The 57,671-nt window shown below is 51.3% G+C and carries 48 protein-coding genes (1 of these 48 running past the window's edge); all 48 read right to left on the bottom strand.

The features are described from left to right. A protein-coding gene (locus tag HY768_03295; GenBank protein MBI4726244.1) for an MFS transporter crosses the window boundary here: on the bottom strand, positions 1–631 show its 5' portion. The gene continues 542 nt to the left of window position 1, outside the view; only the first 631 of its 1,173 coding nucleotides appear in the window; its start codon is at positions 629–631; the stop codon falls past the left edge of the window. A gap of 44 nt (positions 632–675) precedes the next feature. Further along, entirely contained in the window at positions 676–2,085 is a 1,410-nt protein-coding gene (locus HY768_03290; GenBank protein ID MBI4726243.1) for a sugar transferase, read from the bottom strand. A 2-nt stretch (positions 2,086–2,087) separates the two neighbouring features. Next, on the bottom strand, positions 2,088–3,215 hold the full coding sequence (locus HY768_03285; protein ID MBI4726242.1) for a glycosyltransferase: 1,128 nt from the start codon (positions 3,213–3,215) through the stop codon (positions 2,088–2,090). A 24-nt stretch (positions 3,216–3,239) separates the two neighbouring features. Continuing rightward, the gene (locus tag HY768_03280; GenBank protein MBI4726241.1) at positions 3,240–4,727 is read right to left on the bottom strand and encodes a hypothetical protein; all 1,488 of its coding nucleotides are present in this window, start codon (positions 4,725–4,727) and stop codon (positions 3,240–3,242) included. Between the two features lie 19 nt (positions 4,728–4,746). Continuing rightward, the gene (locus HY768_03275; protein ID MBI4726240.1) at positions 4,747–6,003 is read right to left on the bottom strand and encodes a WcaI family glycosyltransferase; all 1,257 of its coding nucleotides are present in this window, start codon (positions 6,001–6,003) and stop codon (positions 4,747–4,749) included. Continuing rightward, a complete protein-coding gene (locus tag HY768_03270; protein ID MBI4726239.1) occupies positions 6,000–6,947 on the bottom strand; it encodes a class I SAM-dependent methyltransferase in 948 nt (315 codons plus the stop codon). The genes HY768_03275 and HY768_03270 overlap by 4 nt, the downstream gene beginning before the upstream one ends. After that, entirely contained in the window at positions 6,944–7,837 is an 894-nt protein-coding gene (locus HY768_03265) for a glycosyltransferase family 2 protein (protein ID MBI4726238.1), read from the bottom strand. Before HY768_03265 ends, HY768_03270 begins: the two co-directional genes overlap by 4 nt. Before the next feature lie 4 nt (positions 7,838–7,841). Further along, positions 7,842–8,072: a hypothetical protein gene (locus HY768_03260; protein MBI4726237.1), complete on the bottom strand. Its 231-nt coding sequence runs from the start codon at positions 8,070–8,072 to the stop codon at positions 7,842–7,844. Next, positions 8,072–8,467 (bottom strand): class I SAM-dependent methyltransferase, encoded by a 396-nt coding sequence (locus tag HY768_03255; GenBank protein MBI4726236.1) that lies wholly within the window; start codon positions 8,465–8,467, stop codon positions 8,072–8,074. Before HY768_03255 ends, HY768_03260 begins: the two co-directional genes overlap by 1 nt. 153 nt (positions 8,468–8,620) lie before the next feature. Then, positions 8,621–9,370 (bottom strand): methyltransferase domain-containing protein, encoded by a 750-nt coding sequence (locus HY768_03250; protein ID MBI4726235.1) that lies wholly within the window; start codon positions 9,368–9,370, stop codon positions 8,621–8,623. Positions 9,371–9,441: 71 nt separating this feature from the next. Then, on the bottom strand, positions 9,442–9,846 hold the full coding sequence (locus tag HY768_03245; GenBank protein ID MBI4726234.1) for a hypothetical protein: 405 nt from the start codon (positions 9,844–9,846) through the stop codon (positions 9,442–9,444). Positions 9,847–9,855: 9 nt separating this feature from the next. Continuing rightward, on the bottom strand, positions 9,856–10,884 hold the full coding sequence (locus HY768_03240; protein ID MBI4726233.1) for a glycosyltransferase: 1,029 nt from the start codon (positions 10,882–10,884) through the stop codon (positions 9,856–9,858). Beyond that, positions 10,868–12,403, bottom strand: a complete 1,536-nt coding sequence (locus tag HY768_03235) for a hypothetical protein (protein ID MBI4726232.1) — start codon at positions 12,401–12,403, stop codon at positions 10,868–10,870. Before HY768_03235 ends, HY768_03240 begins: the two co-directional genes overlap by 17 nt. Before the next feature lie 12 nt (positions 12,404–12,415). Continuing rightward, positions 12,416–13,468 carry a glycosyltransferase gene (locus HY768_03230; protein ID MBI4726231.1) on the bottom strand — a complete coding sequence of 351 codons (1,053 nt, stop codon included), beginning with the start codon at positions 13,466–13,468 and terminating at the stop codon, positions 12,416–12,418. Then, positions 13,465–13,836, bottom strand: a complete 372-nt coding sequence (locus HY768_03225) for a hypothetical protein (GenBank protein ID MBI4726230.1) — start codon at positions 13,834–13,836, stop codon at positions 13,465–13,467. The genes HY768_03230 and HY768_03225 overlap by 4 nt, the downstream gene beginning before the upstream one ends. Positions 13,837–14,332: 496 nt before the next feature. Next, positions 14,333–15,445 carry a glycosyltransferase family 4 protein gene (locus HY768_03220; protein MBI4726229.1) on the bottom strand — a complete coding sequence of 371 codons (1,113 nt, stop codon included), beginning with the start codon at positions 15,443–15,445 and terminating at the stop codon, positions 14,333–14,335. A gap of 3 nt (positions 15,446–15,448) precedes the next feature. Further along, entirely contained in the window at positions 15,449–16,609 is a 1,161-nt protein-coding gene (locus HY768_03215; GenBank protein MBI4726228.1) for a glycosyltransferase family 4 protein, read from the bottom strand. Positions 16,610–16,813: 204 nt separating this feature from the next. Then, a complete protein-coding gene (locus tag HY768_03210) occupies positions 16,814–17,749 on the bottom strand; it encodes an NAD-dependent epimerase/dehydratase family protein (GenBank protein ID MBI4726227.1) in 936 nt (311 codons plus the stop codon). A 30-nt stretch (positions 17,750–17,779) separates the two neighbouring features. Continuing rightward, positions 17,780–18,976, bottom strand: a complete 1,197-nt coding sequence (locus HY768_03205) for a hypothetical protein (GenBank protein ID MBI4726226.1) — start codon at positions 18,974–18,976, stop codon at positions 17,780–17,782. A gap of 312 nt (positions 18,977–19,288) precedes the next feature. Next, entirely contained in the window at positions 19,289–20,500 is a 1,212-nt protein-coding gene (locus tag HY768_03200; protein ID MBI4726225.1) for a glycosyltransferase family 4 protein, read from the bottom strand. Between the two features lie 126 nt (positions 20,501–20,626). Beyond that, a complete protein-coding gene (locus HY768_03195; protein ID MBI4726224.1) occupies positions 20,627–21,895 on the bottom strand; it encodes a T9SS type A sorting domain-containing protein in 1,269 nt (422 codons plus the stop codon). A 379-nt stretch (positions 21,896–22,274) separates the two neighbouring features. Beyond that, positions 22,275–23,387, bottom strand: coding sequence for a glycosyltransferase family 9 protein (locus HY768_03190; protein MBI4726223.1), 1,113 nt, complete (start codon positions 23,385–23,387; stop codon positions 22,275–22,277). Then, the gene (locus tag HY768_03185) at positions 23,344–24,141 is read right to left on the bottom strand and encodes a class I SAM-dependent methyltransferase (GenBank protein MBI4726222.1); all 798 of its coding nucleotides are present in this window, start codon (positions 24,139–24,141) and stop codon (positions 23,344–23,346) included. The genes HY768_03190 and HY768_03185 overlap by 44 nt, the downstream gene beginning before the upstream one ends. 6 nt (positions 24,142–24,147) lie before the next feature. After that, entirely contained in the window at positions 24,148–24,393 is a 246-nt protein-coding gene (locus HY768_03180; GenBank protein ID MBI4726221.1) for a hypothetical protein, read from the bottom strand. 52 nt (positions 24,394–24,445) lie between these two features. Further along, positions 24,446–25,129, bottom strand: a complete 684-nt coding sequence (locus tag HY768_03175; GenBank protein MBI4726220.1) for an FkbM family methyltransferase — start codon at positions 25,127–25,129, stop codon at positions 24,446–24,448. After that, positions 25,126–26,925, bottom strand: coding sequence for an asparagine synthase (glutamine-hydrolyzing) (gene asnB / locus HY768_03170; GenBank protein MBI4726219.1), 1,800 nt, complete (start codon positions 26,923–26,925; stop codon positions 25,126–25,128). Before asnB ends, HY768_03175 begins: the two co-directional genes overlap by 4 nt. A gap of 54 nt (positions 26,926–26,979) precedes the next feature. Further along, positions 26,980–28,017 (bottom strand): hypothetical protein, encoded by a 1,038-nt coding sequence (locus HY768_03165; GenBank protein ID MBI4726218.1) that lies wholly within the window; start codon positions 28,015–28,017, stop codon positions 26,980–26,982. Between the two features lie 371 nt (positions 28,018–28,388). After that, complete coding sequence (locus tag HY768_03160) at positions 28,389–30,410, bottom strand: SLBB domain-containing protein (GenBank protein ID MBI4726217.1); 2,022 nt, start codon at positions 30,408–30,410, stop codon at positions 28,389–28,391. 308 nt (positions 30,411–30,718) lie between these two features. Further along, a complete protein-coding gene (locus HY768_03155) occupies positions 30,719–31,918 on the bottom strand; it encodes a glycosyltransferase family 4 protein (GenBank protein ID MBI4726216.1) in 1,200 nt (399 codons plus the stop codon). An 84-nt stretch (positions 31,919–32,002) separates the two neighbouring features. Beyond that, on the bottom strand, positions 32,003–33,829 hold the full coding sequence (locus HY768_03150) for a glycosyltransferase (GenBank protein MBI4726215.1): 1,827 nt from the start codon (positions 33,827–33,829) through the stop codon (positions 32,003–32,005). Beyond that, positions 33,826–34,797 (bottom strand): methyltransferase domain-containing protein, encoded by a 972-nt coding sequence (locus HY768_03145; GenBank protein MBI4726214.1) that lies wholly within the window; start codon positions 34,795–34,797, stop codon positions 33,826–33,828. The genes HY768_03150 and HY768_03145 overlap by 4 nt, the downstream gene beginning before the upstream one ends. Beyond that, positions 34,797–35,780 carry a glycosyltransferase gene (locus tag HY768_03140; GenBank protein MBI4726213.1) on the bottom strand — a complete coding sequence of 328 codons (984 nt, stop codon included), beginning with the start codon at positions 35,778–35,780 and terminating at the stop codon, positions 34,797–34,799. The genes HY768_03145 and HY768_03140 overlap by 1 nt, the downstream gene beginning before the upstream one ends. Positions 35,781–35,787: 7 nt before the next feature. Then, positions 35,788–36,474, bottom strand: a complete 687-nt coding sequence (locus tag HY768_03135; GenBank protein MBI4726212.1) for a WbqC family protein — start codon at positions 36,472–36,474, stop codon at positions 35,788–35,790. A gap of 44 nt (positions 36,475–36,518) precedes the next feature. Continuing rightward, entirely contained in the window at positions 36,519–36,872 is a 354-nt protein-coding gene (locus HY768_03130) for a four helix bundle protein (protein MBI4726211.1), read from the bottom strand. 29 nt (positions 36,873–36,901) lie between these two features. Then, entirely contained in the window at positions 36,902–37,531 is a 630-nt protein-coding gene (locus HY768_03125) for a PIG-L family deacetylase (GenBank protein MBI4726210.1), read from the bottom strand. 18 nt (positions 37,532–37,549) lie between these two features. Next, a complete protein-coding gene (locus HY768_03120) occupies positions 37,550–38,773 on the bottom strand; it encodes a hypothetical protein (GenBank protein MBI4726209.1) in 1,224 nt (407 codons plus the stop codon). Next, a complete protein-coding gene (locus HY768_03115; protein MBI4726208.1) occupies positions 38,770–40,044 on the bottom strand; it encodes a glycosyltransferase in 1,275 nt (424 codons plus the stop codon). The genes HY768_03120 and HY768_03115 overlap by 4 nt, the downstream gene beginning before the upstream one ends. Continuing rightward, the gene (locus tag HY768_03110) at positions 40,041–41,333 is read right to left on the bottom strand and encodes an oligosaccharide flippase family protein (GenBank protein ID MBI4726207.1); all 1,293 of its coding nucleotides are present in this window, start codon (positions 41,331–41,333) and stop codon (positions 40,041–40,043) included. The genes HY768_03115 and HY768_03110 overlap by 4 nt, the downstream gene beginning before the upstream one ends. 197 nt (positions 41,334–41,530) lie before the next feature. After that, complete coding sequence (locus HY768_03105; GenBank protein ID MBI4726206.1) at positions 41,531–42,556, bottom strand: hypothetical protein; 1,026 nt, start codon at positions 42,554–42,556, stop codon at positions 41,531–41,533. Between the two features lie 638 nt (positions 42,557–43,194). Further along, positions 43,195–45,075: a BatA domain-containing protein gene (locus HY768_03100; GenBank protein MBI4726205.1), complete on the bottom strand. Its 1,881-nt coding sequence runs from the start codon at positions 45,073–45,075 to the stop codon at positions 43,195–43,197. A 147-nt stretch (positions 45,076–45,222) separates the two neighbouring features. Beyond that, complete coding sequence (locus tag HY768_03095; GenBank protein MBI4726204.1) at positions 45,223–45,513, bottom strand: GIY-YIG nuclease family protein; 291 nt, start codon at positions 45,511–45,513, stop codon at positions 45,223–45,225. Positions 45,514–45,806: 293 nt separating this feature from the next. Then, positions 45,807–47,744, bottom strand: a complete 1,938-nt coding sequence (locus HY768_03090) for a 50S ribosome-binding GTPase (protein ID MBI4726203.1) — start codon at positions 47,742–47,744, stop codon at positions 45,807–45,809. 107 nt (positions 47,745–47,851) lie between these two features. Continuing rightward, on the bottom strand, positions 47,852–48,643 hold the full coding sequence (gene thiD / locus HY768_03085) for a bifunctional hydroxymethylpyrimidine kinase/phosphomethylpyrimidine kinase (GenBank protein MBI4726202.1): 792 nt from the start codon (positions 48,641–48,643) through the stop codon (positions 47,852–47,854). After that, positions 48,640–49,440: a histidinol-phosphatase HisJ family protein gene (locus HY768_03080; protein ID MBI4726201.1), complete on the bottom strand. Its 801-nt coding sequence runs from the start codon at positions 49,438–49,440 to the stop codon at positions 48,640–48,642. The genes thiD and HY768_03080 overlap by 4 nt, the downstream gene beginning before the upstream one ends. A gap of 257 nt (positions 49,441–49,697) precedes the next feature. Continuing rightward, on the bottom strand, positions 49,698–52,157 hold the full coding sequence (locus tag HY768_03075; GenBank protein ID MBI4726200.1) for an ATP-dependent Clp protease ATP-binding subunit: 2,460 nt from the start codon (positions 52,155–52,157) through the stop codon (positions 49,698–49,700). Positions 52,158–52,309: 152 nt separating this feature from the next. Then, complete coding sequence (locus HY768_03070) at positions 52,310–53,368, bottom strand: ATP--guanido phosphotransferase (protein MBI4726199.1); 1,059 nt, start codon at positions 53,366–53,368, stop codon at positions 52,310–52,312. Further along, entirely contained in the window at positions 53,365–53,868 is a 504-nt protein-coding gene (locus HY768_03065) for a UvrB/UvrC motif-containing protein (protein MBI4726198.1), read from the bottom strand. Before HY768_03065 ends, HY768_03070 begins: the two co-directional genes overlap by 4 nt. Before the next feature lie 263 nt (positions 53,869–54,131). Then, a complete protein-coding gene (mfd, locus tag HY768_03060) occupies positions 54,132–57,371 on the bottom strand; it encodes a transcription-repair coupling factor (GenBank protein ID MBI4726197.1) in 3,240 nt (1,079 codons plus the stop codon). Between the last annotated feature and the right edge of the window lie 300 nt (positions 57,372–57,671).

The following is a 57,671-nucleotide window of genomic DNA, read 5'->3' as shown; positions in this document are numbered from 1 at the left end:
TGAACTCCCGGCCGAACATTTTCCAGCCGAACTGGGGCTTTTTATAACGGGCAGTGAAAGGCTTTTCTTTGACCAGAAACAATACGATCACTCCCAGCGCTGCGGGGACGAAGGCCCATAAAAAAACCTGGCGGTATGACAGGGCCTGGGCGACGGGATTGGAGGCGTTCATTTTGCTCATAAAGAACAGGGCGGCCAATGGCCCCAACACCGCCCCCAGGGAATCCATGGCCCGGTGCAATCCGAAGGCTTTGCCCCTTTGCGATTCCGGGGTATAATCGGCGATCAGGGCGTCGCGGGCCGAGGTTCTTAAGCCCTTTCCGGCGCGGTCCAGGATGCGCATGGCCAGGACGAACGGCCAGCCCAGGTATTGGGCAAAAGCCAGCAGCGGTTTGGAAAAGGTCGACAGCGAGTATCCCCCGATCACGAACGGCCTTCTCTTCCCGGCCCGATCGGACCACCAGCCGGAAAATATCTTCAGGATATTGGAGATGCTTTCGGCCAGGCCTTCTATCAGCCCCAATGCCGCCAGAGGTGCGCCCAGCACGGAAGTGATGAATATCGGCACGATCGGGTACAACATCTCCGAGGATACGTCGGTCAGCAGGCTGACCCAGCCCAGCCGGACTATGTTTTTTGATATCTTGATTTTGTTATCGGTTGACTGCGATTTGTTTAGTATGCGCCTTTAGCGGTTATCACCGCCGGGATGGTTTTGATGAGTATCTCTATGTCCATCATAGGGGACCAGTGCTCCAGATAGTAGATATCCAGCAGGACCATTTCCTCGAAAGATAATTCGCTTCGCCCCGAAACCTGCCAAAGTCCGGTCATGCCCTGGGGGCCGTTCAGCCGGTATTTATGCCATTTCTGGTAATGCTCGACCTCGGAAGGAAGCGGCGGACGCGGGCCCACCAGGCTCATCTCGCCCCGGAAAACATTTATCAATTGCGGCAGTTCATCCAAGCTCAGCCGCCTCAGCCAGCGGCCCACCCGGGTGATCCGGGGGTCGTCTTTCATCTTGAATATCGGTCCGTCGGCTTCGTTCTGGTGCTGGAGATCTTTTTTGATCTTATCGGTCCCCTGGCGCATGGTGCGAAATTTCATCAGCTGGTAGAGTCGGCTATCCTTGCCGAACCGCTGCTGTCGGAAGAAAACCGGGCCGGGGGAGTTCAATTTTATCATAAGGGAAATAAACAGCATCAGCGGGCTGAACAACAGCAGGGCCAGGCTGGACAGGCCAATATCCAAGATCCGCTTGATAACCGGGTACATTCTGGCGTAGAAGGGCCCGGGTTGGGAGAGTATTGCCACCCCGGCCACATCGTATATTCCGGCTGCCCGGGCAAGCAGGTCAAAACGATGGGAAATGATGCTGACCTCTATTTTCAGATGCCGGCACAGCTCCAGCATGTCGCTATAATCCGCCAGCCGCCCGGTAAGTCCCGGGATGAAAATCTTTTCAACCTTCCGGTCCCTGACGGCCAAATTGCATTGGCTGTGCAGGCCGATAGCTTTGACTCCGCGGTAGCCGAAGGAAAGGTCTTGGGGATGGCCCACCAAAAAACCCACTATTTGATAACCGTAGGCCCGGTTTTCCAAAAGGTGGTCAAGTATTGCTTTGGCGGGTTTACTACTGCCCGCGATGACGGCCTTCTTTATCCCCCAACCGCGCTTCATCAGGGCCAGATTAAGCGAAAACAAAGCTACCCTGCCCAGCGACAGAAAGAAAGGAGCCACGGTATAGTAGAGCACGATGTAGCCCCGGGAATATCGGTAACCCTTGATTATAAATACAATTAGAATTATAGAGAACAGGCTGACCAGCGATGATTTATAGATGTTCAGGATCTGCTCCAGGCGGTTCAGTTTATAGGTATTGCGGTAACCGCCATGCAATAGTATCGAGAGCAGAAGGGAAAAAACCACCAAAATTTTCTGCTCCATCTCCAGGGGTTGCGGTCCCAGCCAATTGCCCCATTCCACAAACCATAGCCGCCACAACAGCTGCCCGGCTACTAATCCTAATATCATGTCGCTGGCCACCGACAACCAGGAATACAGGCCGGACCAGTTCTTTTTCATGTTCAGGCCGTTTTTTTGATAAAGTTGGAATATTGGTTGGCTAACATCTCGGTAAATTTGCCTACGAAAATCTTCCGGTCAAAGGAAAGGGCATGCCGCCTGATGGCCTGCCGGTCAAAGTCCTCCGGCTTGAAGGATCTGACCGCTTCCATTAGGCCGGCCTCTGTCTGGCGGGAAAACAGTATTCCGGTCCCTTTGTCAATAACCGTTTCCCGGCACCCGCCCTTCCCGTAGGCAATCACCGGACGGCCGCAGGACTGGGCCTCTACCGGGGCAATGCCAAAATCCTCCAGGCCGGGAAATACCAGGGCCCGGCAGTTCTGGTAATAGTTGAGCAACTGCATGTCGGACACTCTGCCGGCCAATTTGATCTTGGGGCCGGCCATCTTTTTAAGCTTATTAAGCTCGCTCCCCTCGCCCACGATGGTAAGCTTCAGGTCCATCTCGTTGAAAGCCTTTACCGCCAGATCCAGCCTCTTGTATGGCTTTAACCTGGAGACAGTCAGAAAATAATCTCCGCCAGGCGGGGCATCGGCCGGCCGGAAGAAGTCGGTGTTTACCGGCGGGTAAATGACCTGCGAGGGGCGCCGGTAGTATTTGGACACCCGGTCCTGGACTTCATTGGAATTTGAAATATAGCAATCCGGACGGGCAGCGCTGGCGGTGTCCCACCCCCGGATCCGGTTTAACAATGGCAGAAGAAAGACATTGGTCAGGGCATTGTGTTCAAAAGGAATGTGGTGATACCAGTCCCGCACGAATCGCATGGGGGTATGGATGTAACATAGATGAAAAGTCCGGCCGGAAGTAACGGCCCCCTTGGCCCAGGCATTAGAACTGGAGATCACGATGTCGTAATCTCTCAGGTCAAAGCTTTCAATGGCTAAAGGGAAAAGCGGCAGCATTTTCTGGTAATGCCGCCGGCGTCCAGGCATCCGGTTCAGGAAGGACGCTCTGATCTCCCAAAGCTTAAAATGATCGGGAAGTTTCGCCTGGTCATAAAGCAAAGTATATACCGGAGCCTGGGGGAAAAGCCCGTGAATAGCCTCCAGCACCCTCTCCGCCCCACCATACTGGTTGAGATAATCGTGAACCAGTGCTATCCTGGCTTTATTGATGTCCGTTACCATAGTATAAAAAAAAACGATTGAACGCTATTGGGCAAGTGTTTCTAAGCTGCGGGACAGTGAAATTCCCAAGCCCAATTTAATAACCCAGTCTTTGCCGTCAATCCCGGGCAGGTTAGACTGATTTACCGCCTGCCGATAACTCCATTGCCCGAAAACGCCGGCCTGTCTCCGGGAGCCGAAAAACCATGAACCCGGCAGCAGGTAATTTATCCCGGCCTGAAACCCCGTGATTTTCTCCACCAAGCCGCTGGGAAAAGTTTGGCTCCAGGTGGAATCTGTCGTCCAGGGGCTGGTCCAGGGATCGTCTATCCGGCCCTGGCCCCTCCGCCGGTAATAGATCTCGGCCCAGGCATCCCAGCGGTTGCCGAGGGCGTTAAGCTTGAAGCTGGCCAGATCAAAATCGTTTCCCTCCCGGGGACCTATGGGCTGGCCCTCAAAAATGAAACGGTTCCAGTCCTTATTCTGATTGAATGTCCAGTTGGTGACCATCCGATAGGATGCCGTTGCGCTGAGATACAGCGGAGATGACAGGATGGCCCAGTCGGCCTGGATTCCAAATCCGGCCTCGGTGGGTTCCTCATCCCCCCTGCTTTTACGTTCTATCTGAAAATCGTCCACCATCAGCTCGGCCTTGAAGGCAAATGGCGGCAGCAATACTTTGCAGTCCAGGTCCCAGATGATATTGTCGTCGATCTGGCGGTTGTCCTGCTCGCCCAGAAATATGTACAGCGGCAGCAGGTAATAAGGCTCGTAGGTCCTGCCGGGGCCGCCGTATATGGCAAACTCCGAAAGCCCCAGCTGGAGGAATCCGATATCCAGTTGGACCCGATGGCCGGCCAGGAAGCGGTTGACGAAAACGCTGTCCCTGAGCCATCCGTCCAGTTTGCCGGTAAAGCCATGCAGCTTTATGTGCCGGCCGACCCGAATTCCTGCCTGAATATTCTCAACGGGGGAGTTGCCCGCCAATCCCATCCCCAAACCGTACCGCAGGTAGTCCTTGCCCAGCTGGCAGAAAGCCCTGTCGCCTGACCACCTCAGGTAAACCTGGTCGGTCCTGGCCCGGACCCCCCGCCAGCGGTAGCCGTAATAATTATCTTGGGCATCATCTCCGGAAACGCCGTCATAGGTTCCCGCCATTGACCAGGGCCCCGAGCCCATCAGCAGGCCGCCCCGGAAATGGCCGATGGTTGAATGCCCGGTCCGGCTTTGTTCCAGACTGCTCTCAATCGTAGAGAAGAGGCCTAGGTTCTGGTCATGATTGTAGGGGACTCCCCGGCTTAGCTCTTTGAACTGGCCCAGGCTTTTGACCGAATCAGGGCACTGCCGAAAGCGGCTGAAAAGCAGGGGTCCGCCAAGCGAAGCTGCCGGCGCCAAACCCCTCAGTTCCAGTTCTTCCGAAAGCCTTTCCAAACCCCGGTCGGTTATTGTGAAATCGGCCGCCTGGCAGGGATCCCCGTTCATAGCAACAGATGCTGATAGCAACAGCAGGTAAACTTTTATTGGATTATTCATGTAAAATGATTCTGGTTGCTTAGCGGTCGTGATCGCGGGCCTTTGGCATTGCTTTTAATTCGTCCTCCATCGCGGCAAGGATTTTATTCTTGTCCAGGTATTGCTCGGCATAATCCCTGGCGTTTTTCCTGAATTTGTCCCTCATCTCCCGGTTATTGATCAACTCAGCCAAGGCTTGGGCCAGGGCCGGAGCGGACTCCGGCTCGATAATGTAGCCCAGATTATTTTCGCTGACGGCCCGATACATTTCCGTTCCTGGATCGGCCGTCAAAATGGCCGCCCCCCCGGCGGCCAGTATGCCTGTCAATTTTGAGGGCATCGCCAGGTCCGCCACTCCCCTCTTCTGCAGAACCAGATGGATGTCCCCGCTGGCCAGCAGAGCCGGCATGGCTGCGGCAGGCTGGAGAGGCTTGAACAGGATGTTATCCAGACCCATCCTTTCAGCCTCAGCGGCGATTTCCCGGCGGGCCGCTCCCTCGCCGACCAATAAAAAGATGACCCCGGGATGGCTGTTCCTGAATTCTCCGGCAGGTTGCAACACAAGGTCCAAGCCCTGCTTTTTCCCCATATTGCCGGAATACAGCACCACGGTCTTATCGTCCGGAATGCCCCATTCCGTTCTGAGCGATTTTTCCCGGGGCAGCGGGCGGATCAGGGCAGTGTCAACCCAATTGGAGAACGGGGCCGATTTTCCCTCCCCTATTCCCCGTTCTTTCAGCTTTCCCACCATCGCCTGGGAAATGCTGGAAATTCTATCAAAGCGGGCCATCAGCCACCGTTCCATGACCGACATGATTTTATAAAGGATCCGCCCCCTTAACAACCCCAGTCCAAAGGCGGCATCGATCTCAAAATCCTGGACATGAAGCCAGCAGCGGGCCCCCGACAGCCTGGCCGCCAGCCAGGTTCCCGGAACCCCCAGGAAGGCCGGTTCCACGGTCCAGATGACATCGGGCCGGCCGGCGATCGCCATATATACGAGAACCGGCAGACTGCTCAGCACGAAGGACAACAGGTGCATCACCCGCTTGAATCCGTTGGGCCGGTCCGGCACCCATAGGGGACAGCGGCAGATGGACACCTTACCCCACTGCTCTTTGTTGTAAAAGAGGCTGGTGTATCCCTGTGGCACCTTCCACATAGGATAATAGGGCGGCGTGGTAATGACCTCAACTTTATGGCCCCGGCCGGCCAGCCATTCCGCCATTTCGCTGGTGTATTTTCCTATGCCGGTCAATTCCGGCCAGAAATTTAGTCCGTATATCAGAATCTTCAATCGCCCTTACCCCTATAAGCCTTTATCACCAGGCAGTCACCTCTCCCCAGCAGGTTCCCCAACCAGAGCAGCGGAAAAAACAGCAGGCGGATCAGGAGCATGGCGCCGCCCACCAGCCAGGCTGTACGCAGCTGCCGCGTGACAATGCCCAGCCGGGCAAATCCGGCAGCTATCAGCGATTGGGCGACCCACAGCGCCGGGGTCTCGTTTTTTACTGTTTCTACGGCAAAGCCTTCCCTGTTCAACATTTTGACCAGGGTCGTCCGGGAAAAATGGACAAGGTGGAACGGCGGATGCCAGTTTATCCAGTATCGGCCGAAAATTTTTTTATACCAGCTTTGACCGTTGGGACAGCTTATCCAAACCTGGCCGCCGGGCATTAGCAGATCTCCGATGCTTTCAAGCATATCAGCCGGAGCCAATGAGTGCTCCAAAACATTGGCCAGCACCGCTACATCGTATGCTTCCGAAGGCTGAAAGCTTTCCAGCGGATCGGCATGCACCATAAAACCCAGAGACCGGGCGGCCTGGGCCGCCACCCGGTTGATCTCCAGCCCTTCAACCGTATAGCCGTTTCTTTGGTACCGAATCATCCCCCGGCCCTCATTGCAGCCGACATCCAAAAGCCGGCCCCGGCCCTTTGTCCGGTAAAAAGCGATATCGCCGTCAATAAACATCCAAAACCTGTAGAGAAAAGAAGACAAGAACTTCTGCCGTCTGGCCCGGTATTTCGCGCTATCGCCCCCCTGAAAATTATAGTGATCCTCATAAAGCTTCTTCAGTTCGTTACCGTCCGGACGGGGAAACAGTTGTTCCAGGCCGCAGGAAAGGCATTTGCCGACATCGTAAAATCCCTTTATCCCAAATCTGGTATCAAACACATTCTTAACTGTTGTTTCAATTTTGCTCCCGCAGATCAAACATATGCCTTCCGGTGAAGTCATTTTTCAATATATTCCTTATATTTTTCATATAGCGGCGAATTTTTGTCTTTCAACTCGTTTAGCTTCAGGCTGATCTGATAATCATAAAAGGCATGCAGCATTGAAAAACGAAACCCTATCCTGCCGTCTAAAAATCCAAACTTCAGGAAATACATCCAAATGAACTTGAATAATGGGCGAGCAAAAAGGTGCCGATAGGCAAAATTTTTCAGGAATCTTCGTCGGGCTGGACCCTTTGATAAAAACCCCTCCGGAATGATACCCTTATTGTTCAACCCATTAAGGGATCGGTAAATTTCCACTGCTTCCATACTGGAGTAAGTATTATGGCGATTAAAATATCTTTCGATACCCTTGTAATCATAGTGTACTAGCGGATTTTTCAAAAAACCAGCAGACCCTTCCAGCATCATATGTTCATGAACTATCCGGTTCTCATATCGGGCCTTGCCGATTTTTATCAGCCGCAGCTGCCAGTCGGGATACCAGCCGCCAAACCGAATCCATTTGCCGGCAAATATATTCTGGCGGGCGATATAATAGCCGTTGTGTTCGGACGGCGCCGCCAGCAACGACTCTATCTCCCGGGCCAGCTTGAGGCTTACTCTCTCATCGGCATCTACTATCAGCAGCCACCGGTTTTTAAAGTCGATATGATCAATGGCCCAGTTTTTATGGGAGGCAAAATTATCGAATTGCCGCTGAAAAACCCTGGCCCCGTACTTTTCAGCTAAACTGACCGTGGCATCGGTGCTGAAGGAATCAAGAACGACCAGTTCCGTAGCCCAGCCAAGGCTTTCCAGGCAAGAACTAATATTCCTCTCTTCATTTCTGGTTATGACTAGAATAGAGACCGGGGCTGGATCATTATTAACGGTTTGATTTGTCATTTTTCTATGGTTTTCGTGCAATGGCAATCATCGATTTCCATAATAATGGAAAGCGACCGGCATATTTGAATTCGATATTTTTAAACCCCGCCTCTTCTAAAAGGCTTCTTAATGTCCGCGGGGAAAAGAATTTAATGTGACCGCCCTGCCAGTTAACCGTATGATGAAAATCCCACTGGTTGAATAACGCAATCGCCAGGTTTTTCCAATATCCATGATAGGGCGTGGTTAGCACTACTTTTCCCCAAGATGAAGATTTTTAAAGATATTGTCGATAAATATTTTGGGATTATAAAGATGTTCAATAACCTCAACCGATATTATCAAATCTATATTTAGTGCTATATCATCAAGATTATCATAAGCAGACCCGACTTCAAACTTAGCGTTGAGATATCGTGCCTTAGCAATTTCAATACCGTCAGACGAACAATCTATGCCCGTTACATTATGCCCTTTATCCGCTATCAAAGAAGAAATATAGCCGTTGCCACAACCTATATCGAAAACGTTAGCCGGTTTAGCAGGCAACTGTCGGCAAATAGCCGGCCAAAGGTAGCTATGCGCCTGGGTAGGAGCATCATCCTTCCATCCATAGTCAGTAATAATGCTACCTCCGTTTTTCATCATTGTTGTTCTCTCTTAATATAAAACTTTTAACTTAGTATTAGCAATTCGTTGCGGTTAAATATTCTGTCTAAAGAATTTGTTCAAGACTCTCGCTGATTGATATTTTCAATATCCCTCAACTTTTCCTTGCCGTCATTTAATTTGCTTAGAAGCTTATTTATAGAGGTTGGACTCTTTGCTTATTCTTCCAAATGCGAATATTGCCGGTTTAAGAAATCCCGGAGCAAACCTTTGATGCAAAACACCAAAAAAATATGCCAGTTTCGAAAATGAAAGATAGCTTGGCTCAGCTTCGTAGCCATAGACGATATAATTAAAACCACTTTTTTTGAAGATGCGCTTTAGTTTATTGATACTGTTACATTTATAAAACGCGGGAAACACATCTTCATCTTTCCTGCCCTTCTGAGCAATAGCCGTAACTTTTGCATGATACTTGTTGGGAATAATAGTGGCAGCTATCGCAAAGTAACTCCACCGATTGGGGGTCCGCAGGCACAAAAAGCCGCCATTACTTAACACCCGGTGAATTTCCCCAAAAAAACGATCGGGAGCATCAATATGTTCTAAAACATTATCACAAATAATCAGATCGACAGAGTCATTATCTATCGGCCAAGGATAATCCTGCATAAGACGAAATTCATCTATAAATGGATTTTCCTTAGCATTTTGATCGACATCAATTCCAATAACCCTTGCTACTTTCCCTTTCAAAATTCTGAGGTTTTTTCTAAGTGTTACCTGGTCTTCTTTAAAAGACCCTCTGCCGCATCCAATATCAAGGACCACCTGTGCGGGAGCAAGCAGTGAATTAACCCTATTGTAAAACGCCACTGTACCATCAATATCTGTAAATCCGCCAAAACGGGATTCGGGATAAAAAGTTTCCTTATTATTCATTTTTGCTCCATGTCGTAATTCGATACATTTTTAAATACCGGTCGAAAGCATTGCTGTTACTAACCCGAAGATCATTTCACACTTGGAAAATCTGCTGGACGGATTATAACTTTAACCACTATCGCACCCAGCGCCGCCCCGGCTATGTTTGACGCTGCGTCATGCCAGGAAAATGTACGAAAGGGAAGGGCTATCCCTTGAACCAATTCCAGTCCAAATCCCAAGGTCCCGGCTGTAGCCATTATTGCCAACCAGTCGTTTTTTTTCAATCGGGCATAGGACAAACCCAGCAGAATAGAAAGCCCCGAATAAGCGGCAAAATGCAGCCATTTATCAGGCGACCAAAAATTATTTTCCGATCGCGGACGGAACCAGGGATTAAGACTGGCAAAAGTGATAATTAAAACATAAACTCCGGTTATCACCCGCCAGATTTTCGGTTCAAACAGCCATTTTTGGGGATTATTCAACGCCATAATAATTTTTTATACTTTACCGGATAAAGAGACATAAGCCTGTTCTAATTTTTGGGCAATCATCGTCCATTGATAATTTTCCCTGACCAATTTTTGTCCGGCTTGTCCCATCTGCCTGGTCGAAGCCTGGTCGTTTAATAGGACAGTTATTGCCTCGGCAAGAGATTCCGGCTCGGTAGGCACCACCAGCCCCGCCCCGGCCCCCTTTATTTCGCGCCATATATTAACCTTATCCGATACCACTACCGGGACACCGCAGGCCATGGCTTCTAAAACCGATATCCCGAAATTTTCGGTATAGGACGGCAGGACAAACATCTCGGCATCCCGAAAAGCGGCCAATTTATCCCGGCCCTCCAGCATCCCGGTGAAGGTTGCCCTGTCAAGTATATTCTGTTCCTTAAGCCAAACACGAACCTTCTGTCCATAGCCGTCGTTATCCGGACCAGCAACAACCAAATGAAGATTGGGAAACGATTTTAATGCCCCGGCAAAGGCCGGCACTAGTATATCCAATCCCTTTTTGAAATTTATCCTTCCCAGAAAAAGGATCAAGCGTTTATCGCCAACTTGGGGGAACAATTGTCTGAAAGCGCCGGGCGGAGGCAATTTCTCATATTCCCCCAAATTCAATCCGTTGGGAACAACCACCCCCGGAGAGTTAAAAACATACGGCTTGGCCAGAAGCATCTCCTCTTCGGTGGTATAGTGTAGAGCAGCGGCGCCCTTGATGTTCCGGTTTTCAAACAATATCTCCATAATCCTTTTTCTCAGGCGATGCCGCTTGTAAATGTAGGGGTCCAAGGTGCCATGGGGCCGGATTATATACGGCACCCGGTATTTGCGGCACAGTTGGCCTGCTGTTAGATCGTGAAATAAGTATAACGAATGAATATGGATTATATCGTATGCTGGCAGATCGCGCCTTAAAGCCAGGCCCAGGGGCAAAGAAGTGCCCCAGAATTTCGGATGCTGAATGGAAAAATATCTGATCTCAACGCCGTTATCAATCACGGGGATCTCAAGCGAAACTGGCAAGATACCATCGCCGTCCTGACGGACGGACAGCAAAAGGCCCGAACGACTGCAAGCGCTCCCAAAGCGGCAGCATGACGTAAACAGTTTTCATCAGCAGGAAATACATCGCCAAGAGCAACAAGGGAAACTGAAAGATATACAACGTAATGGAAGAAACGGTGGCTTCCACCAGATTATGGTGAAAAATACCCATCAGGAAAATCGTCCAGATATTACGCTCCATCGTGCCGCTAAGGGTGTTGAAAAGCAGGATGAACGCCGCCATTATCAGGTACGGTATTATAATCACCCCCAGCCAGCCGAAAGCGTCATAGGCCTCGGCAATTATTCCCATAGCTATCTGGGTTGTAAAATCCTCGTCAGCCAATGTTTCTATTTTATGCCCGAAATAATTGGCGGTATTATATATCGGTTTTTCGGGATACAATAATCTGGGTGGAAGCATCTTGAAACCATGGATTACGGTATGCCATCCGGAGAAACCTTGCTCTCCGACAGCCCGGATAAGTTCATCGTTCTGCTCAATCAGGGACATCCTGTCAAGAAGCCCCATGTCCCGGCCGTAATACAAAAACCGTTGTTTTTTGTACGCAACCTCCTCGATGCACCATTCCACCTCTTCCAGGTTCTCCTTGTTCAGGAAAATATCTCTGATAAAAATATTGGTAAGAGCAAGATTCTGCTGGGGATCATTGTCCCGGGTCATTGCCCGGCCGATCTGAGCAAAAGGAAAAAGCACCGTAACCATTGCCAAGAATATCAAAGAGAGGGATATTATATGCCTTGGCCTGAACTTGTAATTGAAGGCCAGGCAGGTAAGCAAATAAAGCAGGAATGGCTCGAACATCATCTGCTTGCTGGTGCCCAAAACGCCAAAGAAGAACTGGGTTGCCAATGGTATTGTGGCCCAAGGGCTAATGCTCCTTTTATGGCCGGAGGCAATTATGGTATAGGCCACAGCGCTGATGGTGGAAACCGGATAGATAAAGCCAATCTGACGGAGAAGACCGGTGATCCCTCCCACGCTGATCTCCCCTGCCGCCTGGTCATATCCGTGGAACATGACATAAAGGTAAGACCCCAGACCAATAACATATACAGTAACTGAAAGGCCCAGCAGAATCTCGGGGCTTGTTTCCGGCTTTAATGCCTTTCTTTGGCCGATAAACAGCCCCGCCGTCAGCCCGGCCAGCCAGATGCTTATCATGCCGGCCGTCAGAACGCCGATGGTCAGGACAGGAACATCCAGATAGCTGTCTCCCGGTTGTCCGAAAAATATTTTGGCCCACTGGGAGATTATCACTATCTTTAGCCCCAACATGGCTATTCCGAAACCGCCAACCGTCAATGGGCCGCCGGCGCGGTTGACTGCCGCCGCGGTGAATATGACAAACGCCAGGACCAGCAGGGCAAAATCCAGATTGGTCCCGGTCAACAGCTGCATCAGGAATAGCGCCACTGCGAAGATCCAGGCCTGGGCCATTTTGATCCGCCTGAATGAATCCAGCCTAAATTCCATACCGGCGCTCCGTCATCGGCTGCTTCCGATTATCTGCTTCAGGGCCTGTCTTAGGCTGCCCTCCAGGCTGTAATCTGACTCTATGCATCTTTTGTATCCGGCCGAAGCGACCTTTTCCCTGGCCGAATCATGGGACAGATAAAAGCGTATTTTGTCGGCGCATTCCTCGGCACCGTCAAAAAATTCCGCCTCCACGCCCTCCCGGTATAATTCCCGATGGACCCCTGTCCTCTGCCCCAGAAAGAAACCCCGGCAGGCCGGTATCTCAAAACTCCTCATGCTGAACTCATCCCGGTTGGAAAAAGACACAAACCCCAGGGATATCTTGCTGCCGGCAATAGTTTTGGCGTAACCCTCGCCGTGAACTGCGGGATGAAACCGCTCTCGGTGAAGGTAATAGACCAAATGCCGGTTCCATGAATTCCCGCATACATGGAGGTCTATGTTATAACGTTCCACTATTTCCTTTACTGTATCTATCCTTTTATCCAGGGCCGTGCCGACAAAGGAAACCGGCCATTTATATTGTGCGTCAAGCGAATTAAGGTCATAGGGTCTGAATATCTGGCCGAAATACCCGCCCCGGAATTTTATAACCCTCTTCGCCCCGTGCCTGGGAAATTCCTCCAGATCAACGTTCTTTTTAAGCAGGTGAAAGTCAAACAGGGGCAGGATCTGTTTAAAATAGCGCCATTGATGTTCTTCCTTGTTACGAAAACCAAACGGGTCGTCATCTTGAAAGCACACAAAAACACAGTTGGGCAATAATGCCCGGCAGCTACTAAGCGTATCGGGAAGCAACAAAAGGGGCTTTTCGATCCAAGCCACATCCGGCTTATATTGGGATAACGATTGGTAAAACTCTTTGTTAAAAAGGGACAATATTTGAGAATCAAATGGTCGGGGCAACAATTTGGCGATTATTTTCCCCCCCCATCCGGTCTTTCTGTCATAGCGATCATAGCAAAATCTGGTTACTTGATGTCCCAGGTTTTCCAAAGCGCAGGCCCGTTGCCAGCCGGACATCCAATTAGCGCCCAAGTAACTGGCAAAGAAAATTTTCATAAAACATTCTCAAACTCCATGTTTTGAATCAACGCAAATTGCCCTTCCCAAGTCTTTCTGAATTCCCGCATTTGAGAAACATTTTCCTTAAAATTAGTCGCCTTTATTTGTTTTATAAAGCCCTGTTCAAATTCGTCCGGATTTACAAAAAAGGCATTCACCCCGCAGCTGTCAACCCCGATGAAGCTATAACCATAACCGCCCATTAACTTGACCCAACCGGCTATCGAACACCCGTAGTAAAGTTTCCCGTTGCCATCGTTGGCGCGGCGGAAATCGGGCTGGTACTTAATGGTAATGGCCTTTTCTGGGCCATATGCTGAATTGTATTCCACGGCCCATATCTTTGGTCTTATCCCTTGGCGCATCAATTCGGAACAAATGTAATAATCATTGCCGTCTATGTCCAACGAAAACAGGTCGGGCATTTTTATAACCATCATGCCTATTATTCGAGGGATACTTTCCCTAGAGACAAACGCTTGGTTGAAATCCAATCCGTAATTCATCGGTTGTAATAAATACCTGCACCAATCAACATTATCTTGATTGCCGTCAATCATCAGCCCGCTGTAATATTTGGCAACAGCCAGCCAGGAAGAATTGTTTTCCAGTCCGTTGCCGGTCCCGATCTCCACAAAATAGCCTTCCGGACGTTTCAACCTGCCGGTCAAATAATCTATAATCCCGTCCTCCCCATGCTGGCTGAAGCCGGAAAACTCCCATGTGGCCGGATTTGTGGGATCTATTTGGCGCAATGGAGCCGTGGCTGAAGCTCTGGCCAAAGATAAATTTATCCGTTGAATATCCCGTAACGAAAACAGATAGCGCATTAATTTGTTCATATATACAACTCCGCGGTTTTTATTGCCAGCGGCATTGCCGGCAAATCTGCTTAGCCCAGTCCTGTGAACTGGGAATGTAAGGCAAGGGCGTTGTTTTCATAAATCCGGAACGGACTCTGTCAACCATACGCTCAAGACCCTCAACCAGACTGTCATCATCCACCACCTCGGCCCATTGGGTTTCCCCAAGAATTTCGCCTACGCCGGATTCCCGATGCAGTAATACCGGAATCCCCTGTATCAGGGACTCCAGGGCCGGCAAGCCGTATCCCTGACGGGCCGGCATGACGAAAAGATGGGCCATGGAAAATAGTTTTTTTAAACCATCCGGAGAAACATGCCCGTGAAAAACTACTTTGTCTGACAAACCCTTTTCCCGGGCCATCCTTTTCAGTCTTGTCTCATCGCTGCCAGATCCCGCCACGTCAAATACCCAAGAAAAACCATTTGGAAAATTCCCGTTGTTTTTATCCAGGCATTCCAGCGCTTTAAATATCCAGTCTATCCTCTTGCTTTTCTCAAGGCGGGAGACTGAAAGAATATGGAACGGTTCCGAAGTCGAATGGAACCTGATTTTAAAATGCTCCGCTCCCAATGAAACGCCCGGCCTGATTAGAAGAGGATGAACTCCGCATAGGTTTATAATTTCAGAAGAAATATATTGTGTCATAACAGCAGTCCATGAAGCCCGGGCCATGCCCCTTCTGACATAATTTATTGTAATTATATTTCTAAATCGGTCTAAGATATTTTTCCATCTGCTTTCGACCGGCTGTAAAAGACTGGGTGGGTCAATGATAAGCACCGAGTAATTATTTAAGCCCAAATAACCGGCATGACGCGCCGCCTGCAAACCGACCAGTAGTGTTTCACCCAATTGATCGAAAGATTGTTCTGAAAGATATTTTTTCAAATAACCCGCTCGGCGTAAGGGGTTGTTGCTTTGGGTCAAATCCGCAACCTTAATGGGCCATTCGGAATAATTTGATAAATCTATTTCATGGCGGTAGCATATCACTTTATGTTTTATGCCTTGACTGTTAAGATACCTCGACAGGTCTAATAGCAATCTTTCGCAACCGCCAAAGGCTTCAATATAGGGAACAAATATTATAGCCGACCGGTCCTTCATTGTTCACAAATTAACCAAAGTTATTTCCTGGCACAACCGGGCAAATTGATCGCCATAAGTATCCCACCCTTTAATAGAATTTACTCGTTCTAAAGCAGCAACGCTCATTTCTTCTCTTTTTTGACGATTCTGGGCCATTATTTCCAGTTTTTCCGTTATAGCATCGGAATCACGGATCGGTATTATAAACCCTTCCCTTCCATTTGTGAAAAGGTCCTCTGCGCCGGTATTAATGGAGCTTATCAAAGGACAGCCGCAGGCCATTGCGTGACCTTGGACCAAAGCCAATCCCTCTTCAATGCTTGGCAAGACCATAACATGGCTTTTGCTCATAATATATTTCAGTTTGTTATATGGTATCGGAGCCATTAATTCAACCTGTCCCATATCATGTCTTTTAAAAATAACATCCATCCCCGGAAAAGCGGATCCCACAATCCTCAGTCTTTTTTTTGAATGTTTAAATTTTGAAAAGCCCTTCAATAAATATGGAATGCCTTTTCGCAATGAAACCTGCCCAACAAATAAAACCTCAAAAACATCATCCGGTGGTTTATCAACGGGCGCAAACATATTCAGGTCCGCTCCATAAGGTATCTTTCGTATTTTATTGGGATTTACACCCTTTTCAATAAAGCTTTTCCGGACAAATTCAGATGGCACCGTAATAATATCGGACCGATAGTATTCCGCCCTCTCCCTTTCTATGGCCCGGGGGTCAATCCCGGGGAATTTTAATCCCCAATGGTTATATTCCTCATCCAGTATTTGTTTGGCATATTGTATATGGGTGGAACCCCGATCGCAGATATATTTTGCCCCCCGCTTCTGCGATATGCCGCCCGTCCGCAGGCCGGATCCCGATATTCCAATAAATACGTCGCAGTGCGGCAGTTTATTTGCAACATGCCTGTCCAATGTATTGGCCAGTGCCCAGGCCAGTTCCTTGTCCAAACGATCATTATGCATTCCAAAACGCCATTTTGCCATCATTGCCGTGTGGATCCATGGGAAGGTTTTTATCTTCTCCATGGGCAATCCCTCGTTCCGCAATTTCCACGAAGGATAACTTGAGAATATGGCTTCCAGCATTCCCCTTTTATGCAATTGCCTGGCTAAATGAAAATGATGAAACTTGCCGAAAACTGTTTGTACTATTTTCATGTGTTACCCTATTTAAACTGCTGATTTGAATTTTTCCTGGATTGCTTTCCGCCTCAGGCGGATCAGGCAAGAAGCCAAACTCGCAATGACGTTGGAAAAAACCTAATAACGATGATAAACAACCGATTATCTTTCAAGAAAGCACTTTTAGTCATTTAAAACTTGACCCGGGCGTCTACGCTTTTATTGCAAAGTTAGCAGCTATCATTTAAGCGTCTTCATCCATTCCCAGGTAAGGACAAGGCCTTTATCTAGATCCACACTGGGACGCCATCCCAATTCTATCTCTGCTCTACTTATATCAAGATAATTTGATGGAATGTCGAACTTACGTCCAGCTGTATATTCAATCACCGGCTTGATTCCCGTTATCTCGCTTATTGATGAGATTACTTCATTCAAAGTATGCGCCTTGCCGCTGCCTATATTAAAAATATGCGAATTCGTCGGCTTTTTTATCGCCAAAAGAAACGCACCCACTAGGTCATCGATATGAAAATAATCCCTGGCGATAGTGCCGTCGCCCCAGATCACGATAGGCTGGCCGGTAATTGTCTTCCACAAAAACACATTAACCGCCCCTAACTGCCCAAACTGGTTTTGGTACCGCCCGTATGGATTGGCTATCCGCAGAATCGTATATTTCAATCCGTAAAGTTCGTTGAACAATCTAAGATATTTTTCTATGGCAAGTTTTGATATGCCATATGAGCAGACGGGGTTGGTGGGATGAGTTTCAGGTATCGGCAGCGTCTGGGGGCGCCCGTAAATTGTACCTCCGGAGGAAGGGAAAATAATTTTTTGTGTTTTTTTCTGGCAGCACAACTCGAGCAGTTTAATAGTGCCAACAACATTGGTTTCTATATCATATACCGGATTGGCAACCGAGGTAGCCGGCAAGGTTGTTCCAATAAGGTGAAGGACCACATCAATTCCAGACAGCGCTTCATTAAGATCCTTTGGGTTAGTAAAATCACCCCCAATGAATTCAATGTGCTCCGAAACATCGGCAATATTGCTCAAATCAACATTGGGCCGGTCGAATATTCTAACCGCATCACCCTGTTCCACAAGGGATCTAGCGACGTTAGCGCCGATAAAACCGGCGCCTCCCAGAATCAGGCAACGCACTGACAATATACCCCCACTATGATTTTCGCATTGAAAGGCCTAACTATGCTTCAATTGCTTGTACAATAATTTAAAACACTCTCGCAAACCAATATATCGGTAGGCCGCTATAAAAATAACGGCGCCGATAATTAATGATTGCGCAATTATCATATACGGGGTCTGGTTGGTTAATCGGTCTTTAAACAATACAAATATTACTGTCAAGGCAAACAATGTTGACAACGTAGATACAATTGGCTTCAATGACATTTTAAAAAAGTCTATAAACAAATCATTATTATATTTATTAATAACCAACAATTGAATTGTTTCAACCGCCAACCATGTCATAAGAAAACCGTTCAAGCCTTTATATTTTATTGACCAAAACGACAATACCGTCATTGCAATGTACGTAACAAACATTATTATGGCCATCTTTTCATGTCGATTGGTCATGCTTTGATAATAAAATTTAAAATCCTTCAGGCATATGACGGCCGCTATGAGCATTAAAAATAACATTGGCTTAAAAACGAAAATATCCGTTCGCTTCATCCATACCTGCAACAACACCGGGCTGGCCGTAAATATGACTGTGTTAACAACGACCGCGGCCGAGATGGTCAGCGATTCGGCGCTTTGATACAGCCTTTTTAGATTTGCCCAGTCTTTTATTCCTTCCAAGCGGGTTATTTCAGGGCCAATCGATGCCTGGATCACCGAAAGGCCCTGCCTGACAAAGGAGAAAAGGGTGCGGCCTACCGAAAACACGATGATCGCCAGCGGCGTTTCAAAACGGTTCAGTATTAAGACCGGAAGCTGGTATATTAAAAAGTTGTTGAAGACGAACAAGGAAAAATAGAGGCTAGGCCTTATGATCTCCTTGGCTAATGACCATTCCATGCGTATCGGCTTTACCGAAACATCATTAAATTTCAATTTCAGGTCCAGCCAAACAGACGCCAGGCTTAGCAATGCCACCCCAAGCTGCAATAAAGCCAATATCATAAAAGATTGCTTTAAAGCAACTGCTGCAACCGTAACCGCCAGCATTGCCAGCTTCTGCAGATTGAGCCACATCACGCCCCGGTAGGCCCGCCCGATGGCGCGATAGGGCGATGCTAATTGACCCCATAAAATCAGAACCAGGATCTGAAGCGCCAAAAGGTATATTATTGCCGTAACCCTGGCCGACGGCACGGAAAGGGACAGCCACCGGCCGACCGGAAGCAGAAAGACTGCCAGGGCCAAGGCCGCCGCAGATGATATCGCTATCAGGGATATTAACAGTCCGGTAGTCTGAAAGCGGTGGAAATTGTCAAGATCGTTGTTGTGGTAAAATACTGTCAGCTTGTTGGCCACATAGGTCTGCAGGCCCAGGTCCAGCACGCTGAAAAAACCGATGGCAGCCGATAGCACCAGCCATTCGCTATAGCCTTTCACGCCATAGCTTGCCAGAAAAAGCGGCGGCAGCAACAGTTGCATCAGCAGCTGTAAAAACTGATTCGCCGCCAGGGCCGCTGCTGTCTTGGTTATTCTGCCCAAAATGCCGCTGGTCATAAATTACCCGGGAACGCCCGGCTTTAATCCCATGGCCTTACGTAGCCCGACAATGTCCTGTTCAATACCCCAAGATCCTATTATTTCACGGCTTTTCATGCCCAGAGAACGGGCAAGCTCCCTATCCCCCGTAATTTTTTTTAAAGCCTCGGATAATTGCCATATATCGCCTGCCTTAAAAATAAATCCGTTCCGGCCGTCCTGCACCAGGTCCGGGCCGCACCCCGCCTGGTCCGATACGATGACCGCCCTGCCGGCGCTCATGGCCTCATTGACCACCAGTCCCCAGGGTTCATAAACCGATGGCAGCACAAACACATCGCATAGCTCAAAATAGGCCGGAAGTTCGCTCTGATTCTTAAAGCCCAAGAACTTTATGGAATTCCACCCCCTAGCCCGGGCCTTCTCCTCGACAAAGGCCCTGGCCTCTCCCTCGCCAATAACCAGAAGATATGGATCCGGCTCGGCCTGGCCATCGGGCGAAAGCAGGATATAGGCGTCCAGCAAATCCTGGGCCCTCTTTCGTTGAGTCAATTTGCTGGCATAAAGTATCACCGGTCTCCGGGAATCGACGCCCAACTCACGGGCAAACTCCTGCCGTTTCGCCTTGGCTTCTTCGGACAAATGCCGGAAGTAATCGTTGTCCACTGCGTAGGGCATCATAAATATTTTCTCGGCAGGTATGCCATTTTGAAGGTAGTACTGCCGATTTAGCGTGCCTATGGCCATAAACCCATCGCATAGCTTGTTCAGCAGTTGAAAAAAAATGCGCTTCAGCATTTTTTTAATCGCATTTCTTCTGGCGCTGATGGGCGTAGCTTCGTCCCTTATCAATACCTTTATCCCTGCGGACTTTGATTGGATGATGACCCAAAGGTTATACCAGCGGGCATAGCCATTGATAAAAATAGCATCAATGTTCTTTTTCTTTAAACGTTTCAGTAAACCATAGTTGAAGGGTCTCAACGTCGTCACGCTGTTATTACCGTCTACGATGGGCAGGAATTCATAGGAATATCCGCTAAGTAGATCAGTATCCCAGGCAATTTTTTTACCAAACCCCGGATCCTTATAGCCTCTTACTGATAGATCGCTGCAAAAATACACCGTTAAATCTATATCCTCCTCCTTAGCGATTCTTCGCAACAAAGGAGCTTGATATTGTATGGGATGGGTAGCCAGGAATGCCAAACGTTTTTTATCTTTGATTTTCAACGGTCATCTCCGGGTGACGTACTTTTATATTCGTCAGGTTACTTCTAAAAGTGGTAGGCCGGTCTAAAACAAAATGCTAAAACGTAGCGGCATAAACAGCTCCCCGGCAGATTTTTTAGGGAGCGCCTACCTGATCAATATCATTTTTTGCACGGCATTAAAATCATCCGCCTCCAATTTATATATATATATCCCGGCCGAGACCTTTCTGTCTTCATCATCCTTGCCGTCCCATACCGACACATGGGCGCCTGGAGGCATGTTCCGATCAATCAATGTTCTGACCTTTTGCCCCAACGTGTTATATATATCCAATTTTACGTGCCCATTTTTAGCTAACCGATATTCTATCCTTGCAATATTTGATACTGGGTTTGGATAATTTTGCATCAGCGCATTGTAACTTTCTTTGTCCGGCAGCACAGTATCTTCAGATACTGCAGATACTGCGCCTTTTTTAAGCATGTAGAAGGTATCCGAATTAACCACCTCAAATAATGTGTCTCTGCGTATGAATTTTTGTTTGGTTATATATACAGTACTGTCTCCTATCTGCAGAGTTTTAGCCCTTACTCCCCCGTTTACATCCAATCTTGCCAAGGGGGTTGTCGTCCCGATACCAACAAAACCATCTGCATTTCTGATATATAAATCATGCCCTCGGGTTATGTTATATATGGAATAATCATAGCTTCCAGCCATTATTCTTTGGCTCCATATATTAGCGCCGCCCATAGCATATATAACCTGAATATCTTTCGTGGCAGGCAGGGTTTGGTTTATATAGTAGGCACGGTCATCATTCATAGTATGTTCAATGCTTTTATTATTAATGATTATGCTGCCGATGGCCCGCAAAATAAAATATTGGAAGGTAGATGTTTTATCAAAAAAATTTATTTCGTCGGCACAAAAAGATAGATCCACCAACTCGTTCTCAACCTGCATTGATGAAGATATTGGCCTATAACTATTGCCTGTCTCGCCACCGAAGATCCAATGCCGCTCCAACAACGTTTTGCCTACTTGGGGAACAAAGCGGTGTTCCCAACTGTCGAAAACCTGAGCTTCCCCGGCTATTTCTCGTGCCCCGCCGTTCATTACATTCCAGCCCAGATATGCCGTCGGGTTATACCTGGCTCCTGCCGGGTTTTGGTGTAGCCCCTGGGCCAAGTTAAAGTTGACATAGCCGTCATTTGACGGCGATTGCAGCAATAGTTTATCAGTATCCTGGTTGGCAAAAAAGATCTGTTTTACACTGTCAACGGAATTGTTCAGGTATGCTGTCCACGGATTGGCAGGCTTGTTTTCCAAATTGGCCGCTTCGGGGATTTGACTTCCCCAGGCGGCGGTAACAAAAGAAAACCAGCCCAATAGAAAAAACAATTTTCTCATTTTAACACCTATCGCTTTTTCAATGGTTAGTGAATGACTATGGCCTTACGGCCATAGCATCTTAGTCTTGATCTCAGACTTCGTCGGTCCTGCTTTGCAGGATTCACTTCATCTACGCCCTAACGGACATAGTATTCCGAAGGAAGAATAAATTTCTCAACTTTGGAAAAAAAACTAATCGAGTCATTCTGAGCGCAACATCAAGCCTTACAATCGAAGCGCCGCCCTGAAATGAGTGCCATGCATGGCTTATGAAGGGAATCTGACAAAATATATTGATTTTTCAATGGCAAAGCAAGGAGTAATTCTCAAAATGACGTAGACCTGGTAAATTTGCCAAAGTTCAGTAAATTCATTAGACAGTGGTCCATAAAGTATTTTAAGAACTGGTTGATTTTAGAACCTTTTCAATTTTTAAATATACTTTATCTACCGTTGTCATTTTTATACATTTGTTGTCTTTTGGGCAATTATCCAATAAACACCCCTGGCATTTAATACTATTAAAAAGAATATTTTGTCTGCTCCAATAAGGAAACCAAATGCCCGGTTTTGCTCGAGAACTAAATATCGCTACAATCGGAATCCCCTGTGCTGCGGCTAAATGCATTGACCCGGAATCATGTCCGATGTACACTGCCGCTTTTTTTATAATTGCGGCAGCTTCTCTGGGTTTGGTAAGACCGCATAAATTTATTTTATCATTCTTCCAAAACCTGCCAACACTATCACAATAATCATATTCATCCTTTGCGCCAATAAATACTACGGCATAGTCATAGAATTTCTCGGATAATTTGGCAATCAAATTTTGCCAGTTTGATTGCCCCCAATCCTTCGATTTTATCTTAGTGCCCAATCCAAAAACAATAAATTTTGAGACCGCTCTATTTTGTTTTAATAAATTATCCGCCTTATGCTCTTCCTCCTTTGAAAGACGTAAACTCCAATTCTCCATCAACTCCAAATGCGCATCACCCAACACGGACAAACACCGTGCCAATCTTTCCGTTTCATTTTCATACAAACCATTTGCTTCATCAAAACTGTTATTTAATTTGTCCGCAGACAATGGAGCGCCGATAATGCATTTTATGCCGCAGAAGTAAAAGAAAGCTGTGTCACGGTAAATTGAGAACCGGCCTCGGGGCTCGGTTAAATATATAAGTACATCAGGATTATAATCCCTTATTCTTTGTCTTAAACCATATATATCCTTCAAGTTCCTAAGTCTTACTTGATAATTAATGTACTGATGAACCAAGCCTGATCCATCAAGCAATGATTTTACTGAAATAGCTTTGCTATCAGTAACATTGGCTGATAAAACTGCAATTCCAGCGCTTGGAAAAACACGCTGAATGAGATGAAAAAGCGGCAAGGCAATAACTGTATCGCCAAGGCTACCTAATCTATAAATTAATACTTTACGTGCACCCAGTAAGTTCTTATTTTTTCCGAGCAACGATGCAAATCGTATCCTCTTGTCCATTTTTGAAATTACCCAATAAATATTTTATAATTGCGACCGGCAGCAATAATAATTTTTCGATTTTTTTCTTTTTTAATCTATAGCCAGAACGCACCAATAAACTAAATCCATTTTTATCAATTGGCGCTACTGTAAAAACGGCATCAACATTAAATCCTTTTGCCATTAGAATATTTTTTAAAAAACCTACCGAAAAAATATACCTATGATACTTCGGAATGCCGTATCCGTGCCAACCCTTCTTATATATTTTAATCCACTTACTGTGTACATTCGGCGTTGTAAAAATCAGCATGCCGGTGCTATCCACAAAGCGTTCAATCTCATGAAAAAAAACATTTATATCATCAAAATGCTCAATAACATCAAAAGCCGTAACGCAAGAAAATTTCGACCTGATTTCATCGGGATGAAAAAATATATCGGGTGAATGAGATTTATTCTTCGCCATAACATATTTGTTTATATCTATCCCGATACAATCAATCCCCTTTGCTCTTGAATACAGCACATACGAACCGTCATTACAACCGAAATCAAGGCATTTTTTTTCTCCTATATATTGCTTGAAATATTTAAATAATTGTTTTGATCTAAATTGGGTCTCCTTAGATCGATAATTTTCAACATAATAATATTTTGCGTCATAAGAGCCTTCCGGAAGACTGCTAATAAGAATATCGCAATGCGTGCATTGCAAATATGATTCGGAAAATATTGATAAGTTATTGTCACAAAACTTACATTTATTCATACTACCTTAATAATTGTCCTTTATTATTTTCGCCCATTTTCTTAATCCCCTCGTCATGGAATTTTGGTTTCCCTTCATCAACCACTCCCTTACCGGGACCGAAAACCCGGTTTTCTTCCTGCTTCCAATATCCGGCGGCAGCATATCGGCAACGGTGGAAAGCAACGATCCTTTACCCAATTCACCTTTTGCTATTGACGGCAACAATGTCCGAAAAAGCTTGACATCAACCCAGGGCACCCTTATCTCCAAGGAATGTGCCATGCCCGCCAAATGCCTCGGTAGTAAAAAACAGCGCTCTCATTTATTTTCGCATAAACATTCTATACATATATCTTTTTAGACCCAGGGAAAAGCTTTTTACATTAAGCCATAACAGATCAATTGGTGATAAGGGAGCTAAATAACTATTGATGAAAAGAGTGTCCGTATATTTAAAAAAGGAGAAACGAATACAATAAAAGCCCAACCTGTTCAGCCTCTTAATCACCCTTTTTATTTTCGGTCTTTCCCTTATGTCAAGATGGTCATGGAATTCCACCGTTATTTGAACAATCTGTCGCAACATATCGGGTTTCACATTTTCAAGCACTCCGATTTCAGCTCTTTCAATATCCAATTTCAAAAAGTCTATCTGTTGAATATTACGTTGCTGACAAAAGCTTTCCAAGGTTGTTGTTTTTACCCGCCGAACATCCTGCTTCGGAGTTTCTTTGAATATTAAGCTGCTGCAAATATTTGTGCCTAAATTCAAGGGCATCTCGCCTATCTTATCTAAAATGGCAACGGGGAAAAACTGAGCCTTGGCTATTTGCGGAAGATGTATAAACAACCCCGGGTCAGGCTCAAAACCATAGATAGAACACCCAATGTTCATTTCTATCCACTTGGAGAAATCGCCATGATTCACCCCGCAATCCAATAATACGGAATTATCATTCAGCCAATCGCAGATGAATGTATGATCGCAGACTCGGACCAATTTCATATATTAACCCATTTATTGTGTAAAAGTCTGGCCCAATCTCTCAATCCCCACGCCTTGCGGCGGGCCGGGATTTCTTCCATCAGCCAGTTTCTGACCGGAACCGAGAAACCGGTTCTTTTTCTGCTTCTTATTTCAGGCGGCAATGTGTTGATGACGCTGGAAAGCAATGAGGTTTTATCCACTTTCCCCCTTGCCATGAACGGCAACAGGGCCCGGAAAAGTTTTACATCCACCCAGGGCGCCCTAATCTCCAGGGAATGGGCCATGCCGGCCCAGTCCGAATCCTTCAAAAGCTGGTTTTTCATATACCAGGAGAGCTCCAGCGCGGCAACTTTCAGGCGGGGAGCCTTTATCGGCTCCACTGCGTTCTCCAGGCGGTTTAATAAGTTCAAATCGGCCCAGCCCCTTTCGGCCTCATCTTTTCCCATTAGTCCCGGCAATTCCCAGGGCATAAAAAGCCCCCTTCTTAAGAGATATGCCCCGCCATAAGACCCCCCGTATTCAAAAAGCCCGGCATATTTGGGAGAGATAAAAGATTTTAACATCGGACTAGCCAGCCGGCGGATATTTCCAGCCAATTTGCGATGATCCTTCCAGCCTTTGAACCAAGCGGTCATTTGGGGAATATGCCTGAAGCTGGAATAGCTGCCGCACAGTTCATCTCCGCCTAGCCCAGACAATGCAACTTTTAGTCCTATCTGAGAGGCCGCCCGGCTGACAAAGTAAGTGTTGACTCCGTCGATAGAGGGTTGATCCATGGCTTCCAGCAGTTTTTCCAGTTGCCCGGTAAAATCGCTCCGGGATATCCAACTTGAAGTATGATCGGTCTCTAACAAAGCGGCCGTCTTTTCGGCCAGAGGGACTTCGTCGTTTTCTTTTCCCTTAAATTCGGCAAAGCCCAGGGTCACTGTTTTGATATCGGCTTTATGCTCGGAGGCCAAAGCAGCGATTGTGGTGGAATCTACTCCGGATGAAAGAAACACCCCCACCGGCACGTCCGAAACCAAGTGATAATTTACGGAATCCCTGAAGGCTGACTGTAATTCTTCCACGGGGAGAGCCGGTTGAAAGGATTCCTTAAAAGATACTTCGGCTCCGGTTAATTCATTAGTCAGCTCGAAATACTTTATGTCCCGTTCCCGGCCCGATCGGCCGATCATTTTGGCAGTCCCGGCCGGCAAAGCCTGGATGCTTTCAAATGTAGTGTGGGGCTCCGGCACATACCCCAGGGTCAGAAAACCGGCCTGCCCAGCCTGGTCTGCCCGGCTTGAGATCTTGCCTCCGGCCAGCAGGGCCTTGACTTGGGAGGCAAAACGGAAATATCTGCCGTCCCTTGAGTAATACAGCGGTTTTATGCCGAAATGATCCCGGGCCAGGAAAAGGCGCTTATCACTGTCATCCCAGATGGCCAGGGCGAACATTCCCCGCAAAGAATCCAGCATGCCGGCGCCCATCTGGGCATACAGGGCCAGCAAAACCTCGGTGTCGCTGTTGCTCCTGAATTTATGGCCCGACCCGGACAGCTGCCTTTGCAGGTCCCGGTAGTTGTATATCTCGCCGTTAAAGACTATGGCGTATCGCCCGCTGTCGTCGGTCATGGGCTGGGACGCCTGCCGGCTCAGGTCTATGATGGAAAGTCGGCGGTGGCCCAAGGCCGCTTTGCGGTCAGGCGAAGTCCACAACCCCGCTTCGTCCGGCCCCCGGACGGCCATCCTGTCGCGTATCCTCAGCAGTTCTTTCGAATCCACCGGCGGTCCTTCCCGGCCGAGAGACACTATCCCGCAGATGCCGCACATTCTAAACAGGCCTCATTATCTGATTATGGAATCCGGCCGGCCGGTACCTGAAGTTCATCCCCGGAGCCTTTTGAAAACAGCGGACAGGTCCCGGGATATTGCCCGATATCCTTCCAGCTGGCGAAGCCGAACGATGATCCCGGATTTTTTAAGATGCTCGCCGGCCAGCAGAAAAAACAAACCCGAGACTAGGGCCAGAAGAAACACCGTCATCAGGGCTTTTCTCCTTACCGGGCCGCTCTTTACCGGCAGCGGCCTGGCCCTTTCAATGATATCCAGCACCGGGGTGTCCCTGACCTCCTGAAGCTTGGCGGTTTCGTATTCTTTGGTTAATAGCAGGTATAGCTCATAGCTGACATTTACTCTTCTGACCAGCCTCTGCTGCCTTAGCATGAGCATGGGTGATTGAGCTACGTTGCGGTTCTCTTCCCTGAACAGCCTCAGCGCCTCTTCGTATTTTGCCAGCGAATCGCCTGTGTCTTTCAGCCTTTTCTCAACGAATTCCCGGTTCATTTTGGCTTTATTGTTCCGGTACAAGATATTGTAATTATCAAGCTCCTCGACTATGGCATTCATTAGTTCCGCGGCTATCTGCGGGTCATCTACTTTTAAAGAAATATCCAGGCTCTTGATCCGGGCATCTATGCTGGTGGTCATGGCCCGGTTTAAAGCCAGATGAGTAAAGTATTCTCTCCGCGCCGGATCCTTTTCCTTTATCTTAAAAACCTCATGGAGCATTAGGGCGCGGTTTTTGCCGCTGTGAAAATAGACCCGCTTGCCGAGCATCTCGGACAGTATGCGGCTGCGCACTATCCGGAAAATGACCTGAGGAGAATTGATAATGACCTCGCCCGATGATGAATAACCCAGCTCCGAAGCCAGGTTCATCAGCCCCGAAAAGGAGCTTTTGCCGGCGGGCAGAATGGTGACTTGTGAAACGTAGTAATTGGGAGTTATTAGCAATACTGCGGCCGAAATTAACAGCGCCGCCCCCATGAACATCGCCATCCTTCTCCAGTTGGCCAGAATGATGTTGAGATAATGATAAACGGCTTCTTGATTAATGATGTTTTTACGGGTTTCATTATCCATCAATGGATTCTCCTTTTCATCGTTTTGATCCTCTTGGGGCATGTTTCAGGGGCCGGCCGGAAACCTATTATTGCTTGATTTGCTTGATGGCAAAGATGGTGGCCTGCGCAGTATAGTGATTTGGCATAATAAACAGGACCACTGCTGTTATTGCCGTAATGGCAATGCAGAATATTGCTGTTTTTTTCCAGGGCATCAAAAAAAATGCCCAGATGCTTCAAAAGCGCATCAATATCAAAATCCGGACCTTTGGTCAGTTGAATGTTGTCCATAAGTTATCAAACTCCTTGGGTTAATTTTATGTCAATCTTTGATCTTCCATGGCCTGCTGTTGGAAGATGCCCACCCGGATTCCCTGTTAGGAGACTGTCTTATTTATATTGTCGGATTACCGCTATGGTCATTACGGCAGTCGATATAATTGCCGCTGTATTTTGGAGGACATCGCCCCAGTTGATGTCTGTGCTTTCCTTTTTCCGGGGCACGATGATCGAGGCGCCGGGAGGAATATCCCTTTGAACCAGCCCAAAGAAAGTTTTTGGCTTCATATTGCGCCCGTTGGGCAGCCTGACGGTTATCCTTTTACGGTCGGCCTCTTCGGTGGCGCCGCCCACCTTTTCCAGGTAGTACTTATACCCCTGCCCCCGTTCGTAGAGAGTATTGACCGGAAACCGCACCGCGCCAATGACATTCACCGTGGATGGCATCTCCGGGACCGACAGCGCATCGCCGTCTCGCATTACCACATCATGCAGGCTGCCATTATTGCTCAGGGCCTTAGCCAGGTTGACGTCTATCTGCCCCGCCCCGGCCCGGCTAAAAATGCTTCCCTCGGGGTAAGCCAGCGGCTTCAGTCCCCCGGCCCGCTTGATGACGCTGGAGAGCCTCTCGCCCTCGGCGGTCAGCGAATAATATCCCGGGAAATGGACCATCCCGTCGATGGTGACCCCCTTCTGTAAGTGGTAATCGGGATCCTGTCTTACGATCACCTTGTCCCGGAATTTCAGGGGAAAGGACAGGTCGGCCTCGCTGTCTAGGTTAAGGATGAAGGTAACCGTCGACTCGGGCCGGGCATAAAACAGTATCCGCGATACTTCGGCCCGCGGTTGATAGGCAATCTTCAGCAGGCCGCCGGCCTTGGTTATCAGATCCCCCAGGGTAGTGCTGTCGGTTATCTGATAGGTCCCCGGTATCAGCACCAATCCGTTGATCTGGACGATATTGTCCACCCCTTCCGGCACCTTGTAAATGCCTATCACGTCCTCGCTCTCCAGGTCATATTCGGCGGCGGATCCGGCAATTTCCTTAGAGGGCAGGTCTATCAGTTTGACAAGTCCGTCCTTGCCGGTGCGGTTGATCTGGATGATATCGGTGTAGGCATCGGGGCGCAAGCCTCCGGCCAACGCCAGGACCGCCTTTAAACCTTCCCCGGGCAAAGGCTCGTAGATGCCCGGACGGTAAACCCCTCTGGGAATGGCAACCTTTTTGGGGGCCAGGGGCACGTAGACCACATCCCCATTCTGCAGCCGGATATCGCTGTCCTTTTTACCTTTGAGGATCAGATCGTACAGGTCAATAGTGGCAATGGTTTTATTGTTCCGCAGGACCTGCACCCTCCGCAGGGATCCCTGATTGGTCGGACCGGCGGCATAATAAAGGGCGGTAAAAGCGGTGTTGGTGCTGGAGATGGTAAAGCCACCGGGCTGCCGAACCTCGCCCATGACGAATATCTTGATCCGTTTTAGTTTTCCCAGCGTTATGTCTGCCGATATTGACCTGGATCTTATGCCTGAATAGACCAATGACAGCCGTTCGACGATCTTTTTGCTTGCCGCGGCCAAAGTCTCTCCGTTAACGATAATAATACCCGCCTCGGGTATGGTGATCTTTCCTTCGCGGTCAACCTTAAAAGTGTTGGAATACTGGACGTCTCCGTAAAGGCTTACGGCCAATTCATCGCCCGGGCCGATCTGGTAGTTGGGATCGGCCGGACCGTAGTCCAGCGGCTCAAAGCTGGCAGGGGGATTGTTGAATATCTCGTAGCCAAACGGCGGCAGGGCAAACAGCCTGTATTTGGGGGTCGTTATGATATTGTAGCTTTCGAAGACGGCATTTTGTATTTCTTGAAAAGTCCGGCTTAGGCCAAGAGTTTCTTTGATTCTCTTTTCATCCGGAACAGATGGCTGCTCCACCGGAACCTTTCCCTCATTTTTGGCCTGTTCAATGGCTTTGAGGATTTCCTGGTCGGAATAACCAACCTCTTTGGCCTTATCAACCGCGTCAGGAACCGTCAGGCCGGCCTCAGTGATTGCCTTGGCCGCATCCTGAGCCAGGGCGCTTTGGAAGAACAGCAGCGCAGCTATAAAAAATAGATTCTTCAATGTTTCTTTCATATTATCATATCCTTTGAAATAACAGATTTTAATTTAACTGGGTGCAGTACTGACCGGTTATTTTCCGAACAACCCCAATTGGTTAATAGGGCTGGATCTAAATTGCTGTCAAACTCCGCCAAGGCTTGTCAAACCAGGTCCACTATTGGTTCGGCTTACTTCGGCAAGCTCAGTACAAGTCGCTCACCACAGAGCTTGCCCTGAATATGACCGATATTTAGTCCGGTGAAGGGTATCCGCTCCCATCAGTAAAAGTCAATAAAACTAAGTCTCATTCAGTCTGTTTATTATTGTAGATTTGGCTGCCGCTACAAAATTTCAAAACCCTTTAAACTTGTTCTGGAAATATTTGAGAACGCCCCCGTTAAGAAATCCGAGACTCTTGAAACCGTATCCGACAGCTTGAACCTCAATTCAACCTGGCGCCGGGCTTCATCACCCAAAGCCTTGGCCTGGGCCGGCTGGCATAAAAGCCGTTCCAGCACAAAAGGCAGTTCCTGGTGGCTTTCCAGCAGCAATCCGCTCCGCCCGTGGTCGATGATCTCGGGAATCCCTCCGTTTTTAATGGCCACCACCGGCTTGCCCAAAGCCATGGCCTCGATCAGCACCCGGCCGAAAGGCTCCGGCTTTACCGGAGTGTGAACAATGATATCGGCCGCCATCATATAGGGAGCGGCGTTTTCTAACCAGCCGGAAAATATCACATCTTCGGAGATATTCAAGGATCCGGCTAAACTCTTCAGTTTTTCAGGATATCCCTGCCCGGCAAAAATGGCGTCACCGGCCAAAAGCAGTTTGCACAAAAATCCCCGCCGCTTAAGGTGGGCCAAGGCCTGGATGGCGTGTTCCTGCCCCTTCCAGGCCGAAAGCTGGCCAAAAACGCCAATCAAAGATTCTCCCGGCTTAATTCCCAACCGGGCTTTGACCTCGTCAGGCTTTTGCTGTCGGCTGTCAAATATCCATTTTTCCTGATCTATTCCATTGTGGATCACTGTCGGAGCAGTGGCGCTGAACTTCAAAGCCGGCTGGCCGGCGGCAACCCGGGAAACAGCTATGACTTTGGGACTGCTGATCCGGCCAACCCGCCACAGCAAAACCGCCGGCAGGCCGGAGACGATATCTCGGATATGCCACACCTGCGGCTGGGGGATCTTTTTGCTGCAGAGACCCAGCAGGATGACGGATTTCAGGGTATTGGCATAAACCAAGTCGGCTTTTTCTTTTTGAACCGCATCTGCCAAAGCCCTTTTGGTCCGGGAGATATCCCTCCATAAAAGCGGATTAAAAATATTTTTTGCCAGCCGGGCCTGGGGCAAAGAGGCAAGCCTGGGGCTTAAGTTTATCGTCCGGAATCTTATTTTCAGTTCCCGGGCTTTTTTAACCAGAATGCTGTCGGGTAAAACCAGCAAAACCGGCGCTATTGGCGGTTTTAAGGCCGGTAAAATTGAAAGCAGGCTTTGCTCGGCCCCGCCGTAAACCGGTGAATGATCAAAAAATAATACCTTCACTATAACCTTGATTTATAACAGATTATGATAACACAAGATATGTTAAAAGTCAATAATTTTATACCTTGGTCAATTAGGTCTTGGTCAAATTGTTTTTTCCTTGGGTTTTGACTGCCGCCACAAAGTTTCAAATTCCTTTAAAACTTGTTCCGGAAAGATTTGTGAAAGACACCGCGGATCACATTGCCGGCAACCGTATCTATTGGCCGGACGATAGCAGGGGCCGCATTTTACCGGACTTTGAACCACCCTGGCCATCTGGCCGTAAGGCCGGCTTAAGGCCGGATCGGTAGGGCCGAAAATGGTAAGGGTGGGAACCGCCAATGCTGCAGCGCAATGGGCCAGGCCGCTGTCGTTGGAAATAAAGGCCCGGCAGCTTCTGATTAATGCCAGCGTGGCCCTGAACTCATGATTTCCAACCCAGGAATAAGCGCTGGATCCGATGCTTGAAGCCAGATAATCCGCCAACTGCTTTTCCTCCGGGCCGCCGAAGACCAGCAGGTAAAATCCCCGCCCTGTTAAGATTTTTCCCAAGGCAACAAAACTCTCTTTGGCCCATCGTTTCCGGGGATGCCCCGCTCCGGGATGCAGACCGACCCGTTTTGAACTGTCTATTTTCTGCCGCCGTAAGAATTCATCTGCCTGTTTTATTTCATCCTGGACCAGCGCTAAATTGTAGCCTCGGAATTTCCGGTCGATGCCCGCCGGCCGCAGCAGTTCCAGATTGCGCTCCAGATAATGTTTCCCCCCGGTTTGTATTTTCAGGTTGCAGCCCGGAATTTTATTTGCTTTTGGACATACCCGGTCCCGGGCGCCAGAGATCAGGGCCAGAAGGCCATATCTAATTGGGGGGAAAGGCAGGCTGGTTAAGGTTATCCGGGGTTTGATCTTTCTTAAGTCTTTGATTAATTTCAATAATCCCGTTGCGCCCCGGTAGCTCGGATCATTAAGCGCCACTGTACTTTGAATTTCAGGCGGAACCAACTGCAGCATGATCTGCTTTTGGGCAATCACTGTGATCTTGGCCTCCGGTAGGTCTTTTCTGGCGGCATCGATGGCCGGCAAGGCCATGATCATGTTGCCGATGCCGCCCCAGACGAAAAAGGCCAGGGATTCCGGCCTTTTTATTTTTGGCGCCTGCCCAAAACCAAAATCCCAGGGCCTTCCCCATTTTTGAGAAAAAACATCCCGGCTGCGGGCGGCGGCCTGTTTCCAGGAATTTGACTGGCGGCCCGACTCGCCGGCAAAGCGCGAGGCCCGGCCTCCGAAATGGTAGAACAAACAGGAACGGATCCGCAGGAATTCCGCCCCTCCCAGGGCCAGCCGGTAGAAAAGGTCGGGGTCAGATCCCGGCCCGGGATTGAACCGCTCATCCAAACCCTCCAGCCGGTTCCATAATTCCCGGTGGACCAAAAAGGGATAATTTACTCCTGCCTCTGCAACCCCCTGTTTCTGCCGGCTCTCCTCCGCAGCGTATTTTAGGAATTCCGGTTCCCGAAATTCGTCAAATACCCGGCCGAAATCCTGCTTGAGGTGGCAGGGCGCCACCGGCACCCATTCCGGCTCTATCTGGACTCCGCTTAATATCCGGTCGGATGTTGCCAGAGACATCAGGGCCTGATCCCAGCCGGGTGCGGCGACTAAATCATCGTTGGCCAGAAACAGATATTCCCGGTTGGCCAAACGGGCGGCCTGGTTGGTAGCGCTGCAGATTCCCTGGTTCTTGTCCAGGATTACGGCATCTATCCCGGGATAAGTTCTCAGGAATTCGTTGGTGCCGTCGCGGCAGCCGTCGGCGCAGACTATTATCTGATGGGAATAAGCCGAGTGGTCCTTAAAACTTTTCAAGCAAAGTTTTAGATAAGGAAGGGTGTTGCAAGTGGGGATGATTATGGAAAAGCCCTGCTTCATTTCATCTTTCTGGCCGAAAGCGACAGGGGCAGGCCGAACAGTGCGTGGCCCAACTTTAAGCTGAAGCCGCCGAACAACAGTCCCGGCGCCGATCTGGCCAGACCGGAGACCGCCCGGGCGGCAATGAAAAATTTATGCCGGGGGTTGAAATTATTTTTTGCCAGCCTTAGTTGAATGCTTTGGGGAAAATATATCCTGTTTTCAAGTCCGTAACGAAGTAACAGGGCCCGCCAGGTTGACAGCGAATAGCTGGCCTCTTTGACATCTTCGTCAATATTACCGGGCCGGGATAAAAAAGCTTCGGCCAAACCCTTCACCGGCTCATTGGCCAGTTCCAGCCGGCCGTTAGGGACCAGCGTCCGACTTATTTCCCGGACCGCTCCGCTCAGATCATAACTGTGATGCAGGACGGCCGAGGCGGCCGCTAAAGACAGCGAGCCGGCCTTAAATGGCAGCCGGTTCATATCGGCCAGTATCCGGTCAAAGTAAATGTTGCGGTCAAAAAAACATTCTCCCAGCTCCAACTTATTGTCGGCGCTGATGTCCAGGGCAATGCTCCGGTAGCCCAGGGCCGCGATTTGCGCAGTGGTCCACCCCGTTCCGGCTCCCATGTCCAAAGCCCAACCCTCTCCCGCCGGCAGTCTTTTTATCAGCTGGGCAAAGTTGGCCCGGCTGTCGCTGGTATAAGTGTTTTCCAGGTGTTTCCGCCGGGCCAGTTGTTCCGGGCTCCATTTTTGAGCGGTGGTTGTTTTTGAGCGGCGATAGCTTCTTTGGGCGCTCTCTATCCAGGGGTGTCCGCCAACCAGGCAGTCAAGTATCCCGTTGTTTATGGAATAAATACTTTGACAGCCCGCGCAGGTCAAAGCCCCCCGGCGGATCTCCCGGTTGTCTTCCTTCAGTGACTTAAGCCGCCAGTTGCTTTGCCGGCAGCCGGGACATTGCAGTATTTCCAACAGTTCCGGGCGCATCAGCGCTTTTGTTGTTTCAGGATTTCCATCAGAACCCGCATGGATTTCTCCCAGGTATATTTTTGATATACCAGTTTCTGTCCCGCCCCGGCAATATCGGAACGGGCAGCATCGCCGCGAATATATTTATCTGTCATTCCCAGCAACTCGGTCCGGTCTTTAAACCATACCAGCTGCTTGTGATTATCAAAATATTTTTCCAGCCCCGGAACATAATGGGTCAGAAAAAATCCCCGGCAGGCCAAGACCAGAAAGGCCCGGTCGGAGAAATAGCCGGGGCAGTCGTTTCGGCTGTTAATGCCCAGAACGATCCTGGCCGAGGCGCAGACCTTGGCAAAATCCTGGCCGTAAGCGAATTTTTGACAGTAGCCCAGATCTTTGGGCCAGCCCGGTGAACCCCAGATCATTATCTTATACCCGGCTTTTTTGCTGGCCCGCAGGAGAGAAATCCGGTCCCGGGCCGGAGCGCCTACGAAAGCCACATCGCATGAGTACTCCTGGTCAAAGGACACTGGTTTGTGTGCTTCGGGATCGCATCCCTCAAGAAGCTTGTAGACATTGTTGTTTCCGGTGATCTTGGCCAAGGGATCAACAAGATGTCCTCCGGTCACCAGGGTCAAATGGCTGGCCGAGGCGTGGGCCGCCACGTAAGGCAGAAGCGGGGCATCCATGTAACGGTAGGCCACCAAAGCCTGAGCGGCCAATTGTTTTGTGATGCCGGGATTCAATCGTTTTCCCTTGACGATGATCACGGCATCGGGATTTTGGGCTTGGGCCATCTGTAGCAGTTTTGTCCCGGCCTGCCGGCCCTTGGCTGTGGTAGAAAACTTGAACTTGATTCTTTCCGCTAAGTTCAACGGACGGGGATGGGACCAGTCGATCTCAAACGGCAATACCTGGTGCCCCAGCCGCTCCAGGTGTTTTTTCATGAACTGGTTGGTGGACCAGGGAACGTTGAACACTCCGGCCAAAATGATCTTCATGCCAGGTTCAATGGATGATTATTTTTTGGGTTTCTTCCGGCCCGCAGTTGAAAAGCATATCTATCATCGAAAGCCCGGGCGCGAATTCTCCCCAGGGCTGAGGATAGGGTTGGGGCTGGTATTTTGTATACTTGAGGCTTATCCCGGCCTGCCGAAACTGTTCCTGGTCCAGATACTTCTGTCCCCCTGTGCCGGAGAGATACTCGTCCGCATTAAGGCTCCGGCATAGTGACACCAGCATTTCCGTAGAGCTGCCTTTGACATCAAGTGTTGAAAGGTCTACGAACTTCGTTTTTATTCCCAGATGCTCAGCCAGTCTCATTATTACCGTCCGGTTCAACTGCGACAGGTTTTCCCATTTTTGTCCGTAAGCCAGATCCAGCAGCCAGGAATATTCTTTGAAATGCGGCGTCCGGGAATAGCACGATTCCAAGGTCTTCAGATGCTCGGCCTGCCAGGGCCTTTGGTTGTCAATGATTACTTCGCTGACGTTTTGGAAGTAGCGGCCCTTTTTTAGAACCGGCACCGAGAGCCAGCTGGCGTTGCCATCGTTTTGTTTGATGGAGCACCGGGCGGTGTACGAGGTGCGGGAATACTGAACGCTGTCCATAAAGACAAACACATCGCAGCGGACCATTTTATAAAAATAGCCCGCCCAGGGCAGGTAGTTTGGTTGATGCGCGGCGATGATCATCTTTGAATTACTAAATTCCAAATTAATAATGACATTTTGTTTCCTTAATTACCCTTTGTCTTTTTAATTATCGTCGTTAATATTGCAATTAATTCGTTGATTTCTTTGAGTAAAACATCAACATCACGAGGGATGCCTATGTTTAAGCTATTACAGAGGGAGAGCCAATATCTTGTTTCCCTGGCCTCTTTTCGAGCTATTGACATTTTGGATATGAAATCCGCCTTGCTTTGTCCAGCCTGGGCTTCTTCAACATTTGCCCCTATAGATGTTCCCGAACGGAACAGCTGCCGCGATAGAAGTCGTTCAACATTTCTCCCATTATCAATTGCCCGGCAAAATTTAACAATTGCAACCGCATAGTTAAAAGTTCTTTCGCAAATATCTTTCTTTTCCATATTTTCAATTAGTAATTTGGAATTTGCAATTAATGTATAACCCAGCGGATGACCTCAAAGGCCTCGGCGTACCGGGCCCCGATCTGCGTCCCCCGGGTCTTGGCCAGAGCCTTGATGAATTCCGGATTGGCGTAAAACCTCCCCAGCTGGGACTTATAGCGCTTCAGGGCTTTGATCTTGGCCTCGATATGCCGCGGCTCCAGCAGCACGAAAGACTGGGTCTCAAAGGTCTTATTGTTCCAGGGGATCTCGTAACCCAGAATAGTGCGGTCCTTGAAGGCCCTAAAACCCTCCTGGGCGATGGTCAGATGGTCCTGATGGGTATCGTTGAAGCAGGGGATCAGCACCAGGTCGGGATTTATTTTTCTTTTCAGCCTAATCATGTCGTCCAATATCGCCTGACGGTGCTGGGGAAAATCGCGCACCGGATAATTATAGATGATGCGGTGTTGTTTTTTGATCCCCAGACTGTCCAGGGCCGCCTGAAGCTCTTTTTTGAGAGTATCGGGGTTGGCCCCTTTAGGCAGCGATTTTTCGGCCGAGGAAAATGCGGCATAATGAACCTGCGCTTTTTGCTTCAGCAGTTTAGCTATGAATCCCCCGCATCCGAACTCGCCGTCATCGGTGTGGGGCGCCAGCACCAGTACTTTTTTGAACATGGTTTTTCCTCTTTTTATTTATCGGATTACTTTCAGCATCGCCAGCAACAGCAAACCAGCGTTCAATGCCAACAAAAGCGACCAGGCTGCCCAGATATATTTTTTCAGGACATCGGGAACGATGGACTCCATGCCATAAGCAAATAAAGCCCCGGCCGGGATCATCACTGCAAACAAAAACCTTCCTTCGAAGAACCCGTGAAATCCCTTGCCGTAGATTGTTCCGTACAGCCAGCCGGCAACATAAAAAGCAAGGAACAAGACAGCACTAAGGCAAAGGCCAACGTTACCGTACAAAAGGTTCCTTTTAGAGCCTAACAGTTTGCTCCATCCGATCCAAGCCCCGACCGTAAACAACAACCAGCCATATTTGAAAATTTCCCATATCCCGGATTCCCCAGCCACGTTAAAGCACCGCCAAAAACTCACCCAGTTATGTTTAAGCGTGGCCGCCTGAAATGCCAGGCTGAACGGGGCCTGGGGCCTGGGCCAGTAAGGCCCCATCCCCATCAGGTTGCCGTAAAGCGCCTGGTTGCGGATGAGCCAGAAACCGCAGGTCATAACGGCTATTGCCGATGCCAGCAGGAAAAGGACAGCGCCCTTCCGGCCTTTGACTTTGAAAGGTTCAGTTCCTCCGTCCTGATTGGCGGAGTAGAAGATCAGCGGGGCGACTGCCAGCAACGATGTTTTGGCCAGAACCCCCAGGCCCCAAAGCAGACCGATGGCAGCGTACTTATTGAACTGTTTCCGGATCAGGTCTTTGTTTGTTAGAAAATACAGCAGCACCGCGCTGATCAATGCCGCCAGGTTGTCATTGTTGATGCAGACCGAATTCCGGGCATAGACCGGGTGCCAGGCTGCAAAGGCCAGCCCTCCGGCGATCAGGGAATCGGCTCCGGGAAAGGTTCTTCCCAGGATCAGATAAGCCAGCCAGAGGATTGCCGCCGCCAGCAGAAAGTTGAACAGGCGCAGCAGGTAAAGCCGGAAGGCCGGGGACTGCCCTTCCGCCAGGGCATAGAGCGGCGTTAGGGTCAGATAATACAGGGGCGCCTGAAAATACTCGTAATGTGCATCCTGGTAAATGTCCGCCGGCAGGGTTTTATTTTCGACCAGATGTTTGACGTAATCGTAATGGCACTGCTCGTCCGGACCGGCAAAGGGCGGGACCGCAAATACAAAGGACAGTCTCAAGGCCAGACCCAGCAGAAAGACAAAATAAAATATTTTGGACTTCGTCCTCATGTTCTTATAACTCCTGACAAGGATTGCCACCACAGCCGGCGGCAATGCTCCAGAGACAGCGCTTCCCCTGCCAATTTGAATCCATGGTCCCGCAGCATTTGGTAATCTTTCAAAAACCTCTTTTCTTTGTCCAGCGGTTCATCGCCTTCGGGATCAACCAGCAGGCCGCAATCGTACTGCCGGACCAGCCGGGCCGCCCCCTCCACGAAGGGCGTGCAGATTACCGGCAGGCCGGCAGCCAGATATTCCCCCAGCTTGACCGAAAGACAGACCTTGGTATTGGACTTTCGGCGTTCCAGGATCAGCCCGGCATCGCCCAGAGCCAGCATCTCGGAAAGCTGCTCCGGAGAAGAAGGATTGACCAGCAGGTAATCGCCCTCTTTGAGGCCGGCAGTCCTTAAGGCCTGATGGATCGAGGGTGAAAAGGCTGGCGTGCCCGAAGCCACTACCAGAAAGGCACCCTGCCTTGCCTTCTTAAAACGCTGCAGGTAGGCTGCCACCAGGCCCCGGTCTTCGGGAGTCCCAAATGACCCCAGGTGCAGCAGCACGAACCTGTCTTTTAACCCATATTTGTTTTTTAATGTTTCCCGGCGGGCCGGTTCAAACTTTATTTTTTGCAGGTTCACGCAGCAGGGAATGACGGATGAACGAGTTTTGGGATCAATGCTTTTCAGATGCTCGGCAAACGGCTCCGAAACCACTATGTTCAGGGATGCCTGTGAGGCCAGTGCTTTTTCCTGCTTTTTCCAGAAACGATAATCCGGCGAGTCAGCCGGAAATACCCCGGCATTGACCGCCTCCTCGGGGTACATCCCCCGCAGGTCAAAAACATATGGGATGCCGAAATGTTTTTTGGCCAGCCGGGCCAGAGAGGCAGCCGGATAGCTGCGGGCGATCACCAAAGCTGGGCGGTACAATAACAGGTAGGCGAAGAACGGCGCCAGAGCCGAAGCCAGATACAAAAAATATTTCAGCCTGGTAAGGTTGAAATCCCGGGGGAAGAAGGGGAATAAGATCGGCCAGATATCCGTCCGGCAGCCCAGGCCTGAGGTAAATGATTTTATGGCCGCCCGTTTAGCCCGCCCAGCCAGATATGTTTTAATGGGCCGGCGGCGCCCGGCAAAGAACAGTACCGGGGCCAGCGACAGGTAACGGAATTTTAGTTCGGGGTCATTTCCCCCGGCACCCAGGATCGGAGCCAGGAACTGCCCTTCTATCAGATTGCCGCGGAAAGGCACTTCCACTGATGTCAGCAGCAATACCTTTTTCATAGATTGATCAACTCCCGGTATTCCTGCCAGTCCTCCTTGTTCAGGATCAGGTTGGGCACGATCTCAACATTCAGATGACGTTTGAGCCAGAACAGCGACAGCAGGCCGGAGCAGCTGTAAGCGGCGGCCGAGGCCCAGGCCGCGCCCCTCAGTCCGAATTTTGGGATCAGGACGAGGTCCAGCAGCAGGGTCAGGCCCAGTCCGCTTAAGGCCAGATAACTGACGTATTGCGATTTTCCCACGCCGGCCAGATGGCTGACGATGAGCTTGGCCGGCGAAAGCATCACCACTCCGAAAAGCAGGATCTGCAGCGCCCGGACGGCGGGCGCAAATTCCGGTCCGTAAAGCGCTGTTATCAGCCACTGGGCCGAAACGGCTAGGAGGACCGCTGCGGCCAGGCTCAGGAATACCGTATGCCGGATGGCCTTAAGGCTGATGCTTTTGGCCCGGGACTCCGAATCTGCCGAGGAAACCGCCGGCAGCAGCACGGTGGAGACCGCCGCCGGAATGTACCAAATCAGTTCGGCTAAAAAAACCGCGGTGGCATAGATGCCCACTTCGCGGTTGGTCCAGAACAAGGCCAGCAGGATCAGATCCAGACGGTAATTGAAGAACTGGATTATCTGGCCGGGCTGGCCCTTCAGTCCGTAGCTCAATGATTTTTTCAGGCCGATCCAGGACGGTACCAACGACAGGGCGGTTTTTTTCTTAAGCCTAAAACCGCTCCATAGCACCGCAGCGGCGATTGAAATATTGGCCGCCCACAGGGCTGCGGCTACGAAACCGCCCAGGGCCGCCACCAGCAGGCCCAATGCCGCCAGCCGCCCGGCCTGGCGCATCAAACCCGCCTGGTTGAAACCGTCCAGATCGCCCAGTCCCCGCAGCAGGTTTATCTGATAATCCAGCAGCAGCAGCAACGGCACTCCGCACAGAACTATGCCCAAAAGGCCCATGTCCACCGGCCTTTTTACGATAATCCCCAGGACCGGGAACAAGAATATCGTCAGCACGGCCAGAAGAGATCCGGTCAGCACCGCCAGGTAAAGGGAATTGGCCCAAGCCCGGCCCGGCATTATCTGACCGCTTCCGGCCAAATGAACATTGGCCAGCCCCAGCCCCAGATTGCCAGCCAGCACCAAAAAGCCGGCGATCAGGCCATACAGGGCAATGGCTCCTTTGGCGGTGGGGCCCAGGTACCGGGCCACTAGCACTCCGCACGCCAGCCCCAGTGCCATGCTCAGGGCTTGATATAAAAAGGTCTGCAGGCTTAAGGCGCCGAATTTTTTCATCAAAGTATAATGGTGGTTTGTTGTTTACCGGCATTTTAGTGAGCGTTGCTGCCGCTAACAACGGCCGGGCCGGAAAATCATGTAAATCCTGTCATACCGGAAAAATAAGCCCGGCATGAATAACTGTTAGCAAAAGACGGGGAGATTTTAATTCTGCCCCGTCTTTTAAAAATTACCGCTGCCCGGATTTATTGCTATCAGGCCTTGGTGCGCTTTTCCAGTTCCATTACCTTGCGCCGGATATCCTGGATCTTCTGGGCCAGGGCCAGCTCTTCTTTTTTGTGGTTGATGATCTTCTGCATCAGGTCCCGGTCCTCCTGGGTCAGCTGGGCCTGACGCTCGTCGGGAGTGGCCTCCAACATTTGGCGCCGCTGTTCCATCTGGACCCCCAGCTCGGTCACTTCCTTCTTCAGCCCTTCCAGCTTATAACCCTCTTCAAACTGCTGTTTACGCAGGGATTCCACTTCGGCCGTCAGCTGGTCCTGCTCGGCCTTCAGTTCTTCGGCCTTGCCCAGCTCCCGGCGCAGGGATTCCAGCCGGGTATTGATGGATGACTCTTCAGCCTTCATGGCCTGGGCTTTTCCCGCGCCGGCCGGGGCCGCCGAAACTGCGGACAATTGTTTGGTCATGGCCGGAACGGCCGCAATGGGAATTATCAGGCCGATCAGCATGGCCGCCAGCCCGATGATTATCACCATACCATTGCCGCCGCCGCTGGAGGCCTTGGCCTGGGGCAGCTCCACCAGCATCCGGAGCCCGCCCTTGATCTTGTTGTTGTAAATGGCGGGCACGGCCACCAGAAACTGGCCCGGAGCGATCTCCTGAATCTCCAGCTTGTCCCCGGCCGGGGGCATGGCCCCTTTGGGCAGCTGGTAAGTTTTATCTATCTGATCTTCTTTGTCCGAGCCCACTATCAGACCGGCGGGATCGGTGACGGTGATTGATTTCAAGGCCGGCTGCAGTTTTGTTTTCAGATCGGCCAACACCGGGCTCAGGTAATCTTTGACCTCATCGGGATAGGCAAAGAATATGAAGCCCGTCAGGCGGCTGGCGGTGGCGGCAAACATCTCCAGCTTGGGATCGGCCGCGCCCGGCTTGGCCGGGGCGGCGCTTCCGGGCCAGGTGGCCAAAGCCACGCCCAACACCGCGCCCACCGTCAGCAACGCCGAAAGAGCCAGCACCATTATCATACCGCCCAAATTAGGGCTTTTATTGCCAGCCATAAAAATTCTCCCCTTAATTTATGATTGCTTATATATTTTAAATCTGCCGGGCCTTATTTTTTCCCGGGCAAGCGATTAAAACCGAGGCGGAAATAATATACCACAATAAAGCTGAATGATAACAATATCAACAAAGGGTTATCGTGTTATGTTTGTTGTGTCATGTCATGCCTGCAAAAGCAGGCATCCAGTAAAACATCTGGATTCCCGCTCCCCGTTTTCACGAGGACAAGCTTTGCGGGAATGACACAATAAAACTGATGACATGTTTTTTGACTAACAAAGTGAGTGTTCGCTAATATTCATTGCAATATAAACTCGAAAATGCTAAGTTATTTAAGCCAACCCTTAATTCTTAAGATGCACCGTTTCGGTTATTTCGTATTTTAGGCAGATGGTCGAGGCGGAATTTTTTAATGAAGCTCCTCGCAGCAAGCTACGAGGTATCTATAGGTAGTTTATCTGGCATGAAAACCTTACGGTTTTCATACTTTCCTTTCAAGAAAACCTCGAAGCAAGCTTGGAGGAATTATTGATTAAACAATAAATTGACTCCGGGCCGGATCAGCTTTTAGGCCTTAAAAGCATAATTATTAGCACATTTAAAGCGTTTTGTCAAATATTTTTTTGCTTTTTTTTTACTTTTTGGAAGCGGCCCGGATGATCATCTCCAATAAGAGCATCAGCCCGGCAAAAAACAGAAATAGCCCTGAAGCCGGACTTTGCCCGGAAAACGCTCCGGAACCTGATCCTGCGGGATTCCATGAAATATTTTGGAGGATATTTTTAAGCTCCGCACCTGAAGCTGGCGTCAGATCGGACTCCGCCGCGGCAATGTTTACCGCTCTGGATACTCCCCCGTTTATTCGGCCCCAGCCGGATTTTTGCCTTATTTCTGAGTTTCCGCCGGAGTTGGTTTCATCTGGTCCGGTTGCCGATTGCCGGGCGGATTTTCGGGTCAGGCGGTCGGCGGTCTGCAAGAGCATCACCAGAAAGGCCGGCTTAAAAACCAGGTCGCCAAACCCGGGCTGACCGCCGGCCAAAAGAACGGCCGTTTTTAATTTTGGGCCGGAGCCGAAGATCAGTACCGGGTCTGATCGGTTGATCGTCAGTTCGGCATTTTGCCGGGTAAAAGCTTTCCAATACGTTTTTATTCTGACCCCCTCAAGGTCGGCCGGGCTTAGATCGCTCAAGATATCTTCTCCATTCCCGGAGCGGTTCAGGCGGTAGATATTATGAGGTAAAGAATCGGCCAGGCCCGAAAGGGTGATGTCGGAAAACTGTTTCAACAGTTCCTGGTACTGATCCCGGTCGGAATTGACTGGAGGCGCCATCAGCAAACCCGCGCCGTTATGCAATAATTTTAATGCTCCGGCCTGTATTTCCTTATCTATTGAGGCTTTGGCGATGACGGCCAGATCAAAGCCCTTAGAATACTGATGTTCCCATGTATTTACTCTTTTTGTCGAATAACCGGCCTGACCCATGACCGCAAAGGCCTGATAAAGATAATCCGGCCCGCCGCCAGGCCCGTCCGAGATCAGCAGGATATTTTTTTTTGTTTTATCGACCGAAGCCAGATAATATTTGTCGTCCAGCGGCAAATCGTCGCCGGCGGTAAAAAGGTAAAGCGAATCACGGTCCGGCAGCCCGAAGCTTAAAGTGATCATCCCGTTCTGGCCGGGCCGGGAGTTTGTCTGATAAATGGTTTTGCCCCTGGCCGCCAAGCCGATTTGGGGCAGGCGTTCTCCCTGGACCATGGCCTGGACGATTATTTTATTGATCAAGGGTTTGACCTGAACCTTCTGCCAGATCAGGTTGTTCAAAGGCCGGAAAGGTTTTATCTGATAGACCGTGACCGGCCGATCGCCGGGCAGTTTATTAAGAGGGGAGAGTTTGGGGCCGAAAGCCGTTTTTTGCAGGTCGGAAAAAATAATGATCCTTCCGCCGGAGACCCCTGCGGTTTCAAGTATCCTGGCCGCAGTCTGGATCGAGCCTTCCAGGTCAGTGCCGAGTTCGGTCTGGGGCAGCGCGGTTACCGCGCGTTCGACCGTGGCGGCGGAAGCCAGCCCGCAGACCACCGGGCTGCACGTAACGGCCGAAACCACCGCCGTCCGGGCGTTGGGCCCCAGCGCTTTTAAAACTTGCCGGGCGCTCTGTTTGGCCCGGTCCAGCAACGTGGTATCCTGACTGATGGCCGCCATGCTATCCGAATTGTCCATAATGATGACGCAGGTCTGCGAAGCCCCGGAAAGCCAGCCCGGCAAGGTCAGGTTGACTGCAGGACGGGCCAGGACCAGGGCCAGCAAAAGGATGACCAACGTGCGGACCGCCAGCAGCAGGTACTCTTTGATCCGGCTGGGCCTTAAGGCGGCGTTCTGGATCTGCTGCAGCAGACGGATGTCTGGGAACGGGATCACGCCGGCCCGCCGTCTTCTGAAAAGATGGATCAAAAGCGGCAGCCCGGCCAGGGGCAGGAACAAAAGTCCGGCGGGATTGGCAAAGGAGAGAAATGGCATGGGTTGGGAAGTTTGAAAAGATGCGTTGATTATGAAACTGCCTGGGCCTGGGGGCTTCGATACGTCCTTACGGCCTACTCAGCCCCCGGCAGGATACTGAGTGGTGGCTGAGTGACCGCCTGTGGCGGTTGTATCGAAGCCACCCGATTAGATCTTCTTCCTGAATATCTTTTTAGCCAATTTCGGCAATTCCCCAATAGTGTTTTTTATCAAGGCAATTTTCTTTGCCCGGGTCCATCCCTGGACCTGTTTTTCCCGGTAAAAGGCGGTGACTATCCTTTGGTATTCCTCATAATAAACCAATTTTACCGGCAACCGTTTTTTAGTATGGTTTGCACCCAAGCCATTCTGGTGTTCCCTTAAGCGCTTTTCCAATGATACTGTGCTGCCCGTATAATAGCTGCCATCAGAACATTCCAGAATATACATGTAAGGCATCTGGATTCCCTTTTTTATTAACTGCTCAAAGTTGGGGATTAGATAAGGCCACCTACGGCCTGCTCAGCCCCCGGCCTGAAACTGCGTGGTGGCTGAGTAACCGCCTGTGGCGGCGTATCGAAGCCACCTCCTTGACACACTCCACACTAAAGGCTGCTGAGTGACCGCCTGTGGCGGCGTATCGAAACCACCTCCTTGACACACTCCACACTAAAGGCTGCTGAGTGACCGCCTGTGGCGGCGTATCAAAGCCACCTCCTTGACGCACTCCACTCTAAAGGCTGCCTCATTGTCTAAATCCAAAGCATATTAATAAGAAATCCCACCGCTACCGCCCAACTAAAGGTCAAAGCCAGCACCCGCACAATTCCCTTCCATCCGATCTCTCTGAAGGCCACAAAAAATGTAGCCAGGCATGGCAGGTACAGCACCAGGAACACCGAGGCTATTACCGCCTGTTTGGGAGAGAGATTGAGAGGCTCTAACAAAGCAATGGAGATATCCTTGCGCAGGAACCCGAAGAGGATGACGCTTATCGCCTCACTGGGCAGGCCTAAGACGTTTACCACCAGAGGTCTGGCCAGACGGCCCAGCAATCTTATCACTCCCAGCATCTCCAGGATATTTACCGCCAGCACCCCCAGCGCTATCAGCGGGGTGGCCTCCTGCAAAAAGCTCTTGACGCGCAGCCAGGTTTTCCGGAAAAGTGTTCCGGCGTGGGGTATCTGGTAGGAAGGTATCTCCATTATGATTTCGGGGGACTGCCCCTTGAGGATGCGGTTCAGGAATAAGCTGTTGATCACTGCCACCAGGATCAAAATGCCGAAAACCATAAGGACGTAGCCCATCCCGAAGTTAGATAACAGGGATACGATCATGGCCGACTGAGGCAGGCAGGGGGCAGCCATTAATAAGAGGGTCAGGGCCAATATCTTCTCCCGCCGCGATTCTAGCACCCTCAAGGCTAGTACTCCGGGCACTTTGCAGCCGCAGCTCAAAACTAACGGCAGAGCAGCATAGCCGTGAAGCCCCAGCCGGTGCATGGTCCGGTCCAGCAGTACCGCCAGGCGCGGCAGATATCCGATGTCCTCCAGAAAACCCAACACCAGATAGAATGTTATAATATACGGCAGAACGATGGCCATGGGAATATAAACCCCAGTAGTTAAAGCCCCGAACGATTCCATAAACTCCGGGGTCCGACCGGCCAGCAAGTGGCGGAGCACCGGCCAGGGAATAAAAGAAACCAACTTGTGCACCACCGGGCCATAGACGTTTTTAAAGAAGGGGTCCATCAGGTATTTTATCAGGCCCTCGCCCAGAAATCTTATGACCGTAAAGGAAAACACCATCACCGCCAGCGCGATCGGCACCCCGGAGAGAGGCCGGACGCTTGCGTCCTCCAGTTTCTCCAGCGGGCTGGGGTGCTTGTGGGTGATTCGCTGCACCTCCTGGCTGATATGCCCGATGATATGCCAACGCTCCTGATGATCGATGGGCTTGAAAACGGGCGGGGTTATTGCCTCCCGGCCGGCGGCGGCCACGGCTGACATCAGTTCCCGCAATCCCTGGCCGGTCACGGCCACCACCGGAATGACTTTCACTCCCAGCCGTTTGGCTAGCTCGTCGCAGTTGATATTGATGCCCTTGCGGCGGGCGATATCCCATTTGTTGAGGACCACCATCATAGGTATTTTCTTTTCCAGCAGTTGCAGGGTCAAATAAAGGTTACGCTCCAGGTTATTGGCATCGACCACATTAACAATAAGGTCGGCCTGGTCCCGGGAGCAGAAATCGCTGGCCACCTTCTCGGCGGCGCAAGTGGCCTCCAAAGTATAGGCCCCTGGCACATCTATCAGCTCCATCCTTTTGCCTTCGGCCCAAATGGCCCCTTTTGAAAACTCCACCGTGGTTCCTGCATAATTGGAAGAAACGGCGCCCAGGCCGGTCAGCCTAGAAAATACCACGCTCTTCCCCACGTTGGGATTGCCGAATAGCAGCACCTTAAAATCGTCGACCATCACTTTGATATGACCGGCCATTCCCCTTCCTATGGCCGCCTGTCCATTGTCCGATGACACCACCACCGGTCCGAAGTCGGAGACCTTGGTTATTTTCAGCCCGGCATGCAGCCCCAGTCTCTCCAGCCTGGCCTGGAGACCGGGGCCACCGAAGATGTTTTCTATGCGACCCGATTCGCCGTTTTTTATTTCCAATAAAGACAACAACATTTAAATGCCCTTTTTAGATTATGAATTGGTATTACGTTTTAGCGTCAACGAGCGATCCCCAAACCTGTTCAAAGGAATAGCATCCGGAGACGCCGACAAATCAAGATCTACTTTTTCTCCATCTCCCAGAAATGGTCCAGCGGACCATGGCCGTGGCCGATGGAAAGCGAATGCTGAATTCCTCCGGTCACATAGCGCTTGGCCTTGGCCACGGCGCTGTCGATCTTTTCGCCCCGGGCCAGGAAGGCGGTGATGGCCGCCGAATAGGTGCAGCCGGTGCCGTGGTTGTTGGAAGTATGGCTGCGCGGCGCTTCCAGCACGGTAAACTTTTTTCCGTCGAACAGAAGGTCGGTGGCGCTGCCCGGCAGGTGCCCGCCCTTGATCAGCACCTGGCGCGGCCCCAGCACCGAGATCTTGAAGGCCGCCTCTTTCATCTGGTCTATGCCGGCGATAGCTTTCATCTTGGCGATCCGCTTGGCCTCATCCAAGTTCGGGGTCACCAGAAAGGCCAGGGGGAAAAGACAGGACACTATGGCCGCTTCGGCCTCGGGCTGCAGCAACGAATGCCCGCCTTTGGCCACCATCACCGGATCCACCACCAAGGGTTCTATTTTGTGCTTGCGGATGTCGTGGGCCACGGCCTCGATCACCTGGCGGTTGAAAAGCATCCCCGTCTTGGCGGCCTGGCAGCCCATGTCCTTCAACAGGACCTCCAGTTGCCGGCTGATGAATTCGGGCTTGACCGGAAATATCCCGAAGACGCCCTGGGTGTTCTGGGCGGTCAACGCGGTAATGACGTTGATGCCGTAGACCCCGCAGGCGGCGAAGGTCTTGAGGTCGGCCTGGATCCCGGCCCCGGCCCCGCTGTCGGAGCCGGCGATGGTCAGGGCGATTTTCACTTGCGCTTTATCTTGTTGAGTTGGGGTAGGTCCTGGAGCACTTTTTCGAAGTCCTGGCCGATATCCTGAATGCGGTGGGCGTCGCTGCCCAAGATCAGCCTGGTCCCGCCCATCTTCAGGTATTCCAGCACCGCCGGATAAGGAGGGAAAGTCTCCCGGATCTGCCGGCGCAGGCCCGAGGTATTTATCTCCAGCATCATGTCCAACTGGATCAGCCGTTTCAACAGCTTTTTATAGCTCTTCTCGTATTTTCTGTATATCAGCGGGCCGTAATGCAGGTGGCCGTACCTTTTGCAAAGGTCCAGGTGGCCCAGGCAGTCGAACAGCCGGCTATCTATCAGTTTCTCCACTTCTTGGAAATACTCGCCGTAGGCCTGTTCCTCTTCCATCAAGCCATAATATTTTTTGGCCAGCTCGGGCCAGGAAACATCGTCCTCCCCCACCTTATGCACCGAGCCGATGGTAAAGTCGAACTGGTGTTGGTGGATGAAGTCAAGTATCTTCTGCCGGTACTGGGGCTGGTAGGTGATCTCAATGCCTTGGTAGATCTTCAGCGATCGGCCCATAGCCACCTGGGCCTCGGCCAGATCTTCATTATACTTCCGGTCGTCGTAAAAATTATATCCCTGATCGGAGGGGTCGAAGTCCGCGTGCTCGGTAAAGACCAGGGCCTTCAGGCCCAGCTTCAGGGCCTGGCGGCAGGCGGCCTGCATCCCCATCTCGGAATCGCAGGAGATCCGGCTGTGGAGGTGGGTGTCGATAGTACCTATCTGATATTTAAGTATTTCGGGATTCATACAGGTGCATCATTTAATCGAAAAAATTCCTCGAAGCTCGCTTCGGGGTTACCCCAAAGGGAAAGTATGAAAACCGCAGGTTTTCATACAGATGGTATCTACACGATCGATACCTCGCAGCTTGCTGCGAGGAGCGTCATTTGCTATACTCTAAATCACCGTATTCTTGGCTAACAATGAATTGCCCCGCCGCAAGCGGGCGGGGTATTAAAAATTCATAAAATGTTGCAAGCCACGTAAACAATATATTTATGCCGTCAGGATTTTTTCTTTCCGCTCACTGCCTTGCTCCTGGCCGCCTTGAACTGGATGGCCTCGTCTTTGGCCTCCACCTCCACCGTATCCCCGGGCTTGACCGCGCCCTTCAGGATCTCCTCCGAAAGGGGGTCTTCCACTAATCTCTGGATGGTCCGTTTGACCGGCCGGGCCCCGTAGAAAGGATCGAACCCTTGGTCCGCCAAAAGCTGCTTGGCCTCGGGGCTCAGTTTGATCTTGATGTCCTTTTCGGCCAGCCTTTGGGACAACTGCCCGGTCAGGATCTCCACGATCTGCTCCATCTCCGGCTTGCCCAAAGAGCGGAACACCACGGTTTCGTCCACCCGGTTCAGGAATTCAGGATTGAAGGTCTTTTTCAGCTCGGCCAGCACCTTGTCCTTCATCTGGTCAAAGGACTGCTGGTCGCCCGAGGACTGAAACCCCAGGCTGACCCCCTTCTTGATCTCCCTGGCCCCCAGGTTGGAGGTCATGATCACCACCGCGTTCTTGAAGCTGACCTTGCGGCCGTAGGAATCGGTCAGCAGGCCGTCCTCCAGCACTTGGAGCAACACGCTGAAGACGTCGGGGTGGGCCTTCTCGATCTCGTCTAAAAGAATTACCGAATAAGGGCGGCGCCTTACCTTCTCGGTAAGCTGTCCGCCCTCCTCGTAGCCCACGTACCCCGGAGGAGCGCCCATTATCCGGGAGACCGCGTGCTTTTCCATGTATTCGGACATGTCCACCCGGATCAGAGCGTTTTCGTCCTCAAACAAAAAGGCGGCCAGGGTTCTGGCCAGTTCGGTCTTGCCCACTCCGGTGGGGCCCAGAAAAATGAAGGATCCCATGGGCCGTTTGTGATCCTTGATCCCGGCCCGGGTGCGACGCACCGCTCGGGATATGGCCGAGATGGCCTGGTCCTGTCCCACCACCCGTTTGCTCAGCTCCTGCTCCATCTTCAACAGCCGGGCCGATTCCTTCTCCTCCAGCTTGACGATGGGGATGCCGGTCCAACGGGCCACTACGTAAGCGATGTCCTCCTCGCCGATCACCATCCGGACCTGCTCCCGGCTCTTCTTCCAGGCGACCTTCAGCCGTTCGATCTCCTGCTTCTTGTTGCGCTCGGCGTCCCGCCAGCGGGCCGCCCCCTCGTAATCCTGTTTTTTCACCGCCGCGATCTTGGACTGGACTGTCTGCTCCAGTTCGCCCTCCATGGCCTTGATCTCCAGCGGCGGCTCGCTGGCGCCCAGCCGGGCCCGGGAACCGGCCTCGTCTATCACGTCGATGGCCTTGTCCGGCAGAAAGCGGTCGCTGATGTAACGGTCTGAAAGCCGGACCGCCGATTCTATGGCTTCCTCGGAATATTTTATCTTGTGATGTTCCTCATATTTGGCCTGCAGGCCTTTCAGTATCCTGACGGTTTCCTCCACTCCCGGAGGCTCCACTATAATGCTCTGGAACCTCCGCTCCAGGGCCGCGTCTTTCTCTATATGCTTGCGATACTCGTCCATGGTGGTGGCCCCCACGCACTGGATCTCGCCCCGGGCCAGAGCCGGCTTCAGCATGTTGCTGGCGTCCAGGGCCCCCTCGGCCCCGCCGGCCCCCACGATGGTGTGGAGCTCGTCCAAAAAAAGGATGGAGTCGCTGGCGGCTTTCAGTTCGTTCATCACCGCCTTCAGGCGTTCCTCAAACTGCCCCCGGTACTTGGTGCCGGCTACGACCGCCGCCAGGTCCAGGGCCAGCACCCGCTTGCCCGAGATCTGCTCCGGCACCTGCCCGGCCATTATCTGCTGGGCCAGGCCTTCCACGATGGCGGTCTTGCCCACCCCGGCCTCGCCGATCAATACCGGGTTGTTCTTCTTGCGCCGGGAAAGTATCTGGATCACCCGCTCGATCTCCCGGGCCCGCCCGATGACAGGATCCAGCTTGCCCTCCCGGGCCAGCTGGGAAAGATCACGGCAGAAATAATCCAGGGCCGGGGTCTTGCTCTGGGAATCGGACAAGGGCTTGGGCAGTCCGCCCGGCTCCACCGCCAGCAGCCGCAGCATCTCGGCCCGCACCCGTTCGGCATCGGCTCCAAAAGAAAGCAGCGCCCGGCTGGCTACGCCTTCTGGCTCGTCCAAAAGCCCTAACAGGAGATGCTCGGTCCCCACATAAGTGTGCTGCAGCGAACGGGCTTCGTCCACCCCGTATTCCATGGCGTTTTTGGCCGCCTGGTTAAAAGGCATATCGCCCAGAGCCAGCGTTCCTCCGGTCATGGGAGTCATTTCCTCCACCCGACGTTTGACCTGCTCCAGGTTCAGCCCCAGGTTGATCAGCACCGTGGCTGCCACCCCCTGGCCTTCGCGGATCATGGCCAGCAGGATGTGCTCGGTGCCCACGTAGTCGTGCTGCAGCCGGCGGGCTTCTTCCCGGGCCATGAATAGGACCTTCTTGGCCCTCTCGGTAAATCGGTTTTCTTTCATAGCGTCCAAGTATTAAAAGTAGTAAAGTAGTAATGTAGTACGATTTACAATGGGTAGACGGTTGAGATACTATGGTGATACCATCGTTGACCCATCGTTTGCTCCATTGTCTGGTCCATTGTTTGGCCTATTGTATCCCCATGGTTTCAGTTTCAAGCAAAAAACTCCCGCACCCTGGCGGCCCTCTCAATATCTTCCTGGGCGGGGTCCATCGTCCGGTCGCAGGCGAACTGGAGGTGGGCCGGCTGCATGGTGAAAAGCATCCGGTTGAGTCCGCCCAAGTTCGGCTGGTTCACCAGCCCCAGACCGATCCCCATCCGGACAGCCGACCACAAGCTTAAGAACTCGTCCAGGGAAAGCACCCGTGCCTGGCTTAATATGGCCCGGGCCCGGAATACCCTGTCCTCCAGCTCGGGGCGGTTCTTGCTCCACATTTCATCCCCCTGCTTGCGCTCATCTTCCAGCAAAGTCCTGGCCGCCTGCTCCACTTCGTCCACTATCTCCAGCTCGCTTTTGCCCAGCGAGGTCCGGTTGGAGAACTGGAACAGGCTGGCTTTCACCCGGCTGCCCTCGCCGTATGCGCCCCGCACCATGATCCCTTTTTGGGAAAGCTGTTCAATCGTGGTTTCCATCTGATCGCTCAGGGCCAGAACCGGCAGGTGCATCAACACCGAAGCCCTTAAGCCCGTGCCGAGATTTGAGGGACAAGCGGTTAAAAATCCGTGCTCGGGGACAAAGGCCACTTCCATCCTGTCCTGGAGCTGGTCATCCACCTGATCGGCTATCCTGAAGGCTTCCAGCAGGTCCAGCCCCGGAAAAATTGTTTGGAGTCTTAGGTGATCTTCTTCGTTGATCATCAGGCTGACGTTCTGCTCCGGAGAGATCAGCACCCCGGCCTGGGGCTGATCAACCAGGTCGGAGCTGGCTATTCTTCGTTCCTCCAGGGCTTTCTTGCCCAGCCGGCTGATCCCATCCAGGGAAAAGAAAGACGCCCCCTTAAAATAATTGACCTTGAGGGCCTGCTCCCGGCTGAATTCCAGTATCTCCTGGCGTTCGGCTTCGCGGCAGCGGTCCGGGAAATTATATCTCTGCAGATTGCGGGCCAGCCTGACCCGGCTGGATAAAATGGACTCTGCATCCTGTGCGGCGGCGGTTGTCCAGCCGGCCGGCTGCTGCAAAAGGCCTATGATCCCGGCGTCTTCGGGGTTCATTTCACCTGCTCCGATTCCAACATCTTCAGCCGGTCGCGCAGAGTGGCCGCCAGCTCGAATTGCTCGCTTTCCACCGCCGCGCTCAGTTGGCGTTTCAGCATACCGGCCCGATCCCCGGCAGGCGGTTGCTTGACCGGGTATTTAGAGGATTTGCCCAGATGCCTGTCGCTATGCTGAATGCTCTGGATCAGGGGCTCAAGTTTGTCGGAAAAACCCCGGTAACAGCCGGGGCACCCCAGCCTGCCGGTCTTCTGGAACTGGGAAAACTTTAGGCCGCAGCGGCTGCAGCTGGTTTCGGGCTGGGCCGGAGGGGAATCCGCCAGCTCCGACAATAACTGGGCCAGCAGGTCGCTTAGGCCCGAGATGGCGGCCTCCATGGGGCTAAGCAGGCCCTGACTGAGGGCGCATTCCTCGCACAGCATTTTATGCCGGGCCTGTCCGGACCGAATCTCGGTGTAGCTTAAAGTGGCCTGTTTTTTATGGCAGGATTGGCAAAGCATAATCTTCTATCTGGTTCCACCAGTAAGAAATTTCTAATTTCGAAATCCTAACCCGCCCAGGTGGACTAAACAAATTCGAATTTATAAATCTAATACCAAAAACTGTTTAGAGATTGGAATGCTTTGATATTTGAATTTATCCCGCCGCAATAGCGGGATCCCGCCAAAGGCGGTGATTTAGGATTTAGAATTTAGTATTTGCTTAACTTAGGTTTTACCAAAGTTAAGCGGTAGTATAAATATATACATTAAAAGGGCTTTTGTCAACCCTTAAACATCAATTTAGCCAGGGCCTCCATATCGCATTCTTTTCCCAGGGCCATCTTCGCCGTGAACCTTTTTCCGGAAACGAACTCCAGCGGCAGGTTCACTTTCGCCATCACTTTTTCCAGCAGTTCCTGGGCCGGGTCCCGGCCCTCGGGCCACCACCATTCCATGATATTATCCTTCCACACCAAGCGGTCGGCTCCCAGGCTGGCCGCGGCCAATCTTAAGTGTGCCACTTCCAACAGTTTTTGGGCCGGGCCGGGCGGTTCGCCAAAACGGTCTTGCAGCTCCCCGGCGATCCGATTGATGCCGGCCAGATCGCTGGCCTTGTTAAGCCGGCGGTATAGGTTGATCCGCTCGTTAGGCTCTTCCACATAGCTGGAGGGAATGAGGGCCTGGCCCTCGATCTCTATTTTGACGTCGATCTGGGAGATGGCCGGCAGCCTTTTCAGCTCCCGCACCGCCTCCTCCAATAACTGGCAATAGAGTTCAAACCCCACCGATAGCATGTGTCCGTGCTGTTCCCGGCCCAAGAGATTTCCCGCGCCCCGGATCTCCAGGTCCCTTAGGGCCAGCTGGAAGCCGGAGCCTAGTTCGGAAAGTTCTTCGATGATCCGCAAACGCTTGCGGGCGATGTCGGTCATCTTGCCGCCCTTGGGCACCAGCATATAGGCGTAGGCCCTTTTGCTGGAGCGGCCCACCCGGCCCCGCAGCTGGTAAAGCTGGGCCAGCCCGAAGCGGTCGGCCCGGTTGACGATGATGGTGTTGACGTTGGGCATGTCCAGGCCGGATTCGATGATGGTGGTGGCCACTAACACGTCGTAGCGCCGGGCAGTGAAGGCCAGCATCACGCTCTCCAACTCCCGCTCGTCCATCTGGCCGTGGGCATAGGCGATCTCGGCCCCGGGCAGCAGCCGGGACAGCAGGGCGGTCATGGCCCCGATGGACTGCACCCGGTTGTGAAGAAAGAACACCTGGCCCCCCCGGTCCAGCTCCCTTAAGATGGCCTCCTTGATTCTGGTTTCATTCCATGGCATCATCTCGGTGACCACCGCCAGCCGGTCCTTGGGCGGGGTCTCGATGTTCGAGATATCCCTCACGCCTAAAAGCGACATGTGCAGAGTGCGGGGAATGGGGGTGGCGGTCATGGTCAGCACATCCACGTTCTGGCAGAACTGCTTGATCCGCTCCTTGTGCGACACTCCGAACCGCTGCTCCTCGTCCACCACCAGCAGACCAAGGTTCTTGAACCTGATGTCCTTCTGCAGCAGGCGGTGGGTGCCGATGGCGATGTCCACTCCCCCGGCCGCCATTGACTTGACCGTCTCCTTCAGGTCGGCCGGGCGCCGGAAGCGCGACAGCATCTCCACTTTGACCGGATAGTCGGCCAGCCGCTCCTTGAAAGTCTGGTAATGCTGTTCGCACAGCACCGTGGTGGGAACCAGCACCGCCGCCTGCTTGTTGTCCATGGCCGCCTTGAAGGCCGCCCTTAAGGCCACCTCGGTCTTGCCGTAGCCCACGTCCCCGCAAAGCAGCCGGTCCATGGGCTTGTCGGATTCCATGTCGGACTTGATCTCGTCCAGGGCCTTCAGCTGGTCCGGGGTTTCCTGGTACATGAACGAGGCTTCCAGCTCCTTCTGCCATTGGGTGTCTTCCGAAAAGCAGAAGCCCGGCTGGGATTTGCGCATGGCATACAAGGCCACTAATCCCCCGGCCATGTCCTTGGCCGCTTTCTTGACCCGGGCCTTGGTCTCCTCCCAGGCCTTGGAACCCAGCTTGGAGAGTATCGGCACAAAGCCTTCTTCGGAGGAATAGCGCTGCACCCGCTTCATGTGCTCGATCGGCACGTAGAGCTTGTCGTTGTCCCGGAATAAAAGCAACAGGCATTCGGTCTTCTGCCCGTTCAGGTCCAGGTCCACCAGGCCTTTGTACTGGCAAATCCCGTAGTCCACGTGAACCATGTAATCCCCGGCCTTCAGGGCGTCCAGGCTGCGGATGGCGCTGCCGCCCTTGAAAAAACGGCGGAAGCGGCGGTGGCGTTCCCGGGCAAAGATCTCCCGTTCGGTGATGGCGCAGACCTTGGCCTCGGGAAAGATGAACCCGGCGTGCAGGCCGGCCATCTCCACGCCCCTGACCTTGGCCAGAGCGTCCGGGCTTAAGATCTCCTTCAGCCGGCCCTGCTGTCCTGAGTTGTCGCACAAGAGATGGGTGGCAAATCCTTCGGCTTCCAGCTTGTTGAGCTTTTGCTCCAGCAGTTCCAGGTTGGACATGAAAGGCTCCACCGGGCCGATGGATATTTTGACCTGGTTGGCCGGCTCGGCCCCTTCAAAGCTGCCGAAGCCAGCACCCGAGGTCATGATGATCCGGCTGTGTTTCTCCAGCCGGGCAATGATCTCTTTGGGATCGGAGAACCTGTCGTCGTTCCCGAAATCAAGCGCCTCCTCGGTCTCCTGCCTCCATTCCATCCCGGTCTCCTGGGGCTCGTCCCACAGCAGCAACGACTGGCTTGGGAAATGCTCCAACAACAGAACCGCATGGTTGAGGTCCTCCCGGCAGGGCAGTATCTTGGCCCGGTCCAGTTTTTGGTTGGAAAGCTGGTCTGACAGGCCGAAGGTCCGCATCGAGGCCAAAATCTCATCCGATATTTCCAGTCTCAAGGGCTGGCTGTTCCCCAACGTGGCCACGTCGATGATGCTGCCCCGCACCGCATACTCGCCGAAGCCCGAGACTGCCGGCTGCCGTTCATATCCGCCGGCGACAAGTTTGGAGATGAGTTCGTCCCGGTCCAGCTTCTGTCCCAGAGTTAATTCCAGCCGGCCGCTGTTGAAATCGTCAGCCGTCATGGTTTTTTGCATCAAGGCCCGGGCCGAGCTGATCACCACCCCTTTAGCGCCACTGAAAAGAAGCTCCAGCGCTTCGATCCGGCTGCCTATCAGTTCCAGGTCGGGTTCCCGTTCCTCGCCCGGCATCACGTCCCAGGCCGCCCAATGTCGTATCAGACCTTCGCTCAGCAGAGCCGTCAGGTTGTCCCGCTGCCGCTCGGCCTCTTCCTCGGCGGGCAAAAGCCACAGCATGGGATGCTCCGTCCTTTCCAGCAGACTGCAGACTATCAGCGCCTTGCCGGTCTCGGCCGGCCCGGTCAGGCCCAGGCTGGACCGGTCGGTCGGCAGCAGTTGAAAAAGCTTTTTAAAGGAAGCGCTTTGATTGACGGGCTGGGATATGGTTTCCCAAAACATATTATTCTCTCGAAAGCAATTAACAAACTGACGTTAAGTATTTTTAGTAAAGTGTCCTTAAAATATAGTATTGTTACTTTCTGTACCGCCAGAAAGTAACCAAAGAGCTCGGCCGCACACCTCCCGGGCGGGTCACTATGGCCGTGGCCTCCCCGCCAGCAGACTGTGTCATAATAGTGATGGGAAGTAGGATAAAAGGCAAGTTGGGATTGAAAATATCAGTAAATTGGCTTACTTGTGGAAAAGGTTGTTATAAACGGCTACTATTGGCCTGTCGTGATCACCGCCGGAGCAAAAGCG

Source organism: candidate division TA06 bacterium, assembly GCA_016208585.1.
In the GTDB taxonomy this organism is placed as follows: domain Bacteria; phylum Edwardsbacteria; class AC1; order AC1; family EtOH8; genus UBA5202.
Note: the sequence above shows the minus strand (reverse complement) of the source record. Positions and strands in the feature narration are given on the sequence as shown.

Excerpts from the sequence above, each read along its gene's own strand:
- HY768_03065 (MBI4726198.1), bottom strand. The coding sequence starts at position 53,868 with ATGCTTTGCCAATCCTGCCATAAAAAACAGGCCACTTTAAGCTACACC.
- HY768_03075 (MBI4726200.1), bottom strand. The coding sequence starts at position 52,157 with ATGAAAGAAAACCGATTTACCGAGAGGGCCAAGAAGGTCCTATTCATG.
- HY768_03270 (MBI4726239.1), bottom strand. The coding sequence starts at position 6,947 with ATGACTTCACCGGAAGGCATATGTTTGATCTGCGGGAGCAAAATTGAA.
- HY768_03135 (MBI4726212.1), bottom strand. The coding sequence starts at position 36,474 with ATGATCATCGCCGCGCATCAACCAAACTACCTGCCCTGGGCGGGCTAT.
- HY768_03265 (MBI4726238.1), bottom strand. The coding sequence starts at position 7,837 with ATGACAAATCAAACCGTTAATAATGATCCAGCCCCGGTCTCTATTCTA.
- HY768_03070 (MBI4726199.1), bottom strand. The coding sequence starts at position 53,368 with ATGAACCCCGAAGACGCCGGGATCATAGGCCTTTTGCAGCAGCCGGCC.
- HY768_03090 (MBI4726203.1), bottom strand. The coding sequence starts at position 47,744 with ATGTTGTTGTCTTTATTGGAAATAAAAAACGGCGAATCGGGTCGCATA.
- HY768_03160 (MBI4726217.1), bottom strand. The coding sequence starts at position 30,410 with ATGAAAGAAACATTGAAGAATCTATTTTTTATAGCTGCGCTGCTGTTC.
- HY768_03165 (MBI4726218.1), bottom strand. The coding sequence starts at position 28,017 with ATGGATAATGAAACCCGTAAAAACATCATTAATCAAGAAGCCGTTTAT.
- HY768_03195 (MBI4726224.1), bottom strand. The coding sequence starts at position 21,895 with ATGAGAAAATTGTTTTTTCTATTGGGCTGGTTTTCTTTTGTTACCGCC.
- HY768_03280 (MBI4726241.1), bottom strand. The coding sequence starts at position 4,727 with ATGAATAATCCAATAAAAGTTTACCTGCTGTTGCTATCAGCATCTGTT.
- HY768_03245 (MBI4726234.1), bottom strand. The coding sequence starts at position 9,846 with ATGGCGTTGAATAATCCCCAAAAATGGCTGTTTGAACCGAAAATCTGG.
- HY768_03185 (MBI4726222.1), bottom strand. The coding sequence starts at position 24,141 with ATGAATAAATGTAAGTTTTGTGACAATAACTTATCAATATTTTCCGAA.
- HY768_03145 (MBI4726214.1), bottom strand. The coding sequence starts at position 34,797 with ATGCGCCCGGAACTGTTGGAAATACTGCAATGTCCCGGCTGCCGGCAA.
- asnB (MBI4726219.1), bottom strand. The coding sequence starts at position 26,925 with ATGTGCGGCATCTGCGGGATAGTGTCTCTCGGCCGGGAAGGACCGCCG.
- HY768_03140 (MBI4726213.1), bottom strand. The coding sequence starts at position 35,780 with ATGAAGATCATTTTGGCCGGAGTGTTCAACGTTCCCTGGTCCACCAAC.
- HY768_03285 (MBI4726242.1), bottom strand. The coding sequence starts at position 3,215 with ATGGTAACGGACATCAATAAAGCCAGGATAGCACTGGTTCACGATTAT.
- HY768_03225 (MBI4726230.1), bottom strand. The coding sequence starts at position 13,836 with ATGCGCCAAGGGATAAGACCAAAGATATGGGCCGTGGAATACAATTCA.
- HY768_03130 (MBI4726211.1), bottom strand. The coding sequence starts at position 36,872 with ATGGAAAAGAAAGATATTTGCGAAAGAACTTTTAACTATGCGGTTGCA.
- HY768_03190 (MBI4726223.1), bottom strand. The coding sequence starts at position 23,387 with ATGGACAAGAGGATACGATTTGCATCGTTGCTCGGAAAAAATAAGAAC.
- HY768_03255 (MBI4726236.1), bottom strand. The coding sequence starts at position 8,467 with ATGATGAAAAACGGAGGTAGCATTATTACTGACTATGGATGGAAGGAT.
- HY768_03105 (MBI4726206.1), bottom strand. The coding sequence starts at position 42,556 with ATGGCTGGCAATAAAAGCCCTAATTTGGGCGGTATGATAATGGTGCTG.
- HY768_03220 (MBI4726229.1), bottom strand. The coding sequence starts at position 15,445 with ATGAAGGACCGGTCGGCTATAATATTTGTTCCCTATATTGAAGCCTTT.
- HY768_03095 (MBI4726204.1), bottom strand. The coding sequence starts at position 45,513 with ATGCCTTACATGTATATTCTGGAATGTTCTGATGGCAGCTATTATACG.
- HY768_03120 (MBI4726209.1), bottom strand. The coding sequence starts at position 38,773 with ATGAGGACGAAGTCCAAAATATTTTATTTTGTCTTTCTGCTGGGTCTG.
- HY768_03250 (MBI4726235.1), bottom strand. The coding sequence starts at position 9,370 with ATGAATAATAAGGAAACTTTTTATCCCGAATCCCGTTTTGGCGGATTT.
- HY768_03290 (MBI4726243.1), bottom strand. The coding sequence starts at position 2,085 with ATGAAAAAGAACTGGTCCGGCCTGTATTCCTGGTTGTCGGTGGCCAGC.
- HY768_03175 (MBI4726220.1), bottom strand. The coding sequence starts at position 25,129 with ATGAAATTGGTCCGAGTCTGCGATCATACATTCATCTGCGATTGGCTG.
- HY768_03150 (MBI4726215.1), bottom strand. The coding sequence starts at position 33,829 with ATGAAGCAGGGCTTTTCCATAATCATCCCCACTTGCAACACCCTTCCT.
- HY768_03235 (MBI4726232.1), bottom strand. The coding sequence starts at position 12,403 with ATGGAATTTAGGCTGGATTCATTCAGGCGGATCAAAATGGCCCAGGCC.
- HY768_03100 (MBI4726205.1), bottom strand. The coding sequence starts at position 45,075 with ATGCCATTTCTCTCCTTTGCCAATCCCGCCGGACTTTTGTTCCTGCCC.
- HY768_03080 (MBI4726201.1), bottom strand. The coding sequence starts at position 49,440 with ATGAATCCCGAAATACTTAAATATCAGATAGGTACTATCGACACCCAC.
- HY768_03215 (MBI4726228.1), bottom strand. The coding sequence starts at position 16,609 with ATGAAAATAGTACAAACAGTTTTCGGCAAGTTTCATCATTTTCATTTA.
- HY768_03110 (MBI4726207.1), bottom strand. The coding sequence starts at position 41,333 with ATGAAAAAATTCGGCGCCTTAAGCCTGCAGACCTTTTTATATCAAGCC.
- HY768_03125 (MBI4726210.1), bottom strand. The coding sequence starts at position 37,531 with ATGTTCAAAAAAGTACTGGTGCTGGCGCCCCACACCGATGACGGCGAG.
- HY768_03115 (MBI4726208.1), bottom strand. The coding sequence starts at position 40,044 with ATGAAAAAGGTATTGCTGCTGACATCAGTGGAAGTGCCTTTCCGCGGC.
- HY768_03230 (MBI4726231.1), bottom strand. The coding sequence starts at position 13,468 with ATGAAAATTTTCTTTGCCAGTTACTTGGGCGCTAATTGGATGTCCGGC.
- mfd (MBI4726197.1), bottom strand. The coding sequence starts at position 57,371 with ATGTTTTGGGAAACCATATCCCAGCCCGTCAATCAAAGCGCTTCCTTT.